Source organism: Cytobacillus sp. C11.1 (assembly GCF_058145115.1).
Window position 1 is genome coordinate 3,741,381 of the sequence record NZ_CM176935.1, and the last position, 55,851, is coordinate 3,797,231.

The window sequence follows — 55,851 nt, forward strand, 5'->3', positions numbered from 1 at the left end:
CCTGTCTTTTGCACTTATTATTTTTTTAGTAGTAACTTCCCGGCAAGAACGTGTTTTTTCCTGGACGATTGCCGCTTATTTAGCCGGCAATCTTTTAATTTTATATGGAGACAGGCTGCTGGATGAACTGCCCCTTCAAACCTATATATTATTGATCCTTAACCGTGTTCTGTTAATAATACCTATCCTGCTTCTTATATATGTTAGTAAGAAATTTAATAAGTCGGCAAATCGCTATTGGCAAAAACCTAGCTGGGATACCCGAATTTATTTTCCATTTATATGGAGAGGGTTCCATTCGCTGCCGATTATAGCATTTTTGATTATAGCTTTGTTTATGAATTGCGTTATTTTAGCCCCTGCCATTTTTTTAGCTAATATTCCTATTGGGACTGATTTAATTGTATTCCTGATTGGCTTTTCCGCTGTAAATGCATTTATGGAGGAATTCTTATGGAGAGGTATTCTATTAACTAGAATGGCAGACCTGGCCGGAGAAAAAGCAGCTGTCATTTTTTCCGGAATTTCTTTTGGATTTTCCCACTTGATGCTTGGTTACTCTTTAGCTGTATGTCTTTTATTTGCCTTAGGAGGGGTATTCTATGGAGCCATAACGGTCAAATCGGGCAGCATAATCCCCGCTATACTCTGGCATAGCGCAGTCAACGTATTAATGATCCTTAGCGGCTTCATCCCATTTCCAGGATAAAAAAAGGAGTACTTGCATTTTCTATGCAGATACTCCTTCTTTATCTTAGTGCGCTCCTCCAAAAATCATTTCCTGCAGAAAAATCATTCCTACAGAAAGCAAAACCAATACCGCTATCAAAGGGACAAAAAGATTTTTATTTTTATGAAAAACAGAAACCAGGATAAAATACAAAAGTGCAGAAACTGCTACAAAGCTCCCTGCTTCTATTAGTTTTTTTGCACCGCTCGTTTGGATAAACATTTGCAGGGCAATCCCCGCAAACAATATGACACCCAAAAGATTAAAAAACCGATAGGAAGTCATCTTATCACCTCTTAAAAAGAATTTTTTGTATTGCCAGAAAACCTGATTGACTGCTGCAAATTGAATTATTCGCACTTAAATAGAATCTAGCCTATAATATTACTATCACCCCAGAGGAGGAGTTTCAAAATGAAAATACATATTAACGATCAAGCTTCCGCATGGTATCAAGAAGAAATGCTCTTGAATAAGGGTGACTACGTCCGTTTTTTTGCAAGATACGGTGGTTGCAGCACCGTCCAGCAGGGGTTTTCACTGGGCGTCTCTAACGAACAGCCCCACAATGCAGGTGTACAAACTGAAAAAGATGGGATCACATATTTTATAGAAGAAAAAGACATTTGGTATTTCGATAATCATGATCTATTCGTAGAATTTAATGAAAAAGCGAAGGAACCTGAATTTAAATACGATAAGTAAGAATGGAAGCAGACCAGGTCTGCTTCTATTTTATGTAATAGATCAAGTAAGTTGGTTCCGTATTACCGGCCCTTATAGTGGCCATTTGAATATTAGTTGCTTCTATGGGCTGGAAATAACGCTGCTCGTAAATTTTTCCATCGTTTGCGGCTTCTTTTGCGTCCGGCAGAATGTTATTTGCTTCCGCTTGATTAGTTATCACGTCTTAACAACGTTTTGCGCAATATTATTTGTTAGCGTTTCGTCTCGTCATTTCCAATCGTTTTAATTGATCTAAGAGCTGTTCCTTCTCCAGAATTTCTGCCTGTCTTTCACCGATTAAATCAAAGTGGGAGTAGCCATCTTTCCTTAGGTCAATCCATTCTTGCTTTAGTCCATGTTTTTCTCCCCATGCGATTAACTTCTTCAAATCTGAACAGCCGACCTTTGTGACTGTTTTACATCCGGGGAAGCGATCATCAATCCAATAATGGGTAAGAAAGGCAATTTCGCCTTTGTCTATTTTCATTTTCCATTCACGAAGGTCTTTTTTTCGAAGGCCGAAAGCCATTTCATTCTCCATCCTTTATTATAAGCAATCCAAAAAATTAGTTTATAGCTTCTTCTTTCTGCTTTTTAGCTTTTTCGTATGCTTCGTGCCAATCCGGAAACTTCTTTTTGATTGAAATCGGCCTGAAGGAATCCTTTTTGACGCATACGTGCTTCGAAGAGCCTGTGACTGAAAGCTCTCCATCGTCATTAAAAATTTCATAGCCATAGCTGACACGGAAGCCGTCATATTCTTCAATCCATGTCTTAATAGTAGCTATTTGCCCGTAACGGAGCGGCTTTTTGTAGGAAGCCTGAATATCCAGAACGGGAGAAATGATTCCGTCCTGTTCCATTTCTGCATAACTGAATCCCAGGTCTTTTATGATTTGTGTCCTGCCGAGTTCCATCCAAACCAGGTAGTTTGCATGATAAACAACGCCCATTTGGTCCGTTTCTGCATATCTGACTTCCACTTCTTTAGTTGATATTAACATTGCTATTCCCCTTTTCCCATCTTATTTAAAGCTATCTCGAAATCCTCTCTCTCCAGTATGCTAACCTGCTCATTGTCTTGATCAATGCTCAGTTCTGAAACAATTCTCATCGCCTGCGCCTGGATTGCTTCATCTGCAAGGTTTGCAGCAAAACGGCCGTTCCCATTTATAGTTATTTCGGATAAAATACTTATCAGATAACTTTGTGCCTGCTCCGTTAGCCTGTATTCATATTGATCAGCGTATGATACGATGATTTCCAAAAGCTCAACGGTGGAATAATCTTTGAAATGAAAGAATTTTTTAAACCGGGACTTTAACCCTGGATTGCTTTTCAGCAGCTTTTCCATTTCATTTGGATATCCAGCTAAAACAACGACAAGGTTTTCATTATGTTTGGTCATTTCATCCACTAATGTATCAATAACTTCTTTTCCAAAATCACCTGATGTTTCGGATAACAGAGAGTATGCTTCATCTATAAAAAGAACTCCGCCCAAAGCTTCTCTTATCTTTTTCTTTGTTTTTATAGCTGTTTGGCCTACATAGCCAGCAACAAAATCTGCCCGGCTTGCAACCATTAGATGCCCTCTTTTCAGAAAGCCGCAATCCTTCAGCAGTTCCGCATATATTTTTGCAACCGTAGTTTTACCCGTCCCCGGATTACCTGTAAACACGGAATGCAGTTGAATCGGAACGACAGGCAGTCCTTTCTCGCGGCGTATTTGCTGCATCTTTACGAAAGAAACAAGATTCCTAACCTCTGCTTTAACCGTTTCGAGGCCAATTAATTGATCAAGCTGCTCCTGAGGATCCCGTTGTTGTTCCACTTCTTCGCTTTCAAAGTCTTCTTTTTCAAGAAGTGTGTATGCCATGATGTTTTGGTCGTTTTTTGATTGGGAACCTTTTTTGAAAATGGCATCTAAAACTATATTTCTGACTGTCCGGGCATTGCCAAACGTGTCATCCACCCGCTCTTTTTCAATCCGTTTGCCAAGCTCTATTTTTGCACCTTCTGTTAGGACATAGTCATTATCATCTGCAAGCTTTTCTGCAATCATAAGAAGCTCCTCATTTGAATAATCAGGCAGTGCAATAAAGTTTGATTCTGGAAAGCGGCTCCGCAGACCGGGATTGCTGTCCAGAAACTGCCTCATTTCCTCAGGATAGCCGGCCATTATAACTGCAAACTTGCCTCCGTATTCTGTCCCCGTCATAAGTGAAACGAGTGTATCGATTGCAGTTTGTCCATAGTCGCTTCCAGTCTGTCCTTCCCGCTTTAAACTATAGGCTTCGTCTATAAACAGAACTCCGCCAATTGCTTTTTCAACGGCAGACCTGACATTCTCTTCCGTTTGACCCACAAATCCACCCACTAGCTGTGAGCGATCAGCCTCGATTACTTCTTCACGCGGCAATACGCCAAGACTGTGGTAAATCTTAGCCAACAATCGTGCAATCGTTGTTTTTCCTGTTCCCGGATTACCCGTCAATATCATATTAAGGCTAAGCTCATCTTTCGTCTGAAAACCGAGTAATTTCCGTTCGCTTTGATATTTTAAGAAACGGTAAAAATCATGAACCCTGCTCTTGACGGTATTTAATCCAACCATTTCATTTAACTCATCCAGTGGATCTTTTTCTGAATCTGTCTCATCTTCATCAGTTTTAAATACTTCTTTCCATTCTTCTTTTAGGTGTTTAATCTCCGTTAGATGCTTTTTCATATCAGTGTAGTAAGTCGATGTATGAAAAACTCCGGAGATGGATTGTTCATATTCTTCTGAAGCCTTTAAGAGCAAAGCTGTTTCTTCAATTGCTTTCTCAAGGATTGCAGAAAGTTTTTGGTATTCAGGACCCTGATAAGCTTTTATTTTCTTATGAAGATCATCCAGTTCATCATCAGCTTTATTTATAAAACTGCGGCATATTTCTATAAACTGTTCTGCAGTTTTCTTTTTTGCGGCTCGGTTATCCGTTTCTCGAATCGGCGGAAAAGTCAAAGCCTCCAAAACCTTTGACTTGCTCTTCCAGTCTGATTTCCCCAACTGGGCAGCTGCCTTGAGATTCTCAGGATTCAAATCGACCGCCTTTTGAAGCCACGCAGTTCCAAGATTATCGCCAGGGGCTTTATGGCATCTTGAAAGACCTGCTAATGTTAATAATTCAGAAACAAGCTTTCGATCCCTTTCTTCATTTAAATTTTTTATAAAATAAAGCAAATCCGCTTCATTTTGTATGTATCCCTTATGATCAATCTCATGTTTCCATTCCTGAACCTGCTCATTAGCTGCGTTTTTCTTCCTATACTGTTGTGCCACTATTCATCACTTCTCTTCTTAGTTTCCACAACTTATCTTACCATATTTCTTCTTTATGCAATAAGGATGCGCTCTTTCTAAGGAAAAGACCTAATCAAAGGTGATCAGGTCTTTTCATAGATTTTTTATTGTTAGTTGTCTTCGTTTTTGTATCCCTTTTGCTGTGCCTGGTATTCATCCTTTATCTCGGAACGGAATGAAGCAAGACTTTCACGGCGTCGCTCATTTTTGGCTTCAATTCGGGCAGATCCTCGGCATTTGCAAACTTCATTGACTCTTCCGCTTCGTCCATATTTTCGATTGTATGGACAATCATGGATTGAAGCTTTTCTACATTATCGCTGCGGTCATCAGGATTTGGTTTGTTATGTGCCATGGTAAGTTCCTCCCTTAGATGAGTGATGGTACAAAATTAGTTTGTGAAAGAGCAGAGAAATTATCGGCGGAAAAGTGTGGGTATCTTGCCTGAAGAGAAAAAAATTTATCAAAAGAATAGAAAACCCGCCGCAGGGGGAAGCGGCAGGTATTTAACTTATTATTATTTATTCACCTTTTGTTTGTATAACTTGTGCATGCTGGCCGGATTTATCCTGCATTTTCTTGCCTTTATTGCCGCCAAATCCACGGGATTGTGTACCAATATGATTTGGAGCAAAGTGCTCTCGGTTTTTTTTCGGATTACCCATCGAAATCCCTCCTCATTAAAAGTATGGTCCGATGAAGAGGGTTTCATGAATGGGAAGTACTGCTATTCTGCTTTATCGAGACGCTTTTTTTCAAGGCGTTCCTCAATTTTATCCATTGCATCTTGATCCCTAAGTAATTGGCGCTTATTTTCTAAAACTAATTCAGCAAAGGAGCGTTTTCTTGGCTTTCTCATGAACATTCACCTTCCTTAAACAATATTGTAACAGTCATTATGTCCAAAAACCGTTTAAATTATTACAACTTTTTGAAAATTTAATCCGCTAATTCATCATACGTGAAAAAAGTTCAATTGTTTCAAAAAATGAACATTATTAACAAAATATTCAGAAAAATATAATTAGTGTTTATCCCTACCTTAAAAATCTTTCCCCGTATAATTGTCATTTAAACTTATAGACATCCTTTAACTTTTGTAATGTTCATCTTTTTTAAATAAGGCTTTGGATTCGCTGAATTTTTTCCAAAGCAACAATATTTCAGATAATAGCCACCAAAAAAAGCATCTGCCTTTCAGCGGATGCTTTCTAGTTACATTTCGTCCGTATACTGCCTCATTATTTCTATTGGCATGGCACTTAAATATTTATTCCGTATAATCCCTTTTTCATCGATAAAAAAAGTCGTGGGGATCGTTAATATTTGATAAGCACTTGCTGCTTTCTCATTCTCATCAAGCAGAATAGGAAAATTAACACGCATTTCTTTGGCAAAACCCGCCACATCATACTGAGGATCAATATTAACAGCCAATATAGATACTTCATCACCTTTTTCAGTATAGAACTTTTGGATGTCCGGCATTTCAGCTTTGCAGGGCGGGCACCAGGTTGCCCAAAAATTTAGCATGACCTTTTTTCCAGCATAATCCGAAAGCTTAACCGTTTCACCCTCAAGATTTTTTAATTCAAAATCAGGAGCCTTTAAACCTATTCCAAGGCCAGTTTGATTCACTGGTTCCGTCTTGACTTCATCTTTCTCAACTGCCTGAACAATAACTGTGGTAACCAATACAAACAATACTACTGCTGCCATCATCTTCTTGAACATGCTCACATTCCCTCCAGCCTACAAGCTAAACAGCCTTTTGGTTTCTTGTTTGTATTGTAACCTAGAAAAGTAAAATAAATAAGGTTCTGAACAGCCAAAAAGATAACAGAAATGTGACAGTTCCATAAACAATCCCGCTTAGCCAGCTTTGTACAGCATAATTGCTCTTTCTAATTCTCCATGCAAGATAGAAAAGCGCCAGAATAATGCCTAAAGCAAGTCCTTTCGTTCCCCCTGAGAAATATAAAAGTCCAATTGGGTTATTAATAATATTTTCACTCTGGAAGAGAATTAAACTGAACTTGTATGTAAAAAAACCGATTAAAACAGCATTGACTATGTCATTTAAGAAGTGTTTTTTAAAATCCTCGTCCTTTTTCAAAGCCTGCTTTACTACAAAATAAGATATAATACCTGCCAGCAAAATAAGAATCCATTCATACTTAATTAATAATGGTCCTAGCAAAAAAGCACCCAATGATACCCCTCCAATAAACTCATCTAAAGCTAAGATACCTAATCCCGTATGTTTTGTAAAATAAAAAACCGCTATGTGACGATTCACATAGCGGCTTGAAGCAATTAGTTTGCTAATTTATCACGAAGAACCATTTGCAGGATTCCTCCGTGACGGTAATAATCAATTTCAACTTCAGAGTCGAAACGCACAAGAGCTTCAAAGGTCGTCTTGTTGCCTTCTTCATCTGAAGCTGTAACTTTTACAAAGTCACGTGGTCTTACATTTTCATCGATTTGAACATCGATTGTTTCTTTGCCAGTTAAGCCAAGTACTTCAGCGCTCTCGCCTTCCTTGAACTGAAGTGGTAGTACGCCCATCAATACAAGGTTTGAACGATGTATACGCTCATAGCTTTCTGCAATAACTGTTTTAATTCCTAATAAGTTCGTACCTTTTGCAGCCCAGTCACGAGAAGATCCCATTCCATAGTCTTTTCCGGCAAGAACTACAAGACCTGTTCCATCTTCTTTGTACTTCATGCAAGCATCATAGATAGAAGTAACTTCGCCAGTAGGCCAGTAAGTAGTAAATCCGCCTTCTGTACCTGGAGCGATTTGGTTACGGATACGAATGTTTGCAAATGTACCGCGCATCATCACTTCATGGTTTCCGCGGCGGGATCCATAAGAGTTGAAGTCGCGTGGTTCAACACCATTCTCGCGAAGATATTTTCCTGCTGGTGTATCTTTGCCGATCGCACCTGCCGGAGAAATATGGTCAGTTGTGACAGAATCACCGAACTTGCCGACAACACGCAATCCTGATAAAGGTTTAACTTCATCGGCATTAGGAGTTAAGCCTTCAAAGAACGGAGGATTCTGGATATATGTTGAATTATCATCAAATGAATATAATGGCTCATTGCTTGTTTGAATTTGATTCCAGCGAGCATTGTCATCAAACACATGCTCATATTCTTTACGGAACAATTCAGGTGTAACAGTCTGTTTAACAACTTCATTAACCTCAGCAGTTGAAGGCCAGATATCGTTAAAGAAGACATCATTACCATTCTTATCCTTGCCGATTGGTTCTTTTTGAAGGTCGATATCGACTGTTCCAGCCAATGCGTATGCAACAACTAATGGCGGAGAAGCCAGATAGTTTGCTTTTACAAGCGGATGAATACGGCCTTCAAAGTTACGGTTGCCGGATAGAACTGATGTTACAAGAAGATCGCTTTCAGCTACAGCTTTTTCGATTTCTTCTCTTAAAGGACCTGAGTTACCGATACATGTTGTACAGCCATAGCCTACAAGGTTGAAGCCAAGCTGCTCCATGTATGGTAGAAGGCCTGAATCACGCAGGTATCCAGTAACAACTTTTGACCCTGGAGCCAAAGAAGTTTTTACGAACTTAGGAACTTCCATTCCTAATTCAACTGCCTTTTTCGCCACTAAGCCTGCACCAACTAAAACATAAGGGTTTGAAGTATTTGTACAGCTAGTGATTGCCGCAATTGCTACGGCACCCGTTTTCATCTTAGTTGAATCGCCATTTGCAAATTCAACTGTGACTTCTTTGTCGATTTCTTTCTTATCCAAGCCGAAGCCCTGGTTGCCTTGAGGAGCAGTGATTGCATCATTGAATTCCTTTTTCATAGCAGAAAGCGGAATTAGATCCTGCGGGCGCTTAGGACCTGAAAGGTTCGCTTCGATTTCGGAAAGATTGATTTCAACTACATTTGTATATACTGGCTCTAGAGATGGATCAAAGAACATTCCATTTTCTTTGCAGTATTTTTCAACAATTTTGATTTGCTCTTCCGGACGTCCAGTCAGGCGCATATAATCAAGGGCTTCCGCATCAACAGGGAAGAATCCGCAAGTAGCACCGTATTCAGGAGCCATGTTAGCAATTGTAGCACGGTCAGCCAATGGAAGCTGTGTAACACCAGGGCCGAAGAATTCTACGAATTTGCCAACTACTCCCTGGCTGCGTAGTACTTGAGTTACCTTTAATGCAAGGTCAGTAGCAGTTGTTCCATTAGGAAGCTCGCCAGTAAGTTTAACCCCTACAACTTCAGGCACAGGGAAATAAGATGGCTGTCCAAGCATACCTGCTTCAGCCTCAATACCTCCTACACCCCATCCAAGAACACCGATACCGTTGATCATGGTTGTATGTGAGTCAGTACCAACAAGAGTATCAGGGAAAGTTTCGAAATCGCCTTCAGTTGTTTCAAGAGCATGAACAACATTTGCAAGGAATTCAAGGTTGACCTGGTGAACGATACCAGTTGCCGGTGGAACCGCACGGTAGTTGTCAAATGCTTTTTGAGCCCAGCTTAAGAACTGGTAACGCTCTGCATTACGTTCGAATTCAAGTTCCATGTTCGCTTCAAGCGAATCAGGAGTACCATATTTGTCAACCTGTACAGAGTGGTCGATAACAAGATCAACCGGCTTCTCAGGATTGATTTTATCAGGGTCTCCACCCATATCTGCCATAGCTTTACGCAGGGAAGCCAAGTCAACTACTGCAGGAACTCCAGTGAAGTCTTGCAGAATAACGCGTGACGGTTTGAAAGGAACGTCTACCTCTTTAACTTCTGAAGTTCCCCATTTTGCCAGGTTTTCAACATGTTCTTTAGTAATTACACGGCCGTCATATTGACGAAGTACTGATTCCAATAATACCTTAATGGAATAAGGCAATTTGGAAACATTACCTACTCCAGCTTCTTGCAGAGCACCTAAGTGATAGTAATGATAGCGCTTCCCGTCCAGTTCAAAGGATTTGCGGGATTTGAACACATCATTCTTTGCCATATGTATTACCCCCTCTTTCATTAAACATCATATACCAAGTGATAGGTAATTGTCGAAAAGTTTGAATTTTCATCCATCCTCACTTTTCTCACAATTTCTATATTAATACAACCTTTTATATAAGTAAATAACAAGAAAGTTATTGTTTCTGATAAGTTTTTCTTATAATAAATTTTATTTTAATCATTTTAAAGGTAAAAAAGCGATAAATGAAAGCGTTTTTCAATTAGCAACTAACATCTCCGCTTCTATGTTATTATGCTAAAAAAATAAATAAAGCATTAGCTCTACTTTTGATTTTCATCATAATTTGTCATAATCCAAGGAAAAATACCTTCTACGGAGGTGATTTTCTATGGCTAAACGAAAAGCAAATCATATTATTGAGGGCATGAATGCAGCAAAGGGGCAAGGCATGGGGACTGGTTACAATGAAGAATTCTCCAATGAACCATTAACAGAAGCGCAAAAACAAAATAATAAAAAGCGGAAGAAAAACCAGTAACTTAATAATAAATAATGGCTGTTTTCGCAAACTTTGTTGCTTTTTAGACAAGTATTGCGGAGAGGTTGATTTCCGCTCCAGGATGCTCGCTTTCCGCGGGGTGGGCGGTGAGCCTCCTCGGCGCGCATCGTCTGTGGGGTCTCACCTGTCCCACTTCTCCCGCAGGACTTTGAATAAGCTTCCTTGAATAAACACCGCACGAAGGAAATGCGATAGCATTTTCGAGGAGTCTCGCACCTTGCGCTCCATTAACCAACCTTATTTATCAATGTTTTATTCACAAACTTATTCAAAAACAACAATCTTTTAGAAAAAAGCCTAAATAATAAAACCCGGCTAAGAGTTTAGCTGGGTTTTATTATTTATATCTTTTAAGCCTGCTTTTAATATTGGTTTACATCTTCAACCATGGACTTCAAGTCCTGTTGGAATCTTTCCAGCTGTGCACGCTGGTGTTCTGAGGCAACTTCCAGTGCATTCTCAATTTGCGAATATGCTTCATTTACTTCCTGTTTAAGATGCTTAAGCTGGTGGCCATAGCTTGCTGAATCTTTTACAATTTCAGCGTATAGTTCCTGTGCGTCCTCCATCCCCTGCTGTGCTGCCTGAAATGCTTGCTGTTTATCTTTATGGTATGGCATACCTTATTCACTCCTAATAAAAATTTGTACCATTAAATTGCGCATTAGCAGTTAAAAATATTCCGCAAAATGGATTAGGAACAAATGTTCAATTATAGCCACATTTTGCAAGGCAATTTTATCGAAAAAAAAGCCAAACTAACACAAGAAATACAGGTGAAAATCGCCTTATTTCTCTAATATGAGGAGGGACTATAATGAACAAAAACAATGGCAAAGATATGAGAAAGAATGCGCCAAAAGGCCACAACGAAGGTCAGCCGGAGCCATTAAGCGGCTCCAAAAAAGTGAAAAACCGCAACCATACAAGACAAAAACATAATTCCCATCATGATATGTAATTAATTTAAATATAAAACAGCTGCCCTTCTGCGGCAGCTGGCATTTCGTTATAGTGAAGATAACGCGTTTAAAATGACCTCTTCTTCTTCAGCAGTAACAGTTCTTAGATCAATAAGTATTTCTTCTTTCTGAATCCTGACAATAATGGAAGGAGAAAATCCCGTTCTTAATTGCCGGCCCACATGCTCAGCTGAATTTTGCTTATGCTTTAAGACAGCAACCCATGATGGCAGCTCAACATCTGGCATTGTCCCCCCGCCTACTTGTCCAGTACTTTGCTTCATTGAAAAATAATAATTTTCCGAGGCTTTTTCCAATTTACGAAGGAAATGTTCTGTTCTTTTTTGAAGCTCTTCCCTGGTTGTCAGCACATCCCGGATAACAGGTATATTTTTCATTCCGGCCTCGCCTTTAACATAATCAAGGAGTGTCCCTTCCAGAGCTGCAAGCGTCATCTTGTCAACACGGAGAACCCGGGCAAGCTGGTGCTTCTTTAATTTTTTGATTAAATCTTCTTTGCCCGCAATAATACCAGCCTGCGGACCGCCAAGCAGCTTGTCGCCGCTAAACGATACAATATCAGCTCCCAATTTAATAACCTCGCTGACAACCGGCTCCTCTCCGATTCCCCTGCTTTTGAAATCAAAAAGCGCCCCGCTGCCAAGATCTTCGTAAAAAATAACATTCTTTTCTTTAGCTAAATCAGCAAGCTCTCCTGTACCAACTTCTTTTGTAAAGCCGATAATTTTAAAATTGCTCGTATGAACTTTTAGAATCATAGCTGTTTCTTCATTAATTGCTTTCTCATAGTCTGACAAATGAGTCTTATTTGTGGTTCCAACCTCGGCAAGCTTTGCTCCGCTTTCTTCCATAATGCTTGATATCCGGAAGGACCCGCCAATTTCAACAAGCTGGCCTCTGGAAACAATAACTTCATTATCAGCTGCGAGAGCCTTTAAAATAAAATAAACTGCCGCGGCATTATTATTCACTACCATAGCGGCTTCTGCACCAGTTAACTCTTTTACAAGGCCTTCAACATGGCTATGCCTCGAACCGCGTTCACCTTCTGCAAGTTTATATTCCAAATTGGAGTAGTTCATGGCAGTTTCAAGCATATGGGCTGCAGCATTACTGCTTAGACGGGCCCGCCCAAGATTGGTATGCAGGATTGTTCCTGTAGCATTAATTAACCTCTTAAGCGTGTAGCCATACCGATCTAGAATAGCTTCTTCGACCCTTTGAAACAGGATATCTGAAAATCCTTTCGTACCAGGGTCATCGCTGGTCCACCTGGCACTCAGTATATCCTGTCTAATATCCGAAATAACATCTTTCAGGATGTTTGTTAAATGTATAGTATCCAGTCCATGCTGGATCAATAGCTCATTGAACTGGTCTTCTTTTTGCAGCTCATGAACGGGCGGTATGTTTCTAAGTATATTATTCAAAATGATCCCTCCAACACTCGCCTGATTATTATACCATTTTTCACTTATTAGCATGGAATGAATACTATAGAAAGAAGCAAGGAGGTAATGGAATGAATAAAAAGGAAGATCTGCAGAGGTTCAATTTAAGTGAAATGGAAAAATGGATGGAGAATTTCTTCCTTGATCCTCTCACATCCTATATGGACCAGCTTACTTTTCGCATTGATTTATATGATACAGAGAATGAAATCATCGTTGAAGCACTATTAACCGGCTGTGCTCCAAAAGATGTAACCGTTTCCTTAAAAGAAAATAAGGTCATCATTAAAGCTGTTAAAAAGGAACCTCCCCTGGATAAAAGTGGCCAACCCTGTATGCGGAAAGTAGAATTGCCTTTTAAGGTGATTAATAAGAGAGTACGAGCTGCCTTTTCAAATGGAATCCTGGAGATTTTCATTGCGAAAAACGAACCTGGACCTGGCTGTGATAGAAATATAACGATTCCTTGATGCTGAGATTGAGTATGCCTATTTTTACAAATCTGTTTACATAATATTATTATAGTCTTCTCTACCCTTTAAAAAAACCTCCTCCTTATTGGAGAAGGTTTTTGGATTACCCCTGCATTTTTTCTATGATATTTTTTGCCTTTGGAAATACGCCTGTATCCAGTTTGGAATAAAGCTTTTCTCCATTGACTGTCACTTCAAAGGCTCCGCCTGAGCTAGGAATCAGCTCCATTTTCACAATACCAGAACGAAAATGATTAAAAAGTTCTTCCGCGAAACTCGCGGCTTTTGGCGCGTAGTTTCACATCATGCAAAATTCAACAGTTACTTCAAATTTCATGTTAATTCCCCCGTATGTATAGTTGCTTTATCTGTAAATATACTGACATTTTAGTACAAACAGCAACTCAGTGCAAACTATAATTGTCATATGGTGAACGGCTTGCCATTACATTAGAAATAAAGCAAGATACAAATGTAGAAAGTAGTGATGAGGTGATTTAATGAAAATACAGAAATACCTAAAGCGTTTATCTGTACCAGCAGAAAAAAAGACTGATTTGTGGTATCTGACTCAACTGCAGCAAAGCCATATGGAGAGTATCCCTTTTGAAAACCTGGATGTTACGAGAAATGTCCCTATTAAGCTTGACCATGATTCTTTTTATGAAAAAATTATGGTGCGGAACCGCGGCGGCTTTTGTTATGAATTAAACGGTCTCTTCCAGCTGCTCCTGTCAGAGCTCGGCTTTCATGCCCATTTAATATCCTGCACCGTAAAAAAGCCGGATGGCTGGGTTCGAGAAGATTCCCATGCGGCCATTCTTGTTTCAATAGATCATTCTCCTTATTTGGTGGATGTTGGTTTTGGAGATTCTGTCCGCCAGCCGATGCCTTTAACGGGAGAAGAAAATACGGATGTAAGCGGAACTTACAGGGTAAAAGAGATTGGCAATGAGACTTATGACCTTGAAAAGCTGGAGCATGGACACTGGAAAATCCTTTATCGCTTTTCCGAAAAGCCTAAACAGCTCCATCACTTTACTGACGCGTGTTTATTCAACCAAACATCTCCTGAATCTCATTTTACACATGGCGATCTAGCGACAATCGCTACAAAAAATGGACGTGTCACGCTCGCAGGGCTGACTGTCACTAAATCTGAAAATGGATCGAAAGAGAAAATGGAACTAACTGAGAAAGAAAAAAGCGATTTTCTCCTTGAACAATTTCAAATCAAAATATAAGAGGACAGCTTAATTAGGCTGTCCTTTTGTGCTCTTTATAATTTTGTCTTTAGCTTATTCAGCATATCTGCTGTCATTTTTGCCAGATCATATTCAGCTTTGAAGCCCCACTCTTCTTTCGCTGCTGAAGCATCAATCGAATTAGGCCAGCTGTCAGCTATTGCCTGACGGACCGGATCAACGCCGTACGAAATTTCAAATCCAGGGACGTGCTTGCGAATCTCAGCAGCAATCTGTTCCGGTTCAAAGCTCATCGCTGTTACATTAAAGGAATTGCGGTGAATCAATTTATCGGCATCAGCTTCCATTAAGTCTACGATCGCATTTAATGCATCTGGCATATACATCATATCCATATATGTGCCTTTATCGATATAGGAAGTATAACGGCCATTTTTAATGGCTTCGTAATAGATTTCAACAGCGTAATCCGTGGTTCCTCCACCTGGAGGAGTAACATAAGAGATTAAGCCAGGGAAGCGCAGCCCTCTCGTATCGACACCAAACTTTTGATAGTAATAGTCGGATAACAACTCGCCTGCCACTTTGTTTACACCGTACATGGTAGTCGGCCTGTGGATGGTATCCTGTGGTGTGTTATCTTTTGGCGTGGAAGGTCCAAAAGCGCCAATAGAGCTCGGAGTAAAGAACTGTGCCTTGCACTCTCTCGCTGTTTCCAGGGCATTCATCAGCCCGCCCATATTCAAATTCCATGCGAATACTGGATTGGCTTCAGCTGTAGCAGATAGAAGCGCGGCCATATGAATAACTGTGTCAATATCATATTTTTTAGCAGTTTCCAGCATGGATTTGGCATCGGTCACGTCGACCATTTCAAATGGTCCTGACTGGGCAGCTTCTGACTCATTTTTTCTGATATCTGTGGCAATAACATGATCTGTTCCATATATGTCTCTTAATTTCAAGGTGAGTTCAGAGCCAATTTGCCCTAATGCACCTGTAATCATAATACGTTTCATTGTTTTCCTCCAACCTTATCCTCTTTGCCTTAAAAAGCTGTATCTAATTACTTTTTGTTTTAGCACTGTAAACTTGCTGATTTCCGCTTAAGAAGCTCAGCCAACCGCGGATGTCCGACGCTCCTCGGCGCTATGCGCCTGCGGGGTCTCCTTTGAACCGATCTCCCGCAAGATATTGAATTCGCATCCTCTAATAAACACCTTACGAAGAAAATGCGAATGCATTTTCGAGGATCTCGCGCCTTCTGCTCCAATCAACCAAGTGCCAAAATCTTCATTTCCCTTTACAACTGCCTTTGTTTTATTAAATAATGCCCATATTTTTGCCAACTTTTTCATAAATAGCAATTGCGTTATCCAGCATCTCTTTAGTATGAGCTGCAGACGGCATGTTTCTGACACGCCCTGTTCCTCTAGGAACTGTAGGAAATACGATTGACTTTGCATATACGCCTTCTTCGTTAAGCTTTTTGCTGAATTCCTGGGTTTTAACTTCATCTCCAATAATGCAAGGAGTAATAGGTGTTTCGCTGTCACCAATATCAAACCCCAATTTCTTAAGGCCATCTTTTAAATAGTTGGCGTTTTCCCAAAGCTTTTCATTCAGCTCCGTACTTTCCATTAATAGCTCAATGGCTTTTATGCTGGCAGCTACATCCGCAGGGGTAAGCGATGTTGAGAATAAGAATGGTCTGCTGCTTACTTTAAGCCAATCAATTAAATCCTTCTTGCCGGCCACATATCCGCCGACAACACCAATTGCCTTTGAAAGTGTCCCAATTTGAAAATCAATTTTATCGGAAAGTCTAAAATGCTTAACCGTTCCTGCACCTTTTCCTAAAACACCAGAACCATGGGCATCGTCTACATAAGTGATAAGATCAAATTCTTCAGCAATTTCGACAATCTCTGGTAGCTTTGCAATATCTCCATCCATTGAGAAAACGCCATCAGTGATCACCATGATTTTGTTGTATTGGCCGGACTCCTTTGCTTCTTTCGCTTTTGCTCTTAGGTCGTCCATATCTGAATGGTTGACCCGAATAATTTTTGCTTTGGAAAGACGGCAGCCATCAATAATGGAAGCATGGTTTAATTCGTCAGAAAGAATGGCATCATTTTTGTCCATAACTGCGGAAATCGCAGCCATGTTGCAATTGAATCCTGACTGATATGCGATTGCTGCCTCTGTATGTTTGAATTCGGCAAGCTTTTTTTCAAGCCTTGTGTGCAGCTCAAGTGTTCCGTTGATTGTGCGGACCGCACCTGCCCCAACTCCATATTTTTCAACTGCTTCAATTGCAGTCTTCTTAAGCCTTTCGTCTGTTGCCAAACCTAAATAGTTATTGGAGGAAAGATTGATTAACTCTCTGCCGTTGATTTTAATAATCGGACCATTTGGACTTTCAAGCGGGTCAATCACATTATAAAGTCCTCTGCCTTTCAAATCCTCCAGGTTATCTTTTAAAAAAGAATCTAAAGTTTTGCTTGTCATTTAAAAATCCCCCTATACACTTTTTATTAAATGTCGCCAACTCATAAACAATTGTTTTTCTAGAGCGGACATCGGATTTACTGATCAGATAAGGCTATGTAAAGGTTTCTCAATCATTACTTTATCACATTTTTTTATTTTGTACACTTATGGAGGACACAGTTTTATAAAAATTTCCGTTTTATTAGTTTGTCCCTTTAACTCAAAGAGTTTCATTATTAATTAAAATTATTGCTTTTATATATATAAAATTTGGCTCTGTTAAATTTGCCTGTTGATTTCAGCACGAGGCACTCCCTTTCCGCGGGCGGTCCGGGAGCCTCCTCGTCGCTTTGCTCCTGCGGGGTCTCCCTTGATCCGCACTCCCGCAGGAGTCTCGTGCCTTCCGCTCCAATCAACAGGGTGCTAAAAAACAACAATAAGCTATAACAGAGCCAAAATTTAAAGAACACCAACCTACGTTCATTATGTTGAATAAATATACGGAAAATTGAGCTGTTTACTCTATCTAATCCAAGGGAACGAATTCAACAAAGTAAAATTGTCAGGCTTAAAGCCTATGGAGGTTAAAGAATGAAACACCCTTTAAATGTTACATCGGAAATTGGAGAGCTAAAAACGGTTCTTTTGCATAGGCCGGGGAAAGAAATTGAAAATTTAACACCCCAATATTTAAAAAGGCTTTTATTTGATGATATTCCCTTTTTGCCGGCAATCCAAAAAGAACATGATTATTTTGCAAACATTTTAAGCAATCGGGGGATTGAGGTTTTATACCTGGATAAGCTTATGACAGAAGCAATACAACATGAAGAAGTACGCCTTTCTTTTATTGAAAAGGTATTATGGGAAAGCCAATCTAATATAAACGGATCATATGAAACGGTGAAGGAGTATTTGCTATCCCTTCCTTCAGATAAATTAGTCAGCAAGGTAATGGCTGGTGTCGTGAAATCAGATATTGATCAGGAAAAAAAAGTCCACCTTCATGAGCTCATGCCCGACCATTATCCATTTTATTTGGACCCGATGCCAAACCTTTATTTTACGAGAGACCCGGCAGCAGTTATTGGTGAAGGGATTACCATTAACCGCATGCATGAACCGGCAAGGAGAAGAGAATCCATCTTTATGGACTACATCATGAATCATCATCCCCGCTTTAAAAAGCATGATATACCAACATATTTTAAGCGGGATGATATTTATTCGCTGGAAGGCGGGGATGAACTAGTCCTTAGTGATGATGTTGTTGCAATAGGAGTAAGTGCGAGAACATCCGCACAGGGAATTGAAAAGCTTGCGCGGGAATTATTCAGCCGCCAGGCATCAATAAAAAAAGTGGTTGCCGTTGAAATACCGAAAATAAGGGCATTTATGCACCTAGATACTGTGTTTACGATGATTGATCACGATAAATTCACCTACCATCCTGCAATAGAAGACAGTGACGGCAGTATGAAGATCTACATACTGGAACAAGATTCAGATCAATTAAAAATCACAGAGAAAAACTCTCTTACAGAAACGCTAAAAGAAGTATTAAATCTTGATGAGCTAATACTAATCCCATGCGGAGGGGGCTGCCCAATCGCCTCTGCACGGGAACAATGGAATGACGGCTCCAACACACTCGCCATCGCTCCCGGCGTTGTCGTCACCTATGATCGCAACTACGTCTCCAACGACATTCTCCGCCAAAACGGCGTAGAAGTCATCGAAATCCTAAGCTCAGAACTATCAAGGGGCCGCGGCGGCCCAAGATGCATGAGCATGCCAATATTGCGGGAAAATATCAGCTAATAAAATCGGGTGGTACCAGGTACCACCCGATTTTGTCGAATGATCATTAAGCAATTTCTAGTTTTATTTTATTGCCTGATGGGTCTAGGACAAAGATCCCTTCTTTTGTTTCTTCTATAGAAGTACCCATTTCTTTTAACCTTTGCAGTGTAGCTTCTTTTTTAGCCTCATCTGGCAGAACGAGAGTAAAATATTTTAGGCCAGGGCTGTTTTTTTCGGCTGGGTTTCCCCCTCTGCTTTGCCAGGTATTAAGGCCAATATGATGGTGGTAGCCACCGCTGGAGACAAAAATGGCCTGGCTGCCATATCGGTATACAAGATCAAACCCCAGACCTTTACAGTAAAATTCCTCTGTTTCTTTTAATTCTATTACCTGCAGGTGGATATGGCCCATAACCGTTCCGGCAGGCATCCCTTCCCACTCTTTGTCATTTCCTTTACTTAATAAATCGTTGGCATCCAAAGGTTCCGTTGTCATATGTACTTCACCCTCACCCCATTGCCATATATCTGCAGGGCGATCAATATACACTTCAATGCCATTTCCCTCTGGATCAGCTAAATAAATGGCTTCACTTACATAATGATCTGATGCTCCCTGAATCGGATAATTGCTTTTTAGCATATGACGAAGAAACCTTGCTAAATCAGACCGATTAGGCAGAAGCAGTGCCATATGATAGAGACCCGCAATTCCAGATTTTTTTGGCATAGCCTCCCCGGTTTTCTCAATTGTTAACAGAGGCATTTTACCATCAGCACTTAAAACTGTTTTGCTGTCGGTTTCCTTTAAAGGCTGCATTCCCAAGATATCTCTATAAAAAGTTTTGCATTTTTCCAGGTCCTTAACAAATAACCCTGTATGGCTTACGAATATCATCGGACTTTCATGAAAACCCATTTACCTTTTCCACCTCACAAATAAAATGGTTTGTTTTAAATTTTTGGATTTGTTACTTTTGCCTATTGATTACCGCACAGATACTAGGAGGACCGCCCCCGGTCCGGGAGCTCTTCGACCTGCGCCTGCGGAGTCTCCCCTTGTTCCGCACTCCAGCAGCACATTGAATCCGCATCCTCCAATAAACTCGGCATGAAGAAAAATCGAATGCATTATCGAGGTTCTCTCAGCTCCCGCTCACATCAACAAAGTGTCAATATCAATATTGAGGTTTAACAAAGCCAAATTAATAAAAGCTGTTCTTTTAAAGAACAACCTTAATATAAATATACTAATGCCCTAAAAACAAGCATCTATTTATACATTTGTGCAGTAGTTATACAAAATCGTTCTTAATAATTTATACTTATTTATAATTATTATAAAAAAGTATTGATTTTATATTGAGAAATGTTATCATTATTTTTGTAAGTAAGCTATTAAACTATTTATGAGGTGATTAAAGAATGAAAAAAAACAACAACCTTACTACTAGCTGGGGCGCACCTGTTGGCGATAACCAAAATTCAATGACTGCCGGCTCACGCGGGCCAACCTTAATCCAGGATGTACATTTACTTGAAAAACTTGCCCACTTTAACAGAGAGCGCGTGCCAGAGCGTGTTGTTCATGCCAAGGGTGCAGGCGCACATGGCTATTTTGAAGTAACTAATGACCTCACAAAATATACAAAAGCAGCTTTTTTATCAGAAGTGGGAAAGCGCACACCCATGTTTATCCGCTTTTCAACTGTAGCAGGAGAGCTTGGTTCTGCTGATACAGTCCGCGACCCGCGCGGTTTTGCGGTTAAGTTTTATACTGAAGAAGGAAACTACGACCTGGTCGGAAACAATACTCCTGTATTCTTTATACGTGATGCGATCAAGTTTCCTGATTTTATCCATACACAAAAACGCGATCCTAAAACACACCTGAAAAATCCGACAGCTGTTTGGGATTTCTGGTCCCTTTCACCTGAATCACTGCACCAGGTAACAATTTTAATGTCAGACCGCGGCATTCCTGCAACACTTAGACATATGCACGGTTTCGGAAGCCATACATTTAAGTGGGTTAATGCTGAAGGTAAAGGCGTTTGGGTAAAATATCACTTTAAGACAGAGCAAGGTGTTAAGAATCTTAGTGTAGAAGCTGCAGCTAAAATGGCTGGTGAAAATCCTGATTATCATACAGAGGATTTATTTAATGCGATTGAAAATGGAGACTTCCCATCATGGAAGCTATGTGTGCAGATTATGCCACTAGAAGATGCGAACACTTACCGTTTCGATCCATTTGATGTAACAAAGGTTTGGTCACAAAAGGACTACCCATTAATCGAAGTTGGCCGTATGGTTCTGAATAAAAACCCTGAAAACTACTTTGCAGAAGTTGAGCAGGCTACGTTCTCTCCTGGAACTCTAGTACCGGGTATTGATGTATCACCTGACAAAATGCTTCAGGGACGCCTATTTGCATACCATGATGCGCATCGTTACCGTGTAGGTGCGAACCATCAAATGCTTCCAATCAACCGTCCTCGCAATGAGGTTAAAAACTATCAGCGTGATGGCCAAATGCGTTTTGACAACAACGGCGGCGGATCGAGTATATTATGAGCCAAACAGCTTTGGCGGACCAGCAGAAGTACCGGAGCACAAGCAGGCTGCCTACCCTGTTTCCGGATTGGCTGAAAGCGTGGCATATGACCATAATGACCACTACACTCAAGCGGGTGACTTATACCGCTTAATGAGCGAAGAAGAACGCTCCCGCCTTGTGGCCAACATTGTGGCAGCTATGAAACCAGTGGAAAAAGAAGAAATCAAGCTGCGCCAGATTCAGCATTTCTATAAAGCAGACCCTGAATACGGTACAAGAATTGCAAAAGGCCTTGGATTGGCGTTACCACAGGGAGTAAAGTAATAGATTGATATATTGGGAGAAATCCACTTATATTCTCATTTTCAATCTTGAATTATCATTTAAAAAGGCATCCATTGAGTTTCTTCAATGGATGCCTTTTTTCTCAAATAAACCACGCTTCATGCAAAAGTCTTATTCCACTTTCAATGTCATCTTCTGATAAACCGCCAAATCCCAGCATAATGGTTGCATCCTTATTAATTACATCGTTCACCAGGTATGCTGAGGCAGAATAAACCTTTACTCCTTTTAACCCTGCTGCCTCAATAAGTTCAACGTCTTTGCGATTTTTCACCTTAAGCAAAATATGAAGTCCAGCCTTCTCCCCGATTACTTCTACTTTATTCCCCATGTAATTTTCAATGCTTGAAAGAAGAGTCCTATGTTTGCCATGATAGATTTTGCGCATTTTTCGGATATGGCTTTCAAATTCACCCGTTGCCATAAAACTGCTTGCAGCCTTTTGGATTATGGTCGAAACGTTTTGATGGGGAAGCTGCTCTTCTTTTTTACACTTAAGTGATAATTCCGGGGGAAGCACCATATAACTTAACCTTGCTGACGGAAGGAAACATTTCGAAAATGTCCCAAGGTATATAACCTTCTCTCCTTCATCTAAAGCTTTTAACGGAGGAATTGGCATCCCCTGATAGCGGAATTCTCCATCATAATCATCCTCTATAATGTATCCCCCAGTTTGATATGCCCAATTTAGCAGTTTTTTCCTCTTTTGAATCGATAGAATCATCCCCATCGGAAATTGATGGGATGGTGTTACATAAACAGCTTTTGTCCCTTTAATCAAAGATGCTATATCCATTCCATCGTGCTGCAAAGGGATAGGGCTGATCTTACAATTCTCATGGGAAAAGATAGAGCGGACTCCATCATAACCTGGATCCTCGAACCCTATCATTTCCTCCCTGAGGCTTAACAGTTTGATTAGCAGACTTATAGATTGCTGAGTCCCTGAAGTAATCACAATTTGCTCTTGATTGCACGTTACTCCTCTGCTCCTGTATAAATATAAAGCTATCTGTTTTCGTAACTCTGCGTCCCCTTGCTTATCCCCATAATTAAAGCTATCACTATCCATTAAATCTAGAGCCTCATTTAAATGCTTCCGCCATTTTTTCATTGGAAAACCAGGAATATCTATGTCTCCATATTGAAAGTCATATTTAAAGATTTTCTTAGTCAGTTCTATCGAATATTTCATTGGTTCTAAAGTTAAGGGCTGTTTTGGATTTATTATGTCTTCTACTGGCGAAACAAATATCCCGCTTTTAGGCCGGCTTTCTGCATAGCCCTCTGCTATCAGCTGGTGATAGGCTTCTTCTATCGTATTCTTGCTGACTTTCAAATATTGCGAAAGCTGACGGATAGATGGCAGTTTGGAGCCTGAAGATAATCGTCCGCTTTCAATTTCTCTCTTAACATACGAATAAATCTGGGAATAGATTGGTTCCCTATTATTTTTATTAATATATGGGGTGATCTCCATTTTCCCTCCATCTGACCCTTAAAAAAATATCAAAACTGTCACTTTGAATCAGGCCAAAGCTTTTTTAAAATGATTTTACCATATATAAGGAGGAAATCGAATGTATTCAATGAGACAACAAACGATGGAATGGAAGGATAAAGTAAGGATTGAAGATTTTTTATCAAAGGCTAAGGTTGGTCACTTAGGTTTATCGGATGATGATTTTCCGTATGTCATCCCTTTAAACTTCACCTGGCTTAATGGCTTTATTTATTTTCACGGTGCTTCTGAAGGAAGAAAGATTGATATTATGGAGAAAAACCCGCAGGCCTGCTTCACCGTATATGAGGAGTTGGGAACCATGTCTGATCCAGTCCCCGCCAAAACAGACACTGCCTATATGAGCGTCATGATCTTTGGAAGAACAGAAAGAGTAGCAGATCTAAATGAAGCAACTGAAGTAATGCAGAGCATGCTGGATAAATATGTGCCCGGGTATTATGCGAATAAGCTTGCAAGCACACATGTTAAAAAATACCGCTCTTCACTGGGAAGTAAGACGGCTGTTTTTAAAGTAATTCCGGAAATTGTTACTGCAAAAGAAAATGAACTGAATGAAAACACGAGATTTTTTCCCGGCAGGACTGCACTTTCTGATATGGAAAAATAATCGCGTAAAAATTCCCCCTCTCTCCAGCGGTTTCCGTCTAGTCTAACTGGTAAAAATCTAGTATCATGTAGAGATGGATTATTTATGGACAAAGTGAGGATTAAAAACAATGAGTTTATTAACTGTAGATAAATTGAGCCATACATTCGGTGACCGGACACTTTTCAAAGATGTTTCGTTCCGTCTGCTGGCAGAGGACCATGTAGGGCTTGTAGGAGCAAATGGGGTTGGAAAATCAACTCTTATGAATATTATCACTGGACAGCTTATCCATGATACAGGCCGCGTCGAGTGGACGCCGACCGTTGAATATGGTTATCTTGATCAGCATACTGTGCTTACACCTGGCAAGACGATGCGTGATGTCCTTAAAGACGCTTTCCTGCCTCTTTTTGAACAGGAAAAGGAACTAAACGAAGTAACAGCGAAAATGGCAGATGCCACACCGGAAGAACTTGAAGAGCTTCTTGAAAAAATGGGTGAAATACAGGACCGCCTTGATGCTGGCGGATTCTATTCCCTTGATATAAAAATTGAAGAAGCAGCTCGCGGGCTTGGCCTGGATGCAATTGGGCTTGACCGTGACGTTGCAGCACTTAGTGGCGGACAGCGTACAAAGGTTCTTTTGGCCAAACTTCTTTTAGAGCAGCCGCAGGTCTTACTTCTGGATGAGCCGACCAACTATTTGGATGTCGAACATATCCGCTGGCTGACAAACTATCTAAAAGAGTATCCTTATGCCTTTATGCTGATTTCCCATGATACCGAATTCATGAACCAGGTCTCAAACACGATTTTCCACTTGGAATTTTCAAAGCTAACCCGCTATACGGCAAGCTATGATAAATTCCTGGAGCTGGCTGAAATTAATAAAAACCAGCATATCAATGCTTATGAAAAACAAAAAGAATTCATTAAAAAACAGGAAGATTTCATCGCAAAAAACAAAGCTCGTTATTCCACGACTGGCCGGGCGAAAAGCCGCCAAAAGCAGCTTGACCGCATGGAAAGAATTGATCGTCCTGAAACAGCAATGAAACCGACGTTCGAATTCAAAGAATCACGCGGCAGCAGCCGGTATGTGTTCCTGGGCGAAGATTTCGAAATTGGGTATACAAATGCCCTATTGCCAAAGATGTCAATGACCATTGAGCGCGGTGAAAAGATTGCCATTGTAGGCTGCAATGGTGTCGGAAAATCAACTCTATTAAAAACGATGCTAGGCAAAATCAAGCCAATCAGCGGCAAAGTTGAACAAGGTGATTTCCTATACCCTTCCTACTTCGAACAGGAAGTAAAAGCCGAAAATATTACTCCAATTGATGACGTATGGAGTGAATTCCCTGGAATGGACCAGCATCAGGTTCGTGCAGCACTGGCAAAATGCGGTTTGAAAAACGAACATATTTCTCGGCCGATGAACCAGTTAAGCGGTGGAGAGCAGGCTAAAGTCCGCCTTTGCAAGCTTCTTATGAATGAAAGTAACTGGCTGTTATTCGATGAGCCGACTAACCACCTTGATGTTGTGGCAAAAGAAGAATTGAAACGTGCACTGAAAGCCTATAAAGGCACCATTGTACTCGTATGCCACGAACCGGATTTCTATGAAGACTGGGTAACAAAGGTTTGGAATGTCGAAGAATGGTCACAGCAGCTTAATGCGAATTAAATAAGATGATCCCCTGCCTTGCAGGGGATTTTTGTTTGGCCGATAAATTGCGCTGTTTGACCGTTAAATCCATGATTTCGGCCGATAAATTTGTAAAATCGGCCGATAACATTATAAATTGTCAGGCCAGCCCAATAGTCTCTTCCTTTGTCGATGTGTAGGCTGTTATAAGTCCCCGCTTTTATTGTAACAGCCTGCCCTATTGTATTTCCATAACGGTTACTTCTATAGACGTTTAAAAACGTCAAAAAAAAAGCCACTATTCTGTGACAAATGTACTTAAATTATTTATGTTTTGTATCAATTTCCGTGTTATCAAGACTTCGCGCCTGAAAAGAATACTCAGCCTTAAAAGAGACAGCTTCGTCCCCTATTTTTATTTCATCTTCTACCATTCCATATGATGCAGATCTATGATGTTCAGCAGTGTCTTTTAAAAGGGTTTCAAGTTCCTTCAACAAAAAATTAAGTATTTTCTTTTTCAACTTCGTTAACCTCTAGTTGTTTGACTTTGCTTAATTCATCTTTTAGACGCAAATTTTCTTCTTCCAATCTTCTGGCTTTAGAAGAAAGATAAGGGTCACTCTCCCACCAGTCAAGGCCAATTTCTTTTGCCTTATCAACTGAAGCTACCAATAATCTAATTTTAATTGTTAAAAGTTCTACATCTGCAAGAGAGATCTTTATATCACCTGCTATAACCACTCCTTTATCCAATATCTTTTCGAGAATATCCAGTATGTTGCTAGATTGGTTGGCTTGCTGTATTGCCATAGGTGTTCCTCCTCCAATTTAAAGCAGATTGCCTAATGGGCCAAGATCTATATTTAGGTCCTCATTTTCAAGTCCAAAAACCAGTTTAAGCTCCTCCATTTTTTCTTCCAGCTTCAAAAGCGTCATGCCAAGCTCCTCAATTTCAGGATCAGTTAAGCCTCCACCTTCCACTCGCCTTAATGCCTGCCGCTCCACCAGCTGTCTGATTAATTCAATTACGGTCAGCACTAATTTTGCCAAACCTTGTTCAACATTTTCCGAATTAAAATTTAATCTTTCTCCTTGCAAATATCCGGCTTGATCCACATTATTCCCCCCCATCTAAAAAGTCATTATCTGAATAGCATGCTTACTCATGAAATTTTTCAACAGCAGTAATTAGAAGCCTTAAGTCAATATAAACAAGATCAATATTGGCTATAGAAATCATCAAGTCTCCTTTAATGACAACACCTTTTGTCAGCAAGCTATCCAAAATATCCAATAAACTTAAACGCTGATCTTTAATGTAATTTGTATTCTGCATAATCTATTACCCTTTTTCACTCAAAAAATCATAAGGGGGCCATGGACCTGTTAATTCTGCAATCACGCCGATTTTTTCATATTCTTTTTGAAACTTGATCACTTCTTCTTTAAATTCATTCGCTTTCTCCTTTTCTATCAAAAAGGAATAGTTAAACGCCATTTCATCTTTCCGGCCGGTCACTTGCCTGCTCCAAATATTTTTCTTGCGATCTTGTACTGAATGTAATGTGAGATTTCTGTGCAATCCTTCCATTATACTATCTGTTTCATTTAACAATTCTTTTTCAATTTCCTGTTCAATTCTTTTCTTCAAAAAGAACTTTCTGCCTGGTGAGGCTTTATCCATTTCATCCTTTATGCTCAGAATTCTCTCATTTTCGGCAGTCACATAATTGCGAAGCAAGTCTTTGTGGAGATATATTTTAACACTCCATTCCTCTTTATTTTTTAAGAGGTTTATAAGATATTGCAGCTGTTCTTCCTTTACCGACACTTCTTGTTTTATACCTTGAATATCATGGTAAATGGTACAAAATTTCAATGGCAGGACTGCAAAATTTTTATAGTCCATTAATATCTCATGGTGATGATTAGCTTTTTCTTGCAGCCATTCAGGGTCTTGTAAAAGATGTTCAAGCCGTTCTTCAGAAAAAGTATTTCTATCTACATAACTTACTAGTGCAGAAATCTTCCCAAAGGAGATTAATAGTAAATCATTACCATCTATTCCCACTCTTTCAAAAGGCTTGTTAACAGCTTCTTTTGAGGGGATAAATCCATAAACATAGATCGCCTGTTTATTTTCCTGTTTTACCAGCACATTTACTACCTCCTTTATTAAGATTCATCTTCCAGAAGACTTAGCTCCTTTTCTTTAGCTTGCTCGTATAAATGCAAAAGCTCTTCTTCTATTTCTAAATACTCTTCTTCCTCTATTTCCCCTAACTCGTATAGAGTTTCTACCTGTATCAGCCGATTCGTGATGGAATCCAAATCATACAGATTCTTATCCACTTCCTCCTTGACTATTTCACCCACCTTAATTACTGCCTTCATTGGAAGTGTAAATAGTTTAAAAAACATTGTCATCCCTCAATTTTCAAACGAATATCAATAAAATTGTAGGCAGGCCATGGACCTGAATAATTAAAGTCCAGCTTCCCCTCCCATTTTTCATAAAGTTCATTCACTTTTTTGTCGAACAATTTTTCTGCTGAACGATCAATCAAAAAAGCTCCATTTAAAAAGATTCTTTCGTTCATCAATTCATTTTGTTTAGATTGGAATGCCAGCTCACTTAAAGGAGTGTATATTTCAGTTACTATTGTTTGCTGCAAAGATTCGAAGAAGGCATTTGCCTCCTCTCCAAGCTTAATCCTGTCATAAAAAGCAGCGTTTTCCGATTTATTATCTATCTCTCTAAGTATATGTTCAATATTTCCATAGTCACGGACCTCTTCTTCCAGCCACGCTTTCTTTCCAACCACCTTTAGGCCAACCTCAATTTTGCCCTGAATTTTTTCGAGAATTGTTTTAAGCTCTGTGTATAAACTTTTTAACAGCTTTTTTACGTCTGCAACAGACTTAAAGGTATTCCCAAAACTGAAGGGAATAACAGAATAGGTTTGCATTACCTTTGCTAGTATAGACTGGTGTGACAGAACATTTCTTTTCTTGGGTGTATATACCTTTATAGGGACACGGGCTGCGACCATGGCAATATCTTCATAATGGATGGTAAATACTTTCGATTCTTTTTGATCGAAATTGACCTTTCCAAACGTTACCGTTACCGGTTCTTTTGTTTCGATAATTCCTAAAGCATAAATACCAAGAGATTTACTCATTTTTTGCAACACCCTTAAGTACAGCAGAATATACAGGCAAAGTTCCTGGTGTTAACACAGCATTTGTCCTGCAATCAAAGTGACCGTGTAAATTTAATTGTTGTTTACTTTTTGTCATTTTTCCTCCCCCATATGTTATTCCGGAATGGCACTTCTTGAACGGAGGCAAATTCTTTTAAACGAAATAATATCTAATTCTTTATCCATATAAACCTCGTATTCACCCAATAATTGATCTTTCGCATGGGCAATCATATAATCTTTCTCCTCAACTACTTCCACACACACTACCCAGCCCGAGTCACACGATTCAAATTTGGTTATTTTGTGTATTGGCTGGATATGGTTATTGAAAAATGAATGTACAGCTTCTAGTACCTCAATGATTTTCATTTTGTCACTCCTATTCTTCAAATCAAACCAAGGCACCTACAATGCCTTGGCTTCATTATAATTATGTGGGAACGGGATTACTGTCCTTCAACAATCCGACTGCATTTGCGTAATTTAGCCATGTCGAAACACTCGCGATAACGACACGCGCTTCAATTGTAAGAAGTTCAATCCCTACAAGGCTTACACGTACAAAGGCATCAATTACAATTCCTTTTGTCAAAATCTTATCAATGATCTCTGCAAGGCTTGAAGACTCTGTGCTTTTTTTAACAGCCAATGTTTTCCCCTCCTTATTAATAGTGTAGAAGAGAGGCAATTTTGCTTTATCATATGGGCTCGAATCAAAATTTGTTACAAAATTACCTTTCTTCTTTCTATATACATATGATGGTTTATCCTTAATGTCATAGACATTAGGGCAATACATTTCATCGTTTTCCTATTTTTAAGGTAAATGCAAGAGTCATTCTATAAAAGCAAGAATATAATAATAAACAAAACTTTTCGGAGAGGGAACCGCCGTGGAAACTAATACTAATAGATTAAAAAAAATTAATTCTGTACAATATCCGAGGCCTCCTTTAACAAAGCTAAGAAGGCTTCCTTCCACTTTTGGAAGTATAAAGAGGGAGGACATTGAACCTGTAACTCCATCGCAGATATCATTTAACCCTAAAAATAAACCTCACTATGTATTTCTTGAGCTATTTGGTTTAATTCTCGCTTCTCTTATTAGCAGGTACGAAAAAAAACAGTAAGAATATAGGCTCTGTTAAAGTTTACTGTTGTTTTAGCACCCTGTTGTTTAAATTAGCAGGAACGAGATCCTATAAAATGCGGTGTTTGTTTATGGAAGCTTATTCAAAATTCCTGGGTGAGGCGGAGCAAAGGGAGACCCCGCAGGAGCAAAGCGACGAGGCGCCGGACCGCCCTGGAAAGGGAACTTGCCGCGGAAATTAATTGGCAAATTTAACAAAGACAAAAAAACACCTTCACTATCATCTTTTTTGGGATGACAGAAAGGTGTTTATGATGAATATCGCTATTTACAGCTCATTCTTTAACTTCTCCAAACGTTTAAATTTACTCTGGTACCTTTCCCTTTGCAGCAGATGATCCAGCCAAAAAGAAGCCTTCTCCTTTTCTCCATTTTTAATAAACACCCTAATAGCACGTTTATAACCGCTGTCATAGGGTATATCTTCATCAGCAACCAGCTGAAATGCTTTTTCATAGTGGGCAGCCGCCATTTCTATATTTTTCTGTTCCTCATAAATAATGCCCAGATAAAAATAGCCGCTTGCAATTTCTTTTACAGGAAAAGGCTTCAAGACAGCCTCCTGCATGATCGCAATTGCTATGTCTCTTGATGCTGAATTATCGTTTTTAAATGCTTTGTTCACATAGTGTTCATATTTATCTTTTCGCTTTTTAAATGTAAACAATGCCATTTCATCACCTTTTTTGGATTACTGCCCCTTATTTCCTTTATATGGCTTCATAAAAAGCAATACTAGCCATGGTTTCTTAGTGTATAATAAAGTGAATTTACAGATATGAAAACGTTTAATTTTTACCAAAAATATTGAAAAAAGGACTAATACATATATGACTAATAAAAAGATTGCCTGGATTACAGACAGCACGGCTTTTTTAACCCAAGAATTGCTGAACCACCCCGATGTTTATGTGGTCCCTCTTACGATCACTTTCGGTGAGGAATCATATGAAGATGGAGTTGATTTGACAACCGAACAGCTATATAGCCGGATTCGTGCTGAAAAAGAAGTACCGAAAACATCTCAGCCATCCGCAGGAAGATTTGCCGAACTGTTTGAAAAACTAAAGGCGGATTATGATTCGGCGGTTGCTGTGCATATTTCAAGCAAATTGAGCGGCACGCTAAACAGCTGTTTATCAGGGGCGGAACTGGCAGACTTCCCCGTTGCTGCCGTGGACTCCAAATGCATGTCATACGCAATTACAACCCTGATCCAAAAAGGTCTGATGCTGGCAAATAATGATATGCCATCCCATAAAATTGCTGAGATCCTGCAAAATGAAGCTAATAAATCGGAGAATTATATTTTGCTTGGAAGCCTTGAGCAATTTTATAAGGGCGGACGGATGTCAGGAACCCAGTATTTGCTTGGCAGCATTTTAAAGATCAAACCGATCATCCGCATTAACCGGGATGGTGAATTTGAGTTATTTGATAAAGTTCGTTCTGAAAAGAAAGCAATTAAAAGAATGATAGAGCTGCTGGGAGATTCCTATAGCAAGCACACCATTCCGCAGGTACAGATTATGCATGGAAATGTTGAGGGAAAAGCAAATGAACTGGCAGAAGAGATTAAATCAGCTTTTCCTCGCCTTGACATTTTTATCGGCGAAATCAGTTCCACGATTGCTGCGCATGCTGGTGAAGGCACGCTCGCAGTGATTTGGCATAATGAAAAATAATAGAAAGTACTTTCCGTGGAGGAAAGTGCTTTTTTCTATTCAACCCATGTATACATATACTTTTTGTCTTCAATTGATTTTGCCTGCTTAACCACCTTTAATGGCTTGAATGTATCAATCATTACAGCCAGCTCAAGCGTTTCCTTTTTTCCGATGCTCGCTTCTGTCTTACCAGGATGAGGACCATGCGGGATTCCGCTCGGATGAAGTGTGATCGAGCCTTCCTTGATTCCCTTCCTGCTCATAAAATTCCCTTCTACATAGTACAGAAGTTCATCACTGTTTACATTGCTGTGATAATAAGGTGCAGGAATGGCCTCCGGATGGTAGTCATATAATCTTGGCACAAATGAACATACCACAAAATTATGCCCCTCAAATGTCTGATGAACTGGAGGCGGCTGGTGGACTCTGCCTGTGATGGGTTCAAAATCTTCTATATTAAATGCCCACGGATACAGGTAGCCATCCCAGCCTTCGACATCAAGCGGATGATGATTTAGGATATGGGAGTGGAGATAGCCCCTTGTTTTTGTAATGACTTCAAATTCTCCTTTTTGGTCGTAAGTTTCCAATGCTTCCGGACCACGCAAATCTCTCTCGCAGAATGGGCTATTTTCCAATAACTGTCCATACTCATTGCGATATCTTCTCGGAGTCGTGATCTGGCTAAAAGATTCTACAAGCAGCACCTTCGTCGTTTCATTTTCATTTGGAATTACCCGGTAAACGGTTCCTATTGGAATGATCACGTAATCACCAGGGCGATAGGTTAGGGTGCCAAACATGGTTTCAACTTTTCCGCTTCCATAATGAATGTAGAGCATTTCATCTCCATCGCCATTTCGGTAAAAGCTTTTCATGGGCTCGGTAATATTAGCGGTCCCTATCAACAAATCATTATTTCCCAGTAAGTACTCTCTAGCCTTTAGTGCGTCACCTGTTTTCTCAATTTGGTCAGTCAGCAAATGGCGATGCTTCAAGCTTTCCTGATCCTCATATTCTGGAAGATATTTACCAATCAGCTCTGTACGTGCTACTTCTGTTGGCATAAAATGATGATACAAAATCGATTGTGTTCCGGAAAAGCCTTTTGTCCCCATAACTTGCTCCCTGAAAAGGGTGCCATCAGGCTTTCTAAAAGTTGTATGGCGTTTGTGCGGTATATTACCCATTTTGCGATAATACATAGTTCCACCTCACTCGATAGCGATCTTATTTTTTAAAGTACCTAGACAGCCAATTTCAAGTTCCACTTCGTCCCCCGGCTCAAGCCAGCGGTGTACATCTGTACCTAGTTCCAGAATGCAGCCGCTCCCGACTGTCCCTGAGCCAATTAATTCACCAGGGCATAAGGTTACACCGTCTGATGCCCGTTCAATCATCTCGTAAAAAGAATAATAGATATCCTGCATATTTCCTTCTGATAGAAGGGTGCCATTAACCTTGGCGGTCATCGGCAAGTCATAGCCGTTTTCAACACGATAATCTGCCAATTCATCTTTTGTAAGAATATAAGGACCAATCGTTGTTGCGAAATCCTTCCCTTTTGCAGGTCCAAGGCCAACCTTCATCTCTTTCCTTTGAGTATCCCTTGCACTCCAGTCATTCAGAATACAGTAGCCAAAAATATAATCATCAGCTTCGGAAGCTTTGATATCCTTGCCTTCTTTCCCGATCACACATGCAATTTCCAGTTCATAATCCAGCCACTCACAATTCTTCGGCCGGGAAATCTCTTCTTCTGGCCCCTTTATGCTAAGATGATTTGAAAAATAGAAAACAGGAATCTCATACCATTCAGGTATCATATCAAGACCACGGTTTCCTCTGGCGGTTTTTACATGCTCTTCAAATGCATAAAAATCCCGGAAGCTTTTCGGATTTGGCAGAGGGGCTTTTAAGATTACCTCTGACACCGGATATACACCTTTATCTGTGTTTTTCAGCTTTTTGCTTGTTGATAAAAACTCCATAAAAAACGCATGATTTTCCAAAAATTCAAGCATGGTTTTGGGCAGCACTCCGTTTGTAGCTTCATGCATATCCACAGCATGCTCATTATTTTTCAGCCACCCTGCTCTTATGGATCCATCTTGTTTTTGAAAAGTTATAAATTTCATAGCTTCACCTTGGCTCCGTTTTTCGGATTAATTCAAAAACATCCGACATTGGCCTTGTATAGATATGTCCTGCCATGCGGCCTACCGGCTTAAGCTTTTCTGAATTAATCCGGCCGTTTTCATAAAGCTCTTCAGCAACATGGACGTGTTCGATTTTTCCGATCACCAGACTTCCGGAACCTGCATGCTCTCCAAAATGCAGAACCTGATATAAGCTGCATTCCAGATGGACTTTTGATTCCTTCACCCTTGGGGGCTTAACAGCAGCGCTTTTTTCTTTTGCCAGCCCGGCAGCGTCCAGTTCGTCAGTACCTGGAGGATAATCAGCTGCACAAATGTTCATCTTTTCGGTAAAATCCTCACTGACAATATTGATGACGAATTCCTTTGTCGCTTCTATATTAGCTAGGGTATCTTTTTTTGATCCATCCGTCCCTTTTCTCATAGGAGAGAAACAGATTAGCATCGGGTCTGCACAAACCGCTGTAAAAAAGCTGAATGGTGCAGCATTTACATTGCCGCTCTCATCAACAGTTGTGACAAACGCAATAGGACGGGGAAGGATTGACCCTACCATTAACTTATATGCGTCCTTCCATTCAAAACTTCCAGGATTAATTTCCATTTATCTTACACCGCCCTTATTATTTAGGAGCTCGCTGATCACGCTTATAACCGCTTCGTTATCCCCTCTTGTTCCAAGAGTCATCCTAAAAGCATCTGCATATCCCGGCAGCTTCATATGGCGCACAACCAACCCGTTAGCAATGAGACTTGCCGCGATTGGATGCTGGCTGAAAACATAAACAAAATTGGTTTGCGAGGGAAAGAAACCAATGTTCAGTTCTGCGAGTTTTTCACAAAAAAATTCCCTTTCGACAGCATTCTTTTCCGAACAATCTTTTACAAATTCTTGATCAGCCAAAGCTGTTGCCGCAGCGGCCTGTGCAAGATGGTTCACATTAAAAACATCTTTCACTTTATGAAGCTCCTTAACAATCTCAGGGTCCATTATTCCATAACCGGCGCGAAGCCCGGCAAGGCCATAAATCTTTGAGAAAGTCCTGAGGATGATCAGATTGGGATACTGTTCGAGCAGCGGAATAGATTCCAAATAATCCTTTGATGTAATGTATTCGTAATAGGCTTCATCTAAAATGATCAGGATATTTGGTGAGATTTTTCCTATAAACTGGTATAGCTCATCTTTCCCGAGAATTGTACCTGTTGGATTGTTGGGATTACAGACAAACACCATTTTTGTTTTATGGCTAATCTTCTCATACATAGCATCCAAATCATGAGTTCCATTTCGGAGTGGGACAGAAACAGCATTGCCGCCTTCAATGACTACATTTGTTTCATATCTGGGAAAGGTAATCTGAGCCATTACTGCTTCATCTCCCGGGCTTATGTATGCTCTTGTCAAAAGGCGTATTATTTCTTCAGAACCGTTACTTGCCAGTATCCTGTCTTCGCTTAGGCTGTAAAATTCCGCTATTTTTCGTATCAGCTGGGAAACGGTCCCATCCGGATAAAAATAAAGGCTGTTCATTGCTTTGGTGATGCTATCCTTTACCTCTGGGGAACAGCCGTATACATTTTCATTATCAGACATTTTCCGGACAGCCTTTAGATTAAATTTTGCTTTAATCTCCTCCGGGGAATTGCCCAGCGGGTATGATACTATTTTTTCGACGGCACTTCTCGTCTGGATTTTGGCCATATTCTTTGCCTCCTTTGCGCCAAGATTCCTGCTGTTTAATACACTTATTAAAAAAGGGAGAATTGCATCTCCCTTTTCTGCAATATGTTTATAGATTTCCGCGTCTTTCCTGCTCACGTTCAATCGATTCAAACAGTGCCTTGAAGTTTCCTTCACCAAACCCCCTTGCCCCTTTACGCTGAATCACTTCGATGAAAAGGGTTGGCCGGTCAACAATTGGCTTCGTAAAGATTTGCAGTAAATAGCCTTCATCGTCACGGTCTACTAAAATGCTTAATTCCTTTAGCTTATCAATCTCTTCATCAATTTCGCCTACGCGCTCGGAAAGCATGTCATAGTAAGAATCAGGTGTGTTTAAAAACTCTACGCCATTCTTGCGAAGAATGCTGACCGTTTTAACGATATCCTCAGTGAGGATGGCCAGATGCTGGACACCAGCCCCATTATAGTATTCGAGATACTCTTCAATCTGCGACTTGCGCTTTCCCTCTGCAGGCTCGTTGATCGGGAATTTAATCCTTCCGCCATTATGCATTACTTTAGACATTAAAGCTGAATATTCAGTTGTAATATCTTTATCAGTAAAGTGCTTCATTTCTTTGAAGCCCATTACATTCGCATAATAGTTCACCCATTCTTCCATTCTTTCCACATTGCCGACAACATGGTCGATGCCGATAAATCCTGCATCTTCAAACGGAACAGTTGTTTCATAAGGTTCAAAGCCGGGCATGAAAATACCTTTGTAATTATTGCGCTCAACGAGTGTGTGGATCGTATCTCCATATGTACCGATTACGGCTTTTTTCACCGTTCCATGCTCATCTTCTATTTCATATGGCGGCTGAATTTCAATAGCGCCTCTTTTTACCGCTTCTTGATATGCCTTTTCAACATTATCAACCGTTAATGCGATATCCTTAACTCCATCCCCGTGCTTTTTAATAAAAGCTGATACCCTCGAGCTATCATTCAATGTTCCTGTGATTATCAGACGTATTTTTCTTTGCTGGAGTACATATGAAACAGTTTCTCTGTTCCCTGTTTCAAGTCCAGAATATGCAACAGGCTTGAACCCGAATGCCGTACAGAAAAAATGGCATGACTGCTTCGCGTTGCCAGAGTAGATTTCTAAATAATCCACTTCCTTAACAGGAAAGAAATCCGCATTTTGTTCTTTTAACATCTTTTCTTCTTGCATCCTAACCCCTCCGTTTATAATATTATTAATATTTTGAATTTATAATATACGAAACTTGAAAACGTTCTCAAGAGTTCAAGTTAAAGCTATAATGCACTTCTGCGATAAAGCGAAACTTCTTCCAGCCTGCTTTTTGGCTGGAAGTTAGCTGAGCCAATCGGGTCTTTACTGGCAGTTTAGAGCAATTCATCTTTTTAAAATTCAAACTTATTTACTGCCAGTTTAGACGGGATAAAGCGAAACTTCTTCCAGCCTGTTTTTTGGCTGGAAGTTAGTTGAGGCCCTCTGGAAGAGGGTCACTCAGACGTTGCCACAGGACGTGGCGTTTTTAGTCTGAGTTCATTAATCGGGTCTTTACTGACAGTTTTGAAGAATTCACACTATTTAAGACTTAATTTTAATTACTGCCAGTTAAGACGGGGTAAAGCGAAACTTCTTCCAGCCTGTTTTTTGGCTTAAGACAGGGTAAATCTTCTATACTTTTAATCTCTCTTTTTTCAAACTTGGCGGTAAATGCACAGCCTGTTTCTTTAATGCCTCTACTGCTTCAAGCAGCCCTTCATTCATGCTTGGGTGCGGATAGTGTGGGAAAATTAGGTCTTCATCCCTTGCTGCCATTTCCAATGCTGTGATCCCGCTTGAAATCAGCTCAACCGCACCATGGCCAACCATATGGATCCCTAGCAGCACATGCTTTTCCTTATCACTAATGACTTTAATAAACCCATCTTTGTTTCCGGTCAATGTGCTATAACCATTAGAGGATAATGGATATTGGCCAATTTCAATATCATACCCTAGATTTATAGCTTCTTCTTCTGTTAAACCACTACTTGCAATAGGGGGCTGCGTGTGGGCTACTACCGGAATAAAACGAAAGTCAGATTCCGATGCTATGCCCGCAATCGCTTCAGCTGCTGTTTTTCCTTGTTTAATAGCTTTTACTGCAAGAGCTGGTCCCTCCGTTACATCACCAATAGCATATATATTCTCCCGGGACGTCCGGCTTTGATGATCCACCTTAATAAAACCAGCTGTGCTTATTTCTACTCCTATGCGGTTAAGACCGAGCTGGTCTGTATTTGGCTTAATGGATATGGATGAAAATAAGTATGTTCCTGAAAGGGTTTCTGTCTTTCCCTTTGCTTCAAGAATTAGTGATACATGGTCCTCAAAGAGCTGTAGCTCCAATACATCCACATTCCTTGCAACAATCAGCCCTTTCTTTTTAAAAATTCTCTTCAGCTCCCGGCAGATTGATTGGTCAAATTCAAAATCTGCTTTTCCTTCATCAAGGATGAGAGTCACATCCGAACCGAGTGCCTGATAAGCCATCCCGATCTCCAGGGAGATATAGTCACTTCCGTAAACCAGCAGCTTCTCGGGAATTTCATTTAAGTTTGCAATGGTATGAGTATCCAGGAGCCTTTCACTTTTTTCTTGCAGCCACGAAGGGGGAACCGGAGTGCTCCCTGTTGCGATAATGGCATCCTTAAATCGAAAAACCTCATATTTCTCCCCATTTTCTACGCCTATTTTATCCTCAGCCAAAAAAAATGCCGAGCCCTCAACAATCTCAACCTTATTTGCTTTGCAGAGTGCCTTAATTCCTGCCCGGAGCTGCTCAATCGTCTTCTGTCTATATTCCTGAAGTTTTTTCATGTTAAAATGGATGTCTTTTGCTTCAAACCCCCAGTTCTCTGCCTCCTGATAGGAAATAGCTTTTTCAGCAGACTGAGTAAGGATTTTCGACGGAATACACCCTTTGTTTAAACAAACACCGCCCAATTGACCTCGTTCAATTAACGTGACAGTACGTCCAAGCTGCGCAGCGCGAATCGCCGCATGGTATCCCCCAGGGCCCCCGCCAATAATCATGACATCTCGTTCATGTGCAAGTTCGCCAACTACCATTTATACCATCTCCAGGACAAGCATTTTTGGATTTTGTATCAGTTCGGCAAACCGGTTTGTGAAGCGCACTGCTGTCGCCCCGTCTGCCACTCTATGGTCAAAGGACATAGAAATATTCATCATCGACCGGATGACAATCTGGTCATCTCCCATAACCACAGGCATTTTCTTTGTTTTATGAAAGGCCACAAGAGCTGTCTGCGGATGCTGAATGATCGGTGTAGCACCGAAGCTTCCTCCCAGAGGCCCCACATTGCTGATGGTAAAAGTGCCGTCAGATATTTCTTTAACAGTCAGCATGTTTTCTTGCGCTCTCTCCGTCAGCTGTTTCATTTCATCGTGGATCCTGCGGATGGATTTCTTCTCAACATTTTGGATGACTGGAACAATTAACCCTTCCTCGGTGTCCACTGCGATGCCAATATGATGACCCCTAAGCAAATGGATCTCTTCCTTTTCTTCATCAAGCTCCGCATTGAATACAGGAAATTCCTTCAGGCAAATAGACAGTGCTTTAAGGAAAAAAGCTGTTGCTGATATGTTCTGTTTATGGTCTTTCAGCTCATTCCTGAATGTAATCAGCTCTGTAACATCAATTTCTTCAAAATGTGTACAATGCGGAATCGTATAAAGTGAGTGCGCCATTTTTTTGGCTATCTGCTTTCTTCTGCCTCTGAAAGGAATGGTACTCGATTCCTTATCTTTATTATCTTTAATATCTGCCCGTTCCTTAGGAGCTGGCTGAGCAGGCATCTTCAGCTTTTGCTGTGCAGCCGCCAAATGTTTGTAGATATCTTCATCCAAAATACGGCCTGCAGGGCCAGTTCCTGCAACATTTTCTATAGTAATTCGATTCTCACGGGCAATCTTTCTTGTAAATGGGGAAGCGAGCACCCTTTTTCCTTTTACTGTTGCAAAAGAATGCAGCTGTTCGGTTTGTAATTCAGCGCCAGCCGGCTTAGGGAGGTTTTTCCCAGTCTTTTCTGAAACACCAGCTGGCTCATCCACCCCTAAAATTAATAATGTGGATCCTACCGAAACCGTATCGCCAGGCTGGACTGTAAACTCCTTTATAATTCCGGCCCTGGGGGCCGGAATTTCTGCGGTCATTTTATCGGTCTGTACTTCGACTAGAGGGTCATCAGCTTTAACTGCCTCTCCTGGTTTGACTAAAAAACAATTAATTTCTGCTTCTGTCATGCCTTCTCCAATATCATGCAGCTTAACTTCCACGGCTTACCCTCCTAGAACTTCATTACTTTTTCAATGCTATGCTTGATACGATTCGGGGTGGGCAGATAATGGTCCTCAAAAGCGAAATATGGCACCGGAGCATCAAAACCTGTCACACGTTCTACTGGGGCTTTTTGATATAAAAAGGATGTGTCATTGATAATAGCAAGTACATCATTTCCGACTCCGCCGGTAGCATGTGCTTCATGGACAATAACTGTTCTGCCTGTTTTTTGCACAGATTCTGCAATAATATCCTTATCGATCGGAAATAACGTCCTCAGGTCAATTACATCACAATGAATTCCCTTTTCCTTCATCATTTTGGCTGCTTTCATTGCCTCGGGAACCATCGCGCCCCAGGCTATAACCGTAACATCATCGCCCTCCATGAGCTTTTTGCCTTTTCCGATTTCAACTGTATATTTTCCTTCCGGCACTTCTTCCTTCATTGAGCGGTAACAGCGCATCGGTTCAAGAAACAGAACCGGATCAGGATCTTCAATAGCTGCAATCAGCAGACCTTTGGCGTCATAGGGGCTCGCTGGGCAAACAACCTTAATGCCCGGCATATGGGTAAAAATCGCTTCCGTTGAGTCACAGTGGATTTCAGGTGCCCTGACACCTGCGCCATAAGGGGCGCGGATAACCATTGGAACTGTAAAATGGCCCATTGTCCTCATCCGCAGCCTTGAAGCATGCGTCATTATTTGCTCATAAGCAGGGTAAATAAATCCAAGGAATTGAATCTCGATAACGGGTAAAAAGCCGTTCACTGCCATCCCAATCCCTGCTCCAACAAACCCTGCCTCACTTAAAGGGGTATCAATGACCCGGTTTTCTCCATACTTTGCCTGCAGTCCGTCCGTTGCACGAAATACTCCGCCGTTTTTCCCAATATCTTCTCCAAGCAGCAAAACTTCTTCTCTCTTTTCAAGCATCGTATCAAGAGCATCCGTAATGGCCTGAACCAGCGTTAATGTCTTTGTTCCAACTGCGGTTTTCATTATTTGCCTCCCCTCATCAGCTTAAGATACTCTTCTTTTTGCTGTTGGATTTGCCAGGTTGGCTCTTCGAAGACATAGTCAAATATAGCTGCAGGATCTGCTGATGGATAGTTCTCCATTTCAGCTACAGCTTGATCTACTTCTGCAGTGGCCTCATCCTCTACTGCCTGCACCCATTTTTCATTATGAATTCCTTCGTTTTTCATCCACCTTTCCAGCCTTAAGATTGGATCGGTCTCCTGCCTTCTGTTGATGCTATCCGCTTGATCACGATATTTCGATGGATCATCAGCAGTTGTATGTGCTCCGTATCTCCATGTAACAGCTTCTATAAGAGTCGGGCCTTCGCCATTTCTAGCCCTTTCAAAGGCTTTTAAGGTTTCAAAGTAAACGATAAAGATATCATTGCCGTCTATCCTCACACCAGGCATATCATATGCAAGCGCTTTTTGTGCTATTGTTTTTGAATTCATTTGTTTATTGATTGGCACGGAAATGGCATACTGATTGTTTTGATTAAAAAAAACAACAGGCGCCTTAAATACACTTGCAAAGTTCAGGCCTTCATGGAAGTCCCCTTCTGATGTTGCTCCATCTCCAAAATAAGCAATCGCTGCATTTGCTGTGCCTTTTTTCCTTTCTGCGAAAGCAGCACCGGCGGCATGCGGGATTTGTGTTGCAATCGGGATGCCTGGAGGAAAGATCTTTTTTCCATCCGGGGGGATACAGCCTTCATTGCGGCCATTCCAAAACAACAGGATGTTCCTTAAAGAGTGTCCGAATGTCATGGCCGCTCCATGGTCACGATAGGTAGGGAACATCCAGTCATTTGGCTCAAGTGCCGCTGCAGTCCCGACCTGTGAAGCCTCCTGTCCTTCAAAAGGAGCATAAGTTCCAATCCTTCCCTGCCGCTGCAGCGAGATTGCTTTACGGTCAAAAATGCGTATTCTAATCATCTGCTTGTAAAATTCTTTTGCAAGGTTTTCAGATAGCTTTTCTTTATATTCAGGGGAAACGATATTTCCGTTTTCGTCCAGTATGCGTCGGATCGGAAAGTGATTTTCCATTTTCTCACCCTTTGGCTATTTTTTAAGTAATTTTTAAGAAGTTAAATACTGTGCAAAAGTTGTTATCACACAAAAAAATTATGTTCTAACTGCCCACTTAGGGCGTTTCATATGGGAAAAAAAGCTGTTTCTGCGTGTCCGTGCTTCTATCCGGCTTTCGCAGAACTGGTTGGATGCTTCCACTGTTGTAATTCCGTTTGCTTCGGCATGTTCGTAGATGTTTAGAAGAGAATTGTAGATAGCCTTTGTTTTGCGGAGTACCCTTTCTTTGTTAGGTGTATAAAGTTCATCAGCCACCTGTATTAAACCGCCTGCGTTAACAATATAATCGGGAGCATACAAAATGCCTTTGTCTTTCAGGATTTGTCCATGGCGCATTTCATGTAGCTGATTGTTGGCGGAACCGACGACTGCCTTTACTTTTAATTGCCCAATCGTTTCATCATTAATGATTCCTCCCATTGCACATGGAACAAAAACATCGGCGCTGGCACCATAAATTTCATTACTGGATAACACCTTAACTCCCGCACCCATTTCTTTCGCTTTTGTGAGCAGCCGGTCAATCGCATGCTGGTTAATATCTGTTACAAATAAATCAGCACCTTCTTCAAGGAGCCTTTCTGCAACTTTATAACCAACTTTTCCAAGTCCCTGAATCGAATAACTTTTCCCTGAAAGATCCTCAGATCCTGTCAAAGCTTTATTTGTGGCTTGCAGTCCGTAAATAACGCCATGTGCAGTCGGAACTGAAGAGTCTCCGCTGCCCCCGTACACCTCATCAACACCAACAATGCAATTGGTTTCTTTTAGCGCATGTACAAAGTCTTCTGTTGAAGTGCCCATATCCGTTCCTGTATAGAAACGCCCATTCAATGATTCTACAAATTGCCCAAATGCACGGAACAACTCAGGCGTCTTGTCCCTGGCAGGATCTCCAATGATGACGGCTTTCCCGCCGCCAAAGTCAACATCTGCGGCCGCACATTTATATGTCATGCCTTTTGACAATCGAAGAACATCTTCAAGAGCATCATCGACACTGTTATAAGGAAACATGCGGCAGCCTCCCAATGCAGGTCCAAGCCTTGTGCTATGAATGGCAATAATCGCCTTCAATCCTGTGGATTCATCATTGCAGAAAACGACTTGTTCATGGTCTTTAATTTTTTGAAACATATCAGTCATTTCGTTCTCCCCTTTTATTTATGATAGCGCTTACAATATACTTTAATAAAAATACCTGGATTTAAGGCTGATCTTTCACTTGTCATCTACTATTCTCTTTTTAGCATTTCGGAAATTTTGCTTTTAGGAAGGATCACCTGTTTGACTTCTCCCTGGCCTATTAGTTTATCTCCACTACGAACGGTCACATTGGTGTACACCGATTTTCCGTCAAGCTTCTCAACAGTTGCTGTGATGGTAAAGGAAGAGCCTTCAGCTGATGGATAAAGATGACTGGCAGAAACCGCCCCTCCCATTCCTTCCTCCTGTTCTTCTAGGTATGGAAGGATCAGTAAGCGCGATGCCCATTCCATATGATAGATCATCGTCACAGTCGAATACGCCCGGTGGACGATTTCCCCTTCAAATTGAGCAAACATCTCAGGGGTTACAACTGCATGGATGACAGCCTGATGTCCAATATTCAGCCCAGGTTTCATAACATTCCTCCCCGTGCTATATATTAATATGTATGACGTTTATTTAACGATATAATACCATTTCGTTAAATTAATAGTCAATAAATTGTAAAAAGTTTAAAAATTCTTTCGTTTTCATTAGCGTGAAAAAAGGATTAACCATCTGACTTTTTTGGTTAATCCTTTTTCTATTAGTCTATGAAAGCAGTGCACGGTCACTTGCCATTTTTGTTCCGCGAATCCGCTGGAACTCATTCAGCAGCTGTTCAATTGTTAGTTGCTGCTTCTGTTCCTCTTCTACTTCAAGAATAATCTGGCCTTTGTCCATCATAATCAGTCTGTTTCCCAAGTCCAACGCCTGCTGCATATTATGAGTAACCATTAAGGTTGTTAAATTATATTTTTGTACAATTTCCTTTGTCAAATTCGTAATGAGCTCTGCACGGGCGGGGTCGAGGGCTGCCGTGTGTTCATCCAATAATAGAATGGAAGGCTCTGTAAAAGTGGCCATTAATAAAGAAAGCGCCTGTCTTTCCCCACCAGATAATAATCCAACTTTTGCATTCAAGCGATTTTCAAGACCCAGGTGCAGGGTTTCGAGGACTTCGCGGAAATATTCCTTGCGCTTCTTCGTAACCCCTTTTCTTAAGGTTCTTGATTTATTCCTTGAATATGCCATTGCAAGATTTTCTTCAATTGTCATCGATGGAGCGGTACCGGCCATAGGATCCTGGAACACACGTCCAATGAGCTTTGCCCGTTTATATTCTGACATGGCCGTTACATTTTGGCTGTCAATAAAAACAGATCCTACATCAGGAATCATAACCCCCGAAATGATATTCATTAAAGTGGATTTCCCTGCTCCATTGCTTCCGATTACAGTGACAAAGTCACCTTCATTTAAAGTAAGATTAATCGTATCAAGTGCAATTTTTTCATCCGGTGTCCCTTCATTAAAAACTTTATGAATCTGATTTAATTGCAGCACCGGCTTCACCCTTTCCGCCTGCAGGCAATTCGCTTAGTGTCATGTTTTCAGCCAGCCTTTTCGCTTTGCGCTTTTTCTCTTTTGTCCGGTCAATCATTTTTGGCATGATTAGGGCAAGTATGACAATTGTTGCTGTGATCAGCTTCATATCGCCCGGTTCAAGAAATTCTACGCGAAGTGCCATTGTCACTACGATTCGGTAGATAATTGCTCCCCCAATTACAGCTAGGGTTGTTCGGGCAATTGTCTTGGTGCCAAATAAAGCTTCTCCAATGATGACAGACGCGAGGCCAATAATTATCATTCCAATCCCCATTCCTACATCGGCAAAACCGCCCTGCTGGGCAATAAGAGCTCCCGAAAAAGCCACCATTGCATTGGACAAACCCAAACCGAGAATAACCATTAAATTGGTATTGGCCGAAAGGCTTCGGATCATCCTTTTATTGTCGCCTGTAGCCCGTAAGGCTAAGCCAACCTCTGTCTGGAGGAAGCGGTCCGTTAAGAATTTTATCGCAAACGTCACAATAACCATAAACAGAATAATACCCCAGGTTCTCGGGAGACTGTCTCCAAGTCCAATCATTGATAAAAAACTATTGAAAAAGGCATCGATTCCTGTTTTGTCCCAAAAATTCCTAACATATGTCATAGCTGTCTCTGTATTTAATAGCGGAACATTTGACTTGCCCATAATCCGAAGATTAATTGAATACAGAGCAATCATCATCAAAATCCCAGATAACAAGGCATTGATCTTTCCAAAAGTATGGATAATCCCTGTAAGACATCCGGCAATAAACCCGGCGAACATTGCAATTATTGTAGCAGCGAAAGGATTGGTTCCACTGACAATCAGGGTTGCTGCCACGGCAGCCCCTGTTACGAAGCTTCCATCAACCGTTAAATCGGGAAAATCCAGTACTCTAAATGATAAATAAACGCCAAGTGCCATAATTGCGTAAATGATTCCTGATTCGAACGCACCGAATATGGCTGTAAACACTAAGAATCACACCCTTTTCTTAATTAAGCAGTACCAGAAAGCACTTTTAGCAGTTTTTCAACTGAAGACTTTGTTAAACTTGCCTGTTGATTTCACTCCAGGCGCTCAGCAAAAGCAGGGCTCCTTCTGACTTGTTTCTCATGCTGAAGTCTTTACCCGCCTACCTTTCAATCAACAGGGTGCCATAATGAATAATAAGCTTTAACACAGTCCTGATTCTAAATGAATGGCAGCAGGCCAGTTATAGTCTTCTTGATTTGCCATACTTGCCGGCAAATCCTAAGCCTTATCTATTCCTCATGAAATTCTGCAAACTCTGACCAAGTATCTTTTACTTCCAGCCCCTGTTCCTCAGCTGCTTTTTTGTTGATGACGAGCTTAAGGCTGCCAGGAAGCTCTACTGGAATTTCTGACGGCTTTTTATTCCCTTTTAGAACCTCGGCAGCCATTTTACCGGTTTGATATCCCAAATCATAATAGCTGAATCCGCTTGCCGCGATAGCTCCGCGCTTCATAGAGTCCAGCTCCCCTACAAATAGAGGGATTTTTTTGCTGTTAGCAACAGAAATGACAGACTCCAGTGCTGAAACAACCGTATTATCAGTAGGAATATAGATAGCATCCACCCTGCCCACAAGAGAATCGGCAGCCTGTTTAACTTCTGCAGAAGTCGAAACAGATGCTTCTACAATCTTAGCTCCTTTTGGCTTAGCTAATTCTTTTACCTGTTTGACCTGCACTTCAGAATTCTGCTCTCCAGAGTTATAAATGATTCCGATATTCTTAACCCCAACTTCATCAATCATAAAGTCAATCGTCTTTGCAGTCCCTTCAGGGTGGTTATCTGTGGTGCCGGTAATATTTTCGCCTGGTTTATCGAATGACTCTACAAGACCTGCTCCAACAGGATCTGTAACAGATGTAAAGAAAATTGGAATTTCCTTTGTTGCATTTAGGGCACTGACAGCACTAGGAGTTGCATTGGCAAAAATCAGATCCACCTTGTCACCGACGAAATTATTTGCAATTGTTTGTGTGTTGTTCATATCTGCCTGGGCATTTTGAAAATCAAACTTTACATTTTCACCTTCTTTAAACCCCTCGTCCTCCAAGGCTTTCTTAAATCCCTCAGTAGCTGCGTCGAGAGAAGGATGTTCCACAAATTGAGTGATCCCAATGGTATATTGCTTCTTTTTATCCGCTTCAGCAGAGGAACCATTAGTTGTCTCCTTTCCGCAGCCACTCATAACAAGCATGCCTGCAGCCATTAAAAAGGAGAAAGCCTTTAACGATTTCTTCATTGAAAAACCCCCTAATTTAAAATGTTAACTATCAGTGATCTGATAGCGAAACCCTTTTATGTATGCGCTTACATGTAGTGGAAAAAAAGGAAAATAACGTCACTTAAGTTGTTTTTTAACATTTATATGATATTTACATTGAATATCGTAAATACAACGTTATATTATCATCAGACATAAACGAGTGTCAATAATATTCCAAAAATTTAATATATTTTGATAAGTGGAGACTTACCTGTTTATCCTCTCTCCCTTTGACTCGCTTCTCCCCCTGGAGTCTCGTGCCTTCCGCTCCAATCAACAGGGTTCTAAATTCAACATTTAGCTTTAACACAGCATCAAAAAAGCCTGCAGATTAATAAATCTGCATGCTAGTTAAATAACTTTGCTGCGTTTTGCAACTGAAGGTTAGCGTCCCGCATCATCTTATCCAGCAGTTCCATTACAGTTGGCAAATCGTCAATCAGTCCGGATATTTGTCCACTGTTCATAAACCCTTCTTCTCCGTTGCCTTCAAGCGCACCTTTCTTATGATAATCCTCTGATGTCATAGTATTAAAATTCTCTAAACTAATGCCTTCCTTTTCAAAATCCAAAAGCTTTTGGACGTATCCTGTTGAGAGTACCCTTCTGATTCTCCCAACTGAACGCCCAATTATAACCGTTTCATGGTCGGTCGCTTCAATAACTTTCTTTTTATATTCCGAATGAAATGGTGCCTCTTTCGTGGCAATAAATCTTGTTCCCATTTGCACGCCGCTTGCCCCAAGAGCCAGCATGGCAGCAAGCCCTTTTCCATCGCCAATTCCTCCAGCTGCAGCAACAGGAACTGACACCTTATTAATGATTTGCGGGATCAATACCAGCGTTGTCGTTTCAAGTACCGAATTTATTCCGGCAGCCTCATATCCCTCAGCTACAATGATATCCGCGCCAGCAGCCTCTGCTTTAATCGCCTGTCGAACTGATGCTGCAACGGTTATTACCCTTACCCCATTCTCATGCAGCTTCGGTATGAAAGGAGCAGGATTGCCTGCTGAAAGGGACACGACAGGTACTTTATGCTTGATGACAAGGGAAAGTATTTCCTTAACAAACGGAGAGACACTTAAGGCCACATTCACCGCAAATGGTTTTTCAGTACGCCTTTTTGTCTCAACGATTATCTCCTCAACATCCTGGGGTCCCATGGTTCCCGCTCCTATTGTGCCCAGCCCGCCTGCTTCAGAAACGGCTGCTGTTAAAATCGCATTGCTTATATTCCCCATCCCTCCCTGAATAATTGGATATTTAATTTTTAGTATACTTGTTAATGTATTCAATTAAATTCCCCCTTCGTAAAAATAATGTTATACTAATTTTAATAGTTTGACAATTAAGAAAAAATTTAAAATCATTGTTAGGGGGATGTATATGCTTTTGGCTTATAATGAAAAGAAGCCGCGGGTTGACCAAACTGTGTTTTTGGCTCCAGGCTGTTATGTAATTGGTGATGTGGAAATTGGCGAAGAATCGAGCATTTGGTTCAATGCGGTTTTAAGAGGAGATGAGGATGCAATCAGGATTGGAAACCGTTGCAGTATTCAGGATAATGTAACATGCCATTTGTATGAAGGCTCTCCATTAGTTATTGAAGATGAAGTGACTGTAGGCCATAATGCCATTCTCCATGGCTGTACGATAAAAAAGCGAACCATTGTCGGCATGGGGGCAACCGTACTGGATGGCGCTGAAATCGGCGAAGAGTGCATAATCGGTGCAAACACACTTATACCAGCAGGCAAAAAAATCCCTGCCCGATCACTTGTTATCGGCTCGCCGGGAAAAGTGGCCAGGGAACTGGCCGAGAAGGATCTGGAACTCATTCAGCTTTCCATCGAAACTTACGTTCAAAAAGGCCAGGAATATAAAAACAACCTTACTGAAGTAATCAATACAAGGGACATAACAAAATATTGATGGAGAAAGCCGTTATTCAGCGGCTTTTTCCAGTTTTAAGGAAGTGTGATAAAAAATAATTTGTCCTACCTGGGCAATCAAATAAATCGGAACTGACCAAAACATATTATAGCCTTTGTCATAATGATACACACCTGCTTTTAATGCAATCCATTCCATTAGAAAAGAGAATAAAGACCAGGCTGATACATATAGCAAATTTTTATATCCCTTAATGCCCAGCTTTTTGTAAAGGTATATAAAAATATAGGCATAGGGGCCGTACATAATATAGCTGAGAAAATCTATTAATTGAAATGCTGATGAATCATTCACATCAAAAAAATCCCAGGGCTTGATACTTATCGTATGGTCATAAAAAGTCACGACAAGCATTCCATATAAAAAATGGGCTGTTCCCTCAAGATACGACATGTTTTTTGGCAGCTTCCAAATAAATATGACTAGTCCAAAAAGACTGCCAACTACAAACCATTCATTCCAATCAAAAACTCTCTCATAAACTGTTATCATGCATTGAACTCTCCTGTTTTAGATAATTAACCCCTTTTGATAATCCAAGACCTAACATAAGGAATACACAATTGGCTATTCCAGCGTACAACAGGTTCCATTTTATATACGTAACAACCCCAAAAAAATGACTTAAAATATCCATAAGCTGCAAGAACAAAAACATACCTATGAAGATAAGAACTTTATTTTTTAATGATTTTCCCCCTCTAAAAACATTTATAAAAATAAGGATAACTAAGGGCCTAATTATATTCCGGTTCAGCAAATAAAACAGAAATAAAGAAGAGTCTTTTGTAACATCTACCCATTTTAACTGCAAATTCAATATGGTTCCATAAACAATAGTAAGTATAGAAAATAACATAAAAGCAATCGCATTTTGCAAAAATGAAAAACGCTTTTTTAAAAAGTAAAAAATATAAATTGTGTATAAAGCTATAACAATTGCGGCAGGAAGCGCCATAATATCACCTTTGTGTCTGTCTCTTAATTGGTTATTATTCCTTTGAGCGGCTAAAAAAATTCATATAGGAACTTATTCATAGAAATGATCAGGTTTGGAAAACTAATTTTATTAAAAAAAGAACGATTTTGATGGTGATCCGAGCTTCTGGAAGAAAGAGGGATTTGATGCACTTATTATTTAATTTTCTTTTTTTATTGGCGGGATATAAATGGGGTGATTGGAGGAACTGGCGGGATTATTACCCGACCATTTTATTTTTTATTGGCGGGGATTTGCTAAAAAACTTTTTATTCCGCAATTATCCTATGTGGCAATATAAAGAGACTATATTTGCGGAAAATCTTCTGATCGGGCACCCTGTCATTAATTTATTGATCATGGCGATCGTTTATCCGGCTACAATCCTCATTTTTCTTGGCCGTTTCCCAGATGAAAGGCTAAAACAGGCGATCTGGATTGGTTTATGGGTGTTTTTATACAGCTCCATAGAATTTGTTAATCTACAGTATTTGCATTTAATAGAGCATTCACATGGATGGTCAATTGGCTGGTCCATTCTCTTTAATATATTTATGTTTATCATTTTTAGGATTCATCATAAAAGGCCTTTAATGGCTCTGAGCATCGGCTTTTTATGGATACTTTTCCTGTGGAATATGTTTGAAGTGCCAATAGAGCTTTTAAGATAATTCCAGATGTTTTTGTACAGTGAGTAAAGAACGATTTCATGCTATTTCCTTAAACGCATAAAAAAGCCACCTGTCCCCTTTAGGCAACATGATGGCTCTTTTTTTTACTCGACCATATATGGATGATTTAGCACGTCATAATCAGCATCCCTGTTTTTCAGTTCATTTCCTTCCTTAAATACATTTTCGAAAAATCGTGAAGCCGGTTCCGCCAGTTCCTTATAATAATCACTGAACAAAGCAGCCGCATGGCTTCCAAGCCATTTTTCAGGAAGAAGTTCCTCCGGAAGCCCCGGATCAACAAAGAGGAATTTCCTGTACTCATGGACTAGCTTTGTTCTTTCTACAAAGCATTCAGCATCACTCATATTACCTCTTTGTATTTTATTTTTATCAATTATATATTTTTGGCTGTACTCAGAAATAAATTCCTGGTATCGGTCATTAATTTCCTGCAGATTCCAGCTTTTTTCAACAATTTCTATATTTTTATGCGGACCTGCATATCTGGCAATGAAGAAATCAACATAATTGGCAATATTGTATTTCTCAATCAGATCAAATACTTGCTTCTCCAGGTTATTCGCAGAAATCCAACAGCTGCTGGACATGGAACCAAAACCGCTCCAAACAAGCTCCTTGCGCAATTCATCCCGTACATTTCGGATTTCTTCCGGAATCGTGTACATAAGAATCCGCCATTGGCCATCCCATTCCTCGGGCTTTAATTTAAAAATACGCTTTGCTGCTTCCTCAATTCTTTTCTGGCCTCTTGGTGTTAAAGAGTAATAGCTTTTATTGCCGATCTTTTCAGCCTGTACCCACCCTTGCTTGTTCATTCTCGAAATGGCCGCCCTGACAGACTGGTCATTATGGCCAAATTCGCTCAAAAGCCTGATCAGGCTGCCAATCCAGATTTTACTTCCATAGTGTGAAATATAATCTCCATAAAGTGTGAAAATCATTGACCTTGTATTCAACTTGCTTCCATCCTCATTTCATTAAGAGAGTTGCACGGAAAAAATACGTTATATAACAATTGTACTAAATTTATTCGATTTTGAAAAATACTTTTTCGGAATACTAAATATTTTTGTGTCCTTTGTATAAAAAACCATAGAGAAGCTGATCCTCTATGGTTTTGGGCAACTAGTTTTCAACACGTTTGACAATTGTTGAGATCCCCTGGCCGACTCCCACACACATGGTGGCAAGGCCATATCTTGAGTTCCGCCTTTTCATTTCATATAAAAGAGTCGTCAGGATTCTCGCACCGCTTGCTCCCAGCGGATGGCCGAAAGCAATCGCTCCTCCATTCACATTCACCTGGTTAGGATCTGCTTCAAGCTCTTTAATACAGGCAAGTGACTGGGAAGCAAATGCCTCATTCAGTTCTGTTAAATCAATATCCTCCATTTTAAGTCCGGCTCTATTCAGTGCTTTCCTTGTTGAAAAAACGGGGCCTACTCCCATGATTGATGGTTCCAATCCTGCTGTTGCGGAAACGAGGTATTGCCCTAGGGGAGCCAGTCCTAGTTTCCTCGATTTCTCGGCAGACATCAGGAGCAAGGCCGATGCACCATCATTCACTCCTGAAGCATTGCCTGCCGTTACCGTACCTCCCTTAAAAATCGGCTTTAGACCTGCGAGTTTTTCATAAGTTGTATCCGGGCGAGGATGTTCGTCCTGGGTTATAGTGATTTCATTGCCTTTTCTATCCTTATACGTAACAGGTATGATTTCATCCTTAAAAAGTCCTTTTTCCATTGCCATCTTTGCTTTCATCTGGCTCTCCAAAGCAAAATGATCCTGCTCTTCCCGCGTTATTCCAAACCTTTCAGCAACATTTTCTGCTGTTTCAGGCATACTCTCCGCTCCATACATTTCTTCCAATTTACTATTTGTAAAACGCCAGCCAATCGTTGTATCGTACATTTCCATATTGCCTCTTGGAAATTCGCTGTTCGGTTTGGCCATGACGAAAGGCGCCCGGGTCATGCTCTCAGTACCGCCCGCAATAAAAACATCGCCTTCCCCAGCTAATATAGCTCGCGCCGCATAATTTACCGCATCCAGCCCTGAACCGCACAAACGGTTTACGGTGGAAGCTGCCACCTCAACCGGCAAACCTGCGAGAAGCGCTGACATTCTGGCCACATTACGGTTATCCTCACCAGCCTGGTTCGCATTTCCAAAAATGACCTCCTCGATTTCCTGAGGATCTACATTAGGATTTCGCTCGAGCAGCGCTTTAATGACTACAGCACCCAAATCATCGGGACGATTATTCTTTAATGTCCCTTTATATCGCCCGATGGGTGTCCTGACTGCATCTACTATGACCACTTCTCTCATTGTATAACTTCCTCCTTGGCGGAATAATCGTATACGCCTCTGCCTGATTTGCGGCCGAGCCTGCCTGCCTTCACATACTGCTCCAGAAGCGGTGCAGGACGATATTTTTCCCCCAGCTTACTGTGGAGGTATTTTAGGTTATTCAGGCGGGTATCGAGCCCGACAAGATCCCCCAGCTCAAATGGTCCCATCGGGTAATTCAACCCGAGCTTAATGGCTTTATCAATTTCCTCAGGAGTACCTACACCTTCCTGTAGCATATAAAATGCCTCATTTCCGACAAGTGCACTGATTCTGCTCGTCACGAATCCCGGGAACTCATTGATTACAACCGTTTCTTTTCCCATTTGCTCAGCAGCTCTCTTTATTACTCCGGCTGTTTCTTCACTTGTTTCCAGCCCTTTAATGATTTCCACCAGTGGCATTTTATGGACAGGATTGAAAAAATGCATGGCAATCACTTTATCAGGCCGTTTTGTATATGACCCAATCTCCGTCGGGCTCATTGTGGAAGTATTGGTTGCAAAGCAGCAGTCCTCAGGAGCATGCTGATCAATTACTTCAAAGATATTTTTCTTAATATCCATCACTTCAGGCACCGCTTCAATCACAAGATCTGCCTCTTTCACATGCTGGGCGAGGCTTATTGAATATTGAAGGCGGCATTTGCTTTCTTCCATTTCCGTATAAGTTAACTTTTTTCGGGCTAGCCCTTTTTCAAATATGCTATTAATGTCTTTTTCCGCATTTGCTAATTGTTCCTGGCTGATATCAACAAGAGTGGTTTTAAATCCTCCCACCGCACTAACATAGGCAATGCCGCGACCCATCACCCCGGAACCAATTACGACAAGATTTTTCAAATGAAAGCCCCCTTTGAGAATTATAAAAAGACGAGCACCCGAAACGAGATGCTCGTAAATCAGAACATATGACGGGCAAATATTTTGCTGATTGATGGCCGGTGCGCTTCCCTGGCTGTCCGGCAGATTATTTTACTTCCCTTGAAAAATAGGCTTGCGTTTTTCCATAAAAGCCTTGACGCCTTCTTTATGGTCAAGGGTAAGGCCAGCAATCCGCTGGCCCTGGGCGTCCCGCTCAAGGCTCTCTTCCAAGGTGGATTCCCAGCTTGCCTTCAAATTCTTTTTTATGAGGCCGATTGCAGCTGTCGGCATTTTGGCTATTCTCTCAGCAAATGCTGTAACCTCATCATGCCATTGTTCCAGCGGAATCACCTTTGTAGCGAGGCCGTGCTCCTTTGCTTCCTGTGCAGATATTTTTTCACCGAGTACGGCTAGCTCCATCGCTTTTGCAAAACCAACCAGCTTTGGCAGGTAATAAAGATTCCCTGCATCTGGCACTAATCCCACATGGATAAAAGCTTCTATAAAGCTGGCTTTTTCTGAAAGAAGGCGAAAATCGCATGCCAATGCCAGGCTCATCCCGGCTCCAGCAGCAACACCGTTTACCGCGGCAACGACCGGCTTTTCGCATTTATGCAGCTCCATTACCATCGGGTTATAAAATTTTCGTAGTACCTGCCCATGATCCATATTCTCGTTTACACCTTCAAGGTCCTGCCCTGAGCAAAAGGCGCGGCCTTCACCCGTGATGACGAGGCAACGGACCTCCATATCTCTGCTTGCCTGCTTAATTGACTGTTGAACCTCTTTATTTACCTGCTCAGTAAACGCATTCAATTTATCTGGTCGATTTAGAGTGATCCAAGCTACACCATTTTCCACTACATATTTGACTGTTTCGAACATGTGCTATGTACACCCCCTTTACTTCCCTTTAAAATGAGGCTTGCGTTTTTCAATAAAGGCCTGCATACCTTCTTTTTGATCTTCAGTAGAAAATAAAAGATAGAAGTTCTTACGTTCAAATTCCATTCCTTCATTTAACGGTGTGTCGACAGCTTTGAGGACAGCTTCTTTTATAAGGCGAATGGAGATCGGCGCCTGATTGGCAATTTGTTCAGCCGCTTTCATGGTCTCCTCCATGAGAAGTTCCTTGGAAATCAGCCTGTTAACGATGCCATGGTGAAGCGCTTCGCGGGCAGATATCCTTTTGCCTGTAAAAAGCCATTCCATGGCCTTCGTTTTACCAACTAGCTTCGTAAGCCTCTGTGTACCCCCAGCACCGGGCATGACACCCAGATTTACTTCAGGAAAACCGAATTCGGCATCATCAGCTGCATAAAGTAAGTCACAGCATAAAGCAAGCTCAAATCCTCCGCCAAGTGTGAAGCCCTGCACCGCACCGATGATCGGTTTCTTGATCATGGCAAGGCGGTCCCAATCCTTGAATTGATTGCGAAGCTCAAAATCAATGGCATTATCATTAGCCATTTCATCAATATCAGCACCGGCTGCAAAAGCCCTGCCTTTGCCGCTCAAAACGATGGCACGTATTCCACTGTCTGTCTCAAAGCCTTCCATGGCATCAAGAATTTCTGATACCATCGGCCGGTTGATGGCATTGAGAACTTTCGGCCGATTCAAAGCTATTAATCCAAGCTGGTCTTGCTTTGAAACTTCAATATATTCATAGGCTTTACTCATTTACTTCCTCACCAATCATAAGGGTGATCAAATCACCTGCAAACTTCATGGCATCCTTGCCTGATGCCTTTCCTTCGTCTGTTCTCATAGCAGTTTGCAGCGCTTCATGGCTGTCATAATACATTTCACACATCAAATAGTACTTCCCTTCGCCCCCCATAGGACTGCCAACAATTTTTGTAACATCCATTTTGCGAAGACCCGGAATTTTGGCTGTGATTGGAGCATGCGTATTAAAATAATGGTCATCAAATGCCTCCTTATTTTCAGGGTGCTTATAAAGCGCGATTAATTTAACCATTTGGTCAACTTCCTCTCGTTTTTTTATTTGGTTTGTTCAATTAATAGTATTCCTGGAGATGAATTGATATGTGATAAGGCTTTGCTCACTAAAGTATTTAGTTTTGAACTAAATCCCCTGGAGTGTCTAACATGTCTTTTGGTATATCTAACATATTATTGAATATTACTGGCACCTTGCGTGTTTTATATTGCATTTTTGAAGATTTATCTAGCATGATCTGAAATTTTTCTAACATTAGGCACAATTTTACTGATATTGGAGGGAAAAAACTATGCCGTGTGAGCATTTTTCGAAATATG

Annotated in this window: 63 protein-coding genes and 3 pseudogenes (1 of these 66 cut by a window edge); 14 read left to right on the forward strand and 52 right to left on the reverse strand. The window is 40.8% G+C overall.

The genetic code is table 11. The annotated features are described in order from the left end of the window. Positions 1-709, forward strand: partial view of a CPBP family intramembrane glutamic endopeptidase gene (locus AC3ZVC_RS18590; RefSeq protein WP_490064678.1) — the 3' portion only. It extends 107 nt beyond the left edge of the window; only the last 709 of its 816 coding nucleotides appear in the window; its start codon lies beyond the left edge, outside the window; it ends in the stop codon at positions 707-709. Positions 710-754: 45 nt separating this feature from the next. Here the strand turns inward: AC3ZVC_RS18590 and AC3ZVC_RS18595 are convergent, their stop codons facing one another. Continuing rightward, positions 755-1,015 carry a hypothetical protein gene (locus AC3ZVC_RS18595; protein ID WP_490064679.1) on the reverse strand — a complete coding sequence of 87 codons (261 nt, stop codon included), beginning with the start codon at positions 1,013-1,015 and terminating at the stop codon, positions 755-757. Between the two features lie 129 nt (positions 1,016-1,144). On the opposite strand from AC3ZVC_RS18595, the gene AC3ZVC_RS18600 reads away from it, so the two are divergent. Next, positions 1,145-1,435, forward strand: a complete 291-nt coding sequence (locus tag AC3ZVC_RS18600) for a HesB/YadR/YfhF family protein (protein ID WP_490064680.1) — start codon at positions 1,145-1,147, stop codon at positions 1,433-1,435. Between the two features lie 226 nt (positions 1,436-1,661). Here the strand turns inward: AC3ZVC_RS18600 and AC3ZVC_RS18605 are convergent, their stop codons facing one another. The 9 genes and pseudogenes from AC3ZVC_RS18605 to acnA form a co-directional block, all read right to left on the reverse strand. After that, positions 1,662-1,985, reverse strand: coding sequence for a hypothetical protein (locus tag AC3ZVC_RS18605; RefSeq protein ID WP_490064681.1), 324 nt, complete (start codon positions 1,983-1,985; stop codon positions 1,662-1,664). A gap of 37 nt (positions 1,986-2,022) precedes the next feature. Further along, positions 2,023-2,460: an acyl-CoA thioesterase gene (locus AC3ZVC_RS18610; RefSeq protein WP_490064682.1), complete on the reverse strand. Its 438-nt coding sequence runs from the start codon at positions 2,458-2,460 to the stop codon at positions 2,023-2,025. A gap of 2 nt (positions 2,461-2,462) precedes the next feature. Beyond that, positions 2,463-4,781 carry an AAA family ATPase gene (locus AC3ZVC_RS18615; protein ID WP_490064683.1) on the reverse strand — a complete coding sequence of 773 codons (2,319 nt, stop codon included), beginning with the start codon at positions 4,779-4,781 and terminating at the stop codon, positions 2,463-2,465. Positions 4,782-4,912: 131 nt separating this feature from the next. After that, positions 4,913-5,157 (reverse strand): annotated as a pseudogene (gene tlp, locus AC3ZVC_RS18620) (small acid-soluble spore protein Tlp). 166 nt (positions 5,158-5,323) lie between these two features. Beyond that, positions 5,324-5,467, reverse strand: a complete 144-nt coding sequence (locus tag AC3ZVC_RS18625; protein ID WP_110066478.1) for an acid-soluble spore protein N — start codon at positions 5,465-5,467, stop codon at positions 5,324-5,326. A gap of 62 nt (positions 5,468-5,529) precedes the next feature. Beyond that, positions 5,530-5,661, reverse strand: coding sequence for an FbpB family small basic protein (locus AC3ZVC_RS18630; RefSeq protein ID WP_110066477.1), 132 nt, complete (start codon positions 5,659-5,661; stop codon positions 5,530-5,532). Positions 5,662-6,017: 356 nt separating this feature from the next. Further along, positions 6,018-6,536 carry a peroxiredoxin family protein gene (locus AC3ZVC_RS18635; protein WP_490064684.1) on the reverse strand — a complete coding sequence of 173 codons (519 nt, stop codon included), beginning with the start codon at positions 6,534-6,536 and terminating at the stop codon, positions 6,018-6,020. A gap of 61 nt (positions 6,537-6,597) precedes the next feature. Continuing rightward, positions 6,598-7,014 carry a hypothetical protein gene (locus AC3ZVC_RS18640; RefSeq protein ID WP_490064685.1) on the reverse strand — a complete coding sequence of 139 codons (417 nt, stop codon included), beginning with the start codon at positions 7,012-7,014 and terminating at the stop codon, positions 6,598-6,600. A gap of 104 nt (positions 7,015-7,118) precedes the next feature. Next, positions 7,119-9,827, reverse strand: a complete 2,709-nt coding sequence (gene acnA, locus AC3ZVC_RS18645) for an aconitate hydratase AcnA (protein WP_490064686.1) — start codon at positions 9,825-9,827, stop codon at positions 7,119-7,121. Positions 9,828-10,182: 355 nt separating this feature from the next. Here acnA and sspO point away from each other — a divergent pair, with 355 nt between their 5' ends. Further along, positions 10,183-10,332, forward strand: coding sequence for a small acid-soluble spore protein SspO (sspO, locus tag AC3ZVC_RS18650; protein ID WP_110066474.1), 150 nt, complete (start codon positions 10,183-10,185; stop codon positions 10,330-10,332). A gap of 383 nt (positions 10,333-10,715) precedes the next feature. Here the strand turns inward: sspO and AC3ZVC_RS18655 are convergent, their stop codons facing one another. Continuing rightward, a complete protein-coding gene (locus AC3ZVC_RS18655; protein WP_490064687.1) occupies positions 10,716-10,973 on the reverse strand; it encodes a hypothetical protein in 258 nt (85 codons plus the stop codon). 194 nt (positions 10,974-11,167) lie between these two features. Between AC3ZVC_RS18655 and AC3ZVC_RS18660 the strand changes: the two genes are divergently transcribed. Next, a complete protein-coding gene (locus AC3ZVC_RS18660; protein WP_490068962.1) occupies positions 11,168-11,314 on the forward strand; it encodes a small acid-soluble spore protein P in 147 nt (48 codons plus the stop codon). Positions 11,315-11,362: 48 nt separating this feature from the next. Here the strand turns inward: AC3ZVC_RS18660 and selA are convergent, their stop codons facing one another. After that, on the reverse strand, positions 11,363-12,766 hold the full coding sequence (gene selA / locus AC3ZVC_RS18665; protein WP_490064688.1) for an L-seryl-tRNA(Sec) selenium transferase: 1,404 nt from the start codon (positions 12,764-12,766) through the stop codon (positions 11,363-11,365). Positions 12,767-12,858: 92 nt separating this feature from the next. On the opposite strand from selA, the gene AC3ZVC_RS18670 reads away from it, so the two are divergent. Further along, positions 12,859-13,257: an Hsp20/alpha crystallin family protein gene (locus AC3ZVC_RS18670; protein WP_490064689.1), complete on the forward strand. Its 399-nt coding sequence runs from the start codon at positions 12,859-12,861 to the stop codon at positions 13,255-13,257. Positions 13,258-13,363: 106 nt separating this feature from the next. Here the strand turns inward: AC3ZVC_RS18670 and AC3ZVC_RS18675 are convergent, their stop codons facing one another. Beyond that, on the reverse strand, positions 13,364-13,597 hold the full coding sequence (locus AC3ZVC_RS18675; RefSeq protein WP_490064690.1) for an Rdx family protein: 234 nt from the start codon (positions 13,595-13,597) through the stop codon (positions 13,364-13,366). Between the two features lie 163 nt (positions 13,598-13,760). On the opposite strand from AC3ZVC_RS18675, the gene AC3ZVC_RS18680 reads away from it, so the two are divergent. Next, complete coding sequence (locus AC3ZVC_RS18680; protein WP_490064692.1) at positions 13,761-14,504, forward strand: arylamine N-acetyltransferase family protein; 744 nt, start codon at positions 13,761-13,763, stop codon at positions 14,502-14,504. 35 nt (positions 14,505-14,539) lie between these two features. On the opposite strand, the gene AC3ZVC_RS18685 is transcribed toward AC3ZVC_RS18680, so the two are convergent. Next, positions 14,540-15,484 (reverse strand): L-threonine 3-dehydrogenase, encoded by a 945-nt coding sequence (locus AC3ZVC_RS18685; protein WP_490064693.1) that lies wholly within the window; start codon positions 15,482-15,484, stop codon positions 14,540-14,542. A gap of 304 nt (positions 15,485-15,788) precedes the next feature. After that, positions 15,789-16,979 carry a glycine C-acetyltransferase gene (locus AC3ZVC_RS18690; RefSeq protein WP_490064694.1) on the reverse strand — a complete coding sequence of 397 codons (1,191 nt, stop codon included), beginning with the start codon at positions 16,977-16,979 and terminating at the stop codon, positions 15,789-15,791. Between the two features lie 573 nt (positions 16,980-17,552). Between AC3ZVC_RS18690 and arcA the strand changes: the two genes are divergently transcribed. Continuing rightward, positions 17,553-18,782, forward strand: a complete 1,230-nt coding sequence (arcA, locus tag AC3ZVC_RS18695) for an arginine deiminase (protein WP_490064695.1) — start codon at positions 17,553-17,555, stop codon at positions 18,780-18,782. A 46-nt stretch (positions 18,783-18,828) separates the two neighbouring features. Here arcA and AC3ZVC_RS18700 read toward each other — a convergent pair whose 3' ends face one another. Beyond that, positions 18,829-19,683: a VOC family protein gene (locus tag AC3ZVC_RS18700; RefSeq protein ID WP_490064696.1), complete on the reverse strand. Its 855-nt coding sequence runs from the start codon at positions 19,681-19,683 to the stop codon at positions 18,829-18,831. 506 nt (positions 19,684-20,189) lie between these two features. Here AC3ZVC_RS18700 and katA point away from each other — a divergent pair. Next, positions 20,190-21,648: pseudogene (gene katA, locus AC3ZVC_RS18705) on the forward strand (catalase KatA). Between the two features lie 103 nt (positions 21,649-21,751). Here the strand turns inward: katA and pdxR are convergent. Next, complete coding sequence (gene pdxR / locus AC3ZVC_RS18710; RefSeq protein ID WP_490064697.1) at positions 21,752-23,152, reverse strand: MocR-like pyridoxine biosynthesis transcription factor PdxR; 1,401 nt, start codon at positions 23,150-23,152, stop codon at positions 21,752-21,754. Between the two features lie 100 nt (positions 23,153-23,252). Here pdxR and AC3ZVC_RS18715 point away from each other — a divergent pair, with 100 nt between their 5' ends. Further along, positions 23,253-23,804, forward strand: coding sequence for a pyridoxamine 5'-phosphate oxidase family protein (locus tag AC3ZVC_RS18715; RefSeq protein ID WP_490064698.1), 552 nt, complete (start codon positions 23,253-23,255; stop codon positions 23,802-23,804). Positions 23,805-23,913: 109 nt separating this feature from the next. Then, entirely contained in the window at positions 23,914-25,473 is a 1,560-nt protein-coding gene (locus tag AC3ZVC_RS18720) for an ABC-F family ATP-binding cassette domain-containing protein (RefSeq protein WP_214725140.1), read from the forward strand. Here the strand turns inward: AC3ZVC_RS18720 and AC3ZVC_RS18725 are convergent. From AC3ZVC_RS18725 to gvpJ (AC3ZVC_RS18775), 11 genes and pseudogenes are all read right to left on the reverse strand, one after another. After that, positions 25,470-25,721 (reverse strand): hypothetical protein, encoded by a 252-nt coding sequence (locus tag AC3ZVC_RS18725; protein WP_490064699.1) that lies wholly within the window; start codon positions 25,719-25,721, stop codon positions 25,470-25,472. The genes AC3ZVC_RS18720 and AC3ZVC_RS18725 overlap by 4 nt on opposite strands. 36 nt (positions 25,722-25,757) lie before the next feature. Next, entirely contained in the window at positions 25,758-25,958 is a 201-nt protein-coding gene (locus tag AC3ZVC_RS18730) for a hypothetical protein (protein WP_490064700.1), read from the reverse strand. Further along, a complete protein-coding gene (locus AC3ZVC_RS18735; RefSeq protein WP_490064701.1) occupies positions 25,939-26,247 on the reverse strand; it encodes a gas vesicle protein in 309 nt (102 codons plus the stop codon). The genes AC3ZVC_RS18730 and AC3ZVC_RS18735 overlap by 20 nt, the downstream gene beginning before the upstream one ends. An 18-nt stretch (positions 26,248-26,265) precedes the next feature. After that, the gene (locus AC3ZVC_RS18740) at positions 26,266-26,553 is read right to left on the reverse strand and encodes a gas vesicle protein K (RefSeq protein WP_490064702.1); all 288 of its coding nucleotides are present in this window, start codon (positions 26,551-26,553) and stop codon (positions 26,266-26,268) included. A gap of 58 nt (positions 26,554-26,611) precedes the next feature. Then, a pseudogene (gene gvpJ / locus AC3ZVC_RS18745) lies at positions 26,612-26,773 on the reverse strand (gas vesicle protein GvpJ); the annotation flags it as partial. Positions 26,774-26,779: 6 nt separating this feature from the next. Beyond that, positions 26,780-27,595, reverse strand: a complete 816-nt coding sequence (locus AC3ZVC_RS18750; protein WP_490064703.1) for a GvpL/GvpF family gas vesicle protein — start codon at positions 27,593-27,595, stop codon at positions 26,780-26,782. Positions 27,596-27,612: 17 nt separating this feature from the next. After that, on the reverse strand, positions 27,613-27,858 hold the full coding sequence (locus tag AC3ZVC_RS18755) for a gas vesicle protein GvpG (protein WP_490064704.1): 246 nt from the start codon (positions 27,856-27,858) through the stop codon (positions 27,613-27,615). 2 nt (positions 27,859-27,860) lie between these two features. Beyond that, entirely contained in the window at positions 27,861-28,622 is a 762-nt protein-coding gene (locus AC3ZVC_RS18760; protein ID WP_490064705.1) for a GvpL/GvpF family gas vesicle protein, read from the reverse strand. Next, positions 28,615-28,740, reverse strand: coding sequence for a hypothetical protein (locus AC3ZVC_RS18765; RefSeq protein WP_490064706.1), 126 nt, complete (start codon positions 28,738-28,740; stop codon positions 28,615-28,617). The genes AC3ZVC_RS18760 and AC3ZVC_RS18765 overlap by 8 nt, the downstream gene beginning before the upstream one ends. A gap of 17 nt (positions 28,741-28,757) precedes the next feature. Further along, positions 28,758-29,015, reverse strand: coding sequence for a gas vesicle protein GvpO (gene gvpO, locus AC3ZVC_RS18770; protein WP_490064707.1), 258 nt, complete (start codon positions 29,013-29,015; stop codon positions 28,758-28,760). 61 nt (positions 29,016-29,076) lie between these two features. Then, positions 29,077-29,295, reverse strand: a complete 219-nt coding sequence (gene gvpJ / locus AC3ZVC_RS18775; RefSeq protein ID WP_490064708.1) for a gas vesicle protein GvpJ — start codon at positions 29,293-29,295, stop codon at positions 29,077-29,079. 244 nt (positions 29,296-29,539) lie between these two features. On the opposite strand from gvpJ (AC3ZVC_RS18775), the gene AC3ZVC_RS18780 reads away from it, so the two are divergent. Continuing rightward, positions 29,540-29,776 carry a hypothetical protein gene (locus tag AC3ZVC_RS18780; protein ID WP_490064709.1) on the forward strand — a complete coding sequence of 79 codons (237 nt, stop codon included), beginning with the start codon at positions 29,540-29,542 and terminating at the stop codon, positions 29,774-29,776. Between the two features lie 288 nt (positions 29,777-30,064). Here the strand turns inward: AC3ZVC_RS18780 and AC3ZVC_RS18785 are convergent, their stop codons facing one another. After that, positions 30,065-30,469 (reverse strand): tetratricopeptide repeat protein, encoded by a 405-nt coding sequence (locus AC3ZVC_RS18785; RefSeq protein WP_490064710.1) that lies wholly within the window; start codon positions 30,467-30,469, stop codon positions 30,065-30,067. Between the two features lie 157 nt (positions 30,470-30,626). On the opposite strand from AC3ZVC_RS18785, the gene AC3ZVC_RS18790 reads away from it, so the two are divergent. Next, positions 30,627-31,481 carry a DegV family protein gene (locus AC3ZVC_RS18790; protein WP_490064711.1) on the forward strand — a complete coding sequence of 285 codons (855 nt, stop codon included), beginning with the start codon at positions 30,627-30,629 and terminating at the stop codon, positions 31,479-31,481. Positions 31,482-31,516: 35 nt separating this feature from the next. Here AC3ZVC_RS18790 and AC3ZVC_RS18795 read toward each other — a convergent pair whose 3' ends face one another. From AC3ZVC_RS18795 to AC3ZVC_RS18865, 15 genes are all read right to left on the reverse strand, one after another. After that, positions 31,517-32,671 (reverse strand): homogentisate 1,2-dioxygenase, encoded by a 1,155-nt coding sequence (locus AC3ZVC_RS18795; RefSeq protein WP_490064712.1) that lies wholly within the window; start codon positions 32,669-32,671, stop codon positions 31,517-31,519. Between the two features lie 9 nt (positions 32,672-32,680). After that, positions 32,681-33,604, reverse strand: a complete 924-nt coding sequence (locus AC3ZVC_RS18800; RefSeq protein WP_490064714.1) for a fumarylacetoacetate hydrolase family protein — start codon at positions 33,602-33,604, stop codon at positions 32,681-32,683. Positions 33,605-33,608: 4 nt separating this feature from the next. Continuing rightward, positions 33,609-34,229: a flavin reductase family protein gene (locus AC3ZVC_RS18805; protein WP_490064715.1), complete on the reverse strand. Its 621-nt coding sequence runs from the start codon at positions 34,227-34,229 to the stop codon at positions 33,609-33,611. Continuing rightward, entirely contained in the window at positions 34,230-35,330 is a 1,101-nt protein-coding gene (gene hisC / locus AC3ZVC_RS18810) for a histidinol-phosphate transaminase (RefSeq protein ID WP_490064716.1), read from the reverse strand. Between the two features lie 88 nt (positions 35,331-35,418). Continuing rightward, on the reverse strand, positions 35,419-36,531 hold the full coding sequence (gene hppD / locus AC3ZVC_RS18815) for a 4-hydroxyphenylpyruvate dioxygenase (RefSeq protein ID WP_490064717.1): 1,113 nt from the start codon (positions 36,529-36,531) through the stop codon (positions 35,419-35,421). A gap of 474 nt (positions 36,532-37,005) precedes the next feature. Further along, positions 37,006-38,445 (reverse strand): dihydrolipoyl dehydrogenase, encoded by a 1,440-nt coding sequence (gene lpdA, locus AC3ZVC_RS18820; protein ID WP_490064718.1) that lies wholly within the window; start codon positions 38,443-38,445, stop codon positions 37,006-37,008. Further along, positions 38,446-39,678, reverse strand: coding sequence for a dihydrolipoamide acetyltransferase family protein (locus tag AC3ZVC_RS18825; protein ID WP_490064719.1), 1,233 nt, complete (start codon positions 39,676-39,678; stop codon positions 38,446-38,448). Between the two features lie 11 nt (positions 39,679-39,689). Next, entirely contained in the window at positions 39,690-40,685 is a 996-nt protein-coding gene (locus AC3ZVC_RS18830; RefSeq protein ID WP_490064720.1) for an alpha-ketoacid dehydrogenase subunit beta, read from the reverse strand. Further along, a complete protein-coding gene (pdhA, locus tag AC3ZVC_RS18835; protein WP_490064721.1) occupies positions 40,685-41,752 on the reverse strand; it encodes a pyruvate dehydrogenase (acetyl-transferring) E1 component subunit alpha in 1,068 nt (355 codons plus the stop codon). The genes AC3ZVC_RS18830 and pdhA overlap by 1 nt, the downstream gene beginning before the upstream one ends. 78 nt (positions 41,753-41,830) lie before the next feature. Next, positions 41,831-42,940 (reverse strand): Leu/Phe/Val dehydrogenase, encoded by a 1,110-nt coding sequence (locus AC3ZVC_RS18840; protein ID WP_490064722.1) that lies wholly within the window; start codon positions 42,938-42,940, stop codon positions 41,831-41,833. Positions 42,941-43,029: 89 nt separating this feature from the next. After that, complete coding sequence (locus tag AC3ZVC_RS18845; RefSeq protein WP_490064723.1) at positions 43,030-43,419, reverse strand: thioesterase family protein; 390 nt, start codon at positions 43,417-43,419, stop codon at positions 43,030-43,032. Between the two features lie 175 nt (positions 43,420-43,594). After that, positions 43,595-44,389, reverse strand: a complete 795-nt coding sequence (locus AC3ZVC_RS18850) for an ABC transporter ATP-binding protein (protein ID WP_490068963.1) — start codon at positions 44,387-44,389, stop codon at positions 43,595-43,597. Further along, complete coding sequence (locus AC3ZVC_RS18855; RefSeq protein ID WP_490064724.1) at positions 44,364-45,395, reverse strand: ABC transporter permease; 1,032 nt, start codon at positions 45,393-45,395, stop codon at positions 44,364-44,366. Before AC3ZVC_RS18855 ends, AC3ZVC_RS18850 begins: the two co-directional genes overlap by 26 nt. 290 nt (positions 45,396-45,685) lie before the next feature. Then, a complete protein-coding gene (locus AC3ZVC_RS18860) occupies positions 45,686-46,696 on the reverse strand; it encodes an ABC transporter substrate-binding protein (RefSeq protein WP_490064725.1) in 1,011 nt (336 codons plus the stop codon). A 371-nt stretch (positions 46,697-47,067) separates the two neighbouring features. Then, positions 47,068-48,018: an NAD(P)H-dependent flavin oxidoreductase gene (locus AC3ZVC_RS18865; protein WP_490064726.1), complete on the reverse strand. Its 951-nt coding sequence runs from the start codon at positions 48,016-48,018 to the stop codon at positions 47,068-47,070. Positions 48,019-48,109: 91 nt separating this feature from the next. Here AC3ZVC_RS18865 and AC3ZVC_RS18870 point away from each other — a divergent pair, with 91 nt between their 5' ends. Continuing rightward, a complete protein-coding gene (locus tag AC3ZVC_RS18870) occupies positions 48,110-48,655 on the forward strand; it encodes a gamma carbonic anhydrase family protein (protein ID WP_490064727.1) in 546 nt (181 codons plus the stop codon). A 12-nt stretch (positions 48,656-48,667) separates the two neighbouring features. Here AC3ZVC_RS18870 and AC3ZVC_RS18875 read toward each other — a convergent pair whose 3' ends face one another. After that, positions 48,668-49,168: a hypothetical protein gene (locus AC3ZVC_RS18875; protein WP_490064728.1), complete on the reverse strand. Its 501-nt coding sequence runs from the start codon at positions 49,166-49,168 to the stop codon at positions 48,668-48,670. Then, on the reverse strand, positions 49,152-49,634 hold the full coding sequence (locus AC3ZVC_RS18880) for a hypothetical protein (RefSeq protein ID WP_490064729.1): 483 nt from the start codon (positions 49,632-49,634) through the stop codon (positions 49,152-49,154). Before AC3ZVC_RS18880 ends, AC3ZVC_RS18875 begins: the two co-directional genes overlap by 17 nt. Positions 49,635-49,801: 167 nt before the next feature. Here AC3ZVC_RS18880 and AC3ZVC_RS18885 point away from each other — a divergent pair, with 167 nt between their 5' ends. Beyond that, the gene (locus AC3ZVC_RS18885) at positions 49,802-50,326 is read left to right on the forward strand and encodes a CBO0543 family protein (protein WP_490064730.1); all 525 of its coding nucleotides are present in this window, start codon (positions 49,802-49,804) and stop codon (positions 50,324-50,326) included. 104 nt (positions 50,327-50,430) lie between these two features. On the opposite strand, the gene paaX is transcribed toward AC3ZVC_RS18885, so the two are convergent. The 6 genes from paaX to AC3ZVC_RS18915 form a co-directional block, all read right to left on the reverse strand. Further along, complete coding sequence (gene paaX, locus AC3ZVC_RS18890; protein ID WP_490064731.1) at positions 50,431-51,306, reverse strand: phenylacetic acid degradation operon negative regulatory protein PaaX; 876 nt, start codon at positions 51,304-51,306, stop codon at positions 50,431-50,433. A 169-nt stretch (positions 51,307-51,475) separates the two neighbouring features. After that, entirely contained in the window at positions 51,476-52,681 is a 1,206-nt protein-coding gene (locus tag AC3ZVC_RS18895; RefSeq protein WP_490064732.1) for an acetyl-CoA C-acyltransferase, read from the reverse strand. Then, complete coding sequence (locus AC3ZVC_RS18900) at positions 52,678-53,544, reverse strand: 3-hydroxyacyl-CoA dehydrogenase (RefSeq protein ID WP_490064733.1); 867 nt, start codon at positions 53,542-53,544, stop codon at positions 52,678-52,680. Before AC3ZVC_RS18900 ends, AC3ZVC_RS18895 begins: the two co-directional genes overlap by 4 nt. A 132-nt stretch (positions 53,545-53,676) precedes the next feature. Further along, complete coding sequence (locus AC3ZVC_RS18905; RefSeq protein ID WP_490064734.1) at positions 53,677-54,450, reverse strand: enoyl-CoA hydratase-related protein; 774 nt, start codon at positions 54,448-54,450, stop codon at positions 53,677-53,679. An 18-nt stretch (positions 54,451-54,468) separates the two neighbouring features. Further along, positions 54,469-55,248, reverse strand: coding sequence for an enoyl-CoA hydratase-related protein (locus AC3ZVC_RS18910; protein WP_490064735.1), 780 nt, complete (start codon positions 55,246-55,248; stop codon positions 54,469-54,471). Next, the gene (locus AC3ZVC_RS18915) at positions 55,241-55,549 is read right to left on the reverse strand and encodes an EthD family reductase (RefSeq protein WP_490064736.1); all 309 of its coding nucleotides are present in this window, start codon (positions 55,547-55,549) and stop codon (positions 55,241-55,243) included. Before AC3ZVC_RS18915 ends, AC3ZVC_RS18910 begins: the two co-directional genes overlap by 8 nt. Positions 55,550-55,851: the final 302 nt, after the last annotated feature.

Excerpts from the sequence above, each read along its gene's own strand:
- AC3ZVC_RS18595 (WP_490064679.1), bottom strand. The coding sequence starts at position 1,015 with ATGACTTCCTATCGGTTTTTTAATCTTTTGGGTGTCATATTGTTTGCG.
- AC3ZVC_RS18600 (WP_490064680.1), top strand. The coding sequence starts at position 1,145 with ATGAAAATACATATTAACGATCAAGCTTCCGCATGGTATCAAGAAGAA.
- AC3ZVC_RS18605 (WP_490064681.1), bottom strand. The coding sequence starts at position 1,985 with ATGGCTTTCGGCCTTCGAAAAAAAGACCTTCGTGAATGGAAAATGAAA.
- AC3ZVC_RS18610 (WP_490064682.1), bottom strand. The coding sequence starts at position 2,460 with ATGTTAATATCAACTAAAGAAGTGGAAGTCAGATATGCAGAAACGGAC.
- AC3ZVC_RS18625 (WP_110066478.1), bottom strand. The coding sequence starts at position 5,467 with ATGGGTAATCCGAAAAAAAACCGAGAGCACTTTGCTCCAAATCATATT.
- AC3ZVC_RS18630 (WP_110066477.1), bottom strand. The coding sequence starts at position 5,661 with ATGAGAAAGCCAAGAAAACGCTCCTTTGCTGAATTAGTTTTAGAAAAT.
- AC3ZVC_RS18635 (WP_490064684.1), bottom strand. The coding sequence starts at position 6,536 with ATGTTCAAGAAGATGATGGCAGCAGTAGTATTGTTTGTATTGGTTACC.
- acnA (WP_490064686.1), bottom strand. The coding sequence starts at position 9,827 with ATGGCAAAGAATGATGTGTTCAAATCCCGCAAATCCTTTGAACTGGAC.
- sspO (WP_110066474.1), top strand. The coding sequence starts at position 10,183 with ATGGCTAAACGAAAAGCAAATCATATTATTGAGGGCATGAATGCAGCA.
- AC3ZVC_RS18655 (WP_490064687.1), bottom strand. The coding sequence starts at position 10,973 with ATGCCATACCATAAAGATAAACAGCAAGCATTTCAGGCAGCACAGCAG.
- AC3ZVC_RS18670 (WP_490064689.1), top strand. The coding sequence starts at position 12,859 with ATGAATAAAAAGGAAGATCTGCAGAGGTTCAATTTAAGTGAAATGGAA.
- AC3ZVC_RS18680 (WP_490064692.1), top strand. The coding sequence starts at position 13,761 with ATGAAAATACAGAAATACCTAAAGCGTTTATCTGTACCAGCAGAAAAA.
- AC3ZVC_RS18685 (WP_490064693.1), bottom strand. The coding sequence starts at position 15,484 with ATGAAACGTATTATGATTACAGGTGCATTAGGGCAAATTGGCTCTGAA.
- AC3ZVC_RS18690 (WP_490064694.1), bottom strand. The coding sequence starts at position 16,979 with ATGACAAGCAAAACTTTAGATTCTTTTTTAAAAGATAACCTGGAGGAT.
- arcA (WP_490064695.1), top strand. The coding sequence starts at position 17,553 with ATGAAACACCCTTTAAATGTTACATCGGAAATTGGAGAGCTAAAAACG.
- AC3ZVC_RS18700 (WP_490064696.1), bottom strand. The coding sequence starts at position 19,683 with ATGGGTTTTCATGAAAGTCCGATGATATTCGTAAGCCATACAGGGTTA.
- pdxR (WP_490064697.1), bottom strand. The coding sequence starts at position 23,152 with ATGGAGATCACCCCATATATTAATAAAAATAATAGGGAACCAATCTAT.
- AC3ZVC_RS18715 (WP_490064698.1), top strand. The coding sequence starts at position 23,253 with ATGTATTCAATGAGACAACAAACGATGGAATGGAAGGATAAAGTAAGG.
- AC3ZVC_RS18720 (WP_214725140.1), top strand. The coding sequence starts at position 23,914 with ATGAGTTTATTAACTGTAGATAAATTGAGCCATACATTCGGTGACCGG.
- AC3ZVC_RS18735 (WP_490064701.1), bottom strand. The coding sequence starts at position 26,247 with ATGGCAATACAGCAAGCCAACCAATCTAGCAACATACTGGATATTCTC.
- AC3ZVC_RS18755 (WP_490064704.1), bottom strand. The coding sequence starts at position 27,858 with ATGTTTTTTAAACTATTTACACTTCCAATGAAGGCAGTAATTAAGGTG.
- AC3ZVC_RS18760 (WP_490064705.1), bottom strand. The coding sequence starts at position 28,622 with ATGAGTAAATCTCTTGGTATTTATGCTTTAGGAATTATCGAAACAAAA.
- AC3ZVC_RS18765 (WP_490064706.1), bottom strand. The coding sequence starts at position 28,740 with ATGACAAAAAGTAAACAACAATTAAATTTACACGGTCACTTTGATTGC.
- gvpO (WP_490064707.1), bottom strand. The coding sequence starts at position 29,015 with ATGAAAATCATTGAGGTACTAGAAGCTGTACATTCATTTTTCAATAAC.
- AC3ZVC_RS18785 (WP_490064710.1), bottom strand. The coding sequence starts at position 30,469 with ATGGCATTGTTTACATTTAAAAAGCGAAAAGATAAATATGAACACTAT.
- AC3ZVC_RS18790 (WP_490064711.1), top strand. The coding sequence starts at position 30,627 with ATGACTAATAAAAAGATTGCCTGGATTACAGACAGCACGGCTTTTTTA.
- AC3ZVC_RS18795 (WP_490064712.1), bottom strand. The coding sequence starts at position 32,671 with ATGTATTATCGCAAAATGGGTAATATACCGCACAAACGCCATACAACT.
- AC3ZVC_RS18800 (WP_490064714.1), bottom strand. The coding sequence starts at position 33,604 with ATGAAATTTATAACTTTTCAAAAACAAGATGGATCCATAAGAGCAGGG.
- AC3ZVC_RS18805 (WP_490064715.1), bottom strand. The coding sequence starts at position 34,229 with ATGGAAATTAATCCTGGAAGTTTTGAATGGAAGGACGCATATAAGTTA.
- hisC (WP_490064716.1), bottom strand. The coding sequence starts at position 35,330 with ATGGCCAAAATCCAGACGAGAAGTGCCGTCGAAAAAATAGTATCATAC.
- hppD (WP_490064717.1), bottom strand. The coding sequence starts at position 36,531 with ATGCAAGAAGAAAAGATGTTAAAAGAACAAAATGCGGATTTCTTTCCT.
- lpdA (WP_490064718.1), bottom strand. The coding sequence starts at position 38,445 with ATGGTAGTTGGCGAACTTGCACATGAACGAGATGTCATGATTATTGGC.
- AC3ZVC_RS18830 (WP_490064720.1), bottom strand. The coding sequence starts at position 40,685 with ATGAAAACCGCAGTTGGAACAAAGACATTAACGCTGGTTCAGGCCATT.
- pdhA (WP_490064721.1), bottom strand. The coding sequence starts at position 41,752 with ATGGAAAATCACTTTCCGATCCGACGCATACTGGACGAAAACGGAAAT.
- AC3ZVC_RS18840 (WP_490064722.1), bottom strand. The coding sequence starts at position 42,940 with ATGACTGATATGTTTCAAAAAATTAAAGACCATGAACAAGTCGTTTTC.
- AC3ZVC_RS18845 (WP_490064723.1), bottom strand. The coding sequence starts at position 43,419 with ATGAAACCTGGGCTGAATATTGGACATCAGGCTGTCATCCATGCAGTT.
- AC3ZVC_RS18860 (WP_490064725.1), bottom strand. The coding sequence starts at position 46,696 with ATGAAGAAATCGTTAAAGGCTTTCTCCTTTTTAATGGCTGCAGGCATG.
- AC3ZVC_RS18870 (WP_490064727.1), top strand. The coding sequence starts at position 48,110 with ATGCTTTTGGCTTATAATGAAAAGAAGCCGCGGGTTGACCAAACTGTG.
- AC3ZVC_RS18875 (WP_490064728.1), bottom strand. The coding sequence starts at position 49,168 with ATGATAACAGTTTATGAGAGAGTTTTTGATTGGAATGAATGGTTTGTA.
- AC3ZVC_RS18880 (WP_490064729.1), bottom strand. The coding sequence starts at position 49,634 with ATGGCGCTTCCTGCCGCAATTGTTATAGCTTTATACACAATTTATATT.
- AC3ZVC_RS18885 (WP_490064730.1), top strand. The coding sequence starts at position 49,802 with ATGCACTTATTATTTAATTTTCTTTTTTTATTGGCGGGATATAAATGG.
- AC3ZVC_RS18895 (WP_490064732.1), bottom strand. The coding sequence starts at position 52,681 with ATGAGAGAAGTGGTCATAGTAGATGCAGTCAGGACACCCATCGGGCGA.
- AC3ZVC_RS18905 (WP_490064734.1), bottom strand. The coding sequence starts at position 54,450 with ATGTTCGAAACAGTCAAATATGTAGTGGAAAATGGTGTAGCTTGGATC.
- AC3ZVC_RS18910 (WP_490064735.1), bottom strand. The coding sequence starts at position 55,248 with ATGAGTAAAGCCTATGAATATATTGAAGTTTCAAAGCAAGACCAGCTT.
- AC3ZVC_RS18915 (WP_490064736.1), bottom strand. The coding sequence starts at position 55,549 with ATGGTTAAATTAATCGCGCTTTATAAGCACCCTGAAAATAAGGAGGCA.